General features: G+C 65.8%; 46 protein-coding genes. 31 read left to right on the top strand and 15 right to left on the bottom strand.

Annotated elements, in window-relative coordinates:
* Positions 1 to 129 precede the first annotated feature (129 nt).
* The 9 genes from AC07PA_RS31175 to motA form a co-directional block, all read right to left on the bottom strand.
* Positions 130 to 846, bottom strand: a complete 717-nt coding sequence (locus AC07PA_RS31175) for an RNA polymerase sigma factor FliA (protein ID WP_007852225.1) — start codon at positions 844 to 846, stop codon at positions 130 to 132.
* A 4-nt stretch (positions 847 to 850) separates the two neighbouring features.
* Positions 851 to 1,657, bottom strand: coding sequence for a hypothetical protein (locus AC07PA_RS31180; RefSeq protein ID WP_007852227.1), 807 nt, complete (start codon positions 1,655 to 1,657; stop codon positions 851 to 853).
* Positions 1,650 to 3,191 (bottom strand): flagellar biosynthesis GTPase FlhF, encoded by a 1,542-nt coding sequence (gene flhF / locus AC07PA_RS31185; RefSeq protein ID WP_494610105.1) that lies wholly within the window; start codon positions 3,189 to 3,191, stop codon positions 1,650 to 1,652. Before flhF ends, AC07PA_RS31180 begins: the two co-directional genes overlap by 8 nt.
* The gene (gene flhA, locus AC07PA_RS31190; RefSeq protein WP_145697187.1) at positions 3,188 to 5,263 is read right to left on the bottom strand and encodes a flagellar biosynthesis protein FlhA; all 2,076 of its coding nucleotides are present in this window, start codon (positions 5,261 to 5,263) and stop codon (positions 3,188 to 3,190) included. Before flhA ends, flhF begins: the two co-directional genes overlap by 4 nt.
* A complete protein-coding gene (locus tag AC07PA_RS31195; protein WP_007852230.1) occupies positions 5,260 to 6,423 on the bottom strand; it encodes an EscU/YscU/HrcU family type III secretion system export apparatus switch protein in 1,164 nt (387 codons plus the stop codon). The genes flhA and AC07PA_RS31195 overlap by 4 nt, the downstream gene beginning before the upstream one ends.
* A gap of 172 nt (positions 6,424 to 6,595) precedes the next feature.
* The gene (locus AC07PA_RS31200; RefSeq protein ID WP_494610104.1) at positions 6,596 to 7,225 is read right to left on the bottom strand and encodes a protein phosphatase CheZ; all 630 of its coding nucleotides are present in this window, start codon (positions 7,223 to 7,225) and stop codon (positions 6,596 to 6,598) included.
* 4 nt (positions 7,226 to 7,229) lie between these two features.
* Positions 7,230 to 7,616 (bottom strand): chemotaxis response regulator CheY, encoded by a 387-nt coding sequence (cheY, locus tag AC07PA_RS31205; protein WP_007852233.1) that lies wholly within the window; start codon positions 7,614 to 7,616, stop codon positions 7,230 to 7,232.
* Between the two features lie 72 nt (positions 7,617 to 7,688).
* Positions 7,689 to 8,621, bottom strand: a complete 933-nt coding sequence (gene motB, locus AC07PA_RS31210; protein WP_007852236.1) for a flagellar motor protein MotB — start codon at positions 8,619 to 8,621, stop codon at positions 7,689 to 7,691.
* A gap of 12 nt (positions 8,622 to 8,633) precedes the next feature.
* Complete coding sequence (gene motA / locus AC07PA_RS31215) at positions 8,634 to 9,494, bottom strand: flagellar motor stator protein MotA (protein ID WP_494610103.1); 861 nt, start codon at positions 9,492 to 9,494, stop codon at positions 8,634 to 8,636.
* Positions 9,495 to 9,829: 335 nt separating this feature from the next.
* Here motA and rfbF point away from each other — a divergent pair, with 335 nt between their 5' ends.
* Genes rfbF through AC07PA_RS31250 form a run of 7 tightly spaced genes read left to right on the top strand, consistent with a single transcriptional unit; the run spans position 9,830 to position 15,591 of the window.
* A complete protein-coding gene (gene rfbF / locus AC07PA_RS31220; protein WP_494610102.1) occupies positions 9,830 to 10,612 on the top strand; it encodes a glucose-1-phosphate cytidylyltransferase in 783 nt (260 codons plus the stop codon).
* A gap of 2 nt (positions 10,613 to 10,614) precedes the next feature.
* The gene (gene rfbG / locus AC07PA_RS31225) at positions 10,615 to 11,712 is read left to right on the top strand and encodes a CDP-glucose 4,6-dehydratase (RefSeq protein ID WP_494610101.1); all 1,098 of its coding nucleotides are present in this window, start codon (positions 10,615 to 10,617) and stop codon (positions 11,710 to 11,712) included.
* The gene (locus AC07PA_RS31230; protein WP_494610100.1) at positions 11,709 to 12,272 is read left to right on the top strand and encodes a dTDP-4-dehydrorhamnose 3,5-epimerase family protein; all 564 of its coding nucleotides are present in this window, start codon (positions 11,709 to 11,711) and stop codon (positions 12,270 to 12,272) included. Before rfbG ends, AC07PA_RS31230 begins: the two co-directional genes overlap by 4 nt.
* Positions 12,273 to 12,285: 13 nt before the next feature.
* A complete protein-coding gene (locus tag AC07PA_RS31235) occupies positions 12,286 to 13,512 on the top strand; it encodes a methyltransferase domain-containing protein (protein ID WP_494610099.1) in 1,227 nt (408 codons plus the stop codon).
* A complete protein-coding gene (locus AC07PA_RS31240; RefSeq protein WP_007860908.1) occupies positions 13,509 to 13,997 on the top strand; it encodes an acyltransferase in 489 nt (162 codons plus the stop codon). The genes AC07PA_RS31235 and AC07PA_RS31240 overlap by 4 nt, the downstream gene beginning before the upstream one ends.
* Positions 13,994 to 14,815 carry an NAD-dependent epimerase/dehydratase family protein gene (locus AC07PA_RS31245; protein ID WP_494610098.1) on the top strand — a complete coding sequence of 274 codons (822 nt, stop codon included), beginning with the start codon at positions 13,994 to 13,996 and terminating at the stop codon, positions 14,813 to 14,815. Before AC07PA_RS31240 ends, AC07PA_RS31245 begins: the two co-directional genes overlap by 4 nt.
* Positions 14,812 to 15,591 (top strand): cephalosporin hydroxylase family protein, encoded by a 780-nt coding sequence (locus AC07PA_RS31250; RefSeq protein ID WP_007860910.1) that lies wholly within the window; start codon positions 14,812 to 14,814, stop codon positions 15,589 to 15,591. Before AC07PA_RS31245 ends, AC07PA_RS31250 begins: the two co-directional genes overlap by 4 nt.
* A gap of 13 nt (positions 15,592 to 15,604) precedes the next feature.
* On the opposite strand, the gene AC07PA_RS31255 is transcribed toward AC07PA_RS31250, so the two are convergent.
* Complete coding sequence (locus AC07PA_RS31255) at positions 15,605 to 17,785, bottom strand: O-linked N-acetylglucosamine transferase, SPINDLY family protein (protein ID WP_007860911.1); 2,181 nt, start codon at positions 17,783 to 17,785, stop codon at positions 15,605 to 15,607.
* A gap of 114 nt (positions 17,786 to 17,899) precedes the next feature.
* A complete protein-coding gene (locus AC07PA_RS31260; protein WP_007860912.1) occupies positions 17,900 to 19,411 on the bottom strand; it encodes a flagellin N-terminal helical domain-containing protein in 1,512 nt (503 codons plus the stop codon).
* A gap of 325 nt (positions 19,412 to 19,736) precedes the next feature.
* On the opposite strand from AC07PA_RS31260, the gene AC07PA_RS31265 reads away from it, so the two are divergent.
* The 4 genes from AC07PA_RS31265 (at position 19,737) to AC07PA_RS31280 (ending at position 23,742) form a co-directional block, all read left to right on the top strand.
* Positions 19,737 to 21,248: a flagellin N-terminal helical domain-containing protein gene (locus AC07PA_RS31265; protein ID WP_007860913.1), complete on the top strand. Its 1,512-nt coding sequence runs from the start codon at positions 19,737 to 19,739 to the stop codon at positions 21,246 to 21,248.
* A gap of 236 nt (positions 21,249 to 21,484) precedes the next feature.
* Entirely contained in the window at positions 21,485 to 22,915 is a 1,431-nt protein-coding gene (gene fliD / locus AC07PA_RS31270; protein ID WP_007860915.1) for a flagellar filament capping protein FliD, read from the top strand.
* Positions 22,916 to 22,980: 65 nt separating this feature from the next.
* Positions 22,981 to 23,439: a flagellar export chaperone FliS gene (gene fliS / locus AC07PA_RS31275; protein WP_494610097.1), complete on the top strand. Its 459-nt coding sequence runs from the start codon at positions 22,981 to 22,983 to the stop codon at positions 23,437 to 23,439.
* A gap of 3 nt (positions 23,440 to 23,442) precedes the next feature.
* Positions 23,443 to 23,742: a flagellar protein FliT gene (locus AC07PA_RS31280; RefSeq protein WP_007860919.1), complete on the top strand. Its 300-nt coding sequence runs from the start codon at positions 23,443 to 23,445 to the stop codon at positions 23,740 to 23,742.
* A gap of 455 nt (positions 23,743 to 24,197) precedes the next feature.
* Here the strand turns inward: AC07PA_RS31280 and fliE are convergent, their stop codons facing one another.
* Entirely contained in the window at positions 24,198 to 24,509 is a 312-nt protein-coding gene (gene fliE / locus AC07PA_RS31285; protein ID WP_494610096.1) for a flagellar hook-basal body complex protein FliE, read from the bottom strand.
* 175 nt (positions 24,510 to 24,684) lie between these two features.
* Between fliE and fliF the strand changes: the two genes are divergently transcribed.
* The 13 genes from fliF (at position 24,685) to fliR (ending at position 35,868) form a co-directional block, all read left to right on the top strand.
* The gene (gene fliF, locus AC07PA_RS31290; RefSeq protein ID WP_494610095.1) at positions 24,685 to 26,391 is read left to right on the top strand and encodes a flagellar basal-body MS-ring/collar protein FliF; all 1,707 of its coding nucleotides are present in this window, start codon (positions 24,685 to 24,687) and stop codon (positions 26,389 to 26,391) included.
* Positions 26,392 to 26,423: 32 nt separating this feature from the next.
* Positions 26,424 to 27,419, top strand: coding sequence for a flagellar motor switch protein FliG (gene fliG, locus AC07PA_RS31295; protein ID WP_007853762.1), 996 nt, complete (start codon positions 26,424 to 26,426; stop codon positions 27,417 to 27,419).
* Positions 27,406 to 28,137: a FliH/SctL family protein gene (locus tag AC07PA_RS31300; RefSeq protein ID WP_494610094.1), complete on the top strand. Its 732-nt coding sequence runs from the start codon at positions 27,406 to 27,408 to the stop codon at positions 28,135 to 28,137. Before fliG ends, AC07PA_RS31300 begins: the two co-directional genes overlap by 14 nt.
* A gap of 31 nt (positions 28,138 to 28,168) precedes the next feature.
* Positions 28,169 to 29,527 carry a flagellar protein export ATPase FliI gene (gene fliI / locus AC07PA_RS31305; protein ID WP_494610107.1) on the top strand — a complete coding sequence of 453 codons (1,359 nt, stop codon included), beginning with the start codon at positions 28,169 to 28,171 and terminating at the stop codon, positions 29,525 to 29,527.
* A gap of 18 nt (positions 29,528 to 29,545) precedes the next feature.
* Complete coding sequence (gene fliJ / locus AC07PA_RS31310) at positions 29,546 to 29,995, top strand: flagellar export protein FliJ (protein ID WP_494610093.1); 450 nt, start codon at positions 29,546 to 29,548, stop codon at positions 29,993 to 29,995.
* A gap of 16 nt (positions 29,996 to 30,011) precedes the next feature.
* Positions 30,012 to 31,388: a flagellar hook-length control protein FliK gene (locus AC07PA_RS31315; protein WP_494610092.1), complete on the top strand. Its 1,377-nt coding sequence runs from the start codon at positions 30,012 to 30,014 to the stop codon at positions 31,386 to 31,388.
* Positions 31,389 to 31,587: 199 nt separating this feature from the next.
* Positions 31,588 to 32,163: a flagellar basal body-associated FliL family protein gene (locus AC07PA_RS31320; RefSeq protein WP_145697205.1), complete on the top strand. Its 576-nt coding sequence runs from the start codon at positions 31,588 to 31,590 to the stop codon at positions 32,161 to 32,163.
* 18 nt (positions 32,164 to 32,181) lie between these two features.
* On the top strand, positions 32,182 to 33,186 hold the full coding sequence (fliM, locus tag AC07PA_RS31325) for a flagellar motor switch protein FliM (RefSeq protein WP_007853747.1): 1,005 nt from the start codon (positions 32,182 to 32,184) through the stop codon (positions 33,184 to 33,186).
* Entirely contained in the window at positions 33,176 to 33,616 is a 441-nt protein-coding gene (gene fliN, locus AC07PA_RS31330) for a flagellar motor switch protein FliN (RefSeq protein ID WP_007853744.1), read from the top strand. The genes fliM and fliN overlap by 11 nt, the downstream gene beginning before the upstream one ends.
* 19 nt (positions 33,617 to 33,635) lie before the next feature.
* Positions 33,636 to 34,001, top strand: a complete 366-nt coding sequence (locus AC07PA_RS31335) for a FliO/MopB family protein (RefSeq protein WP_494610106.1) — start codon at positions 33,636 to 33,638, stop codon at positions 33,999 to 34,001.
* Positions 33,994 to 34,797 (top strand): flagellar type III secretion system pore protein FliP, encoded by an 804-nt coding sequence (gene fliP, locus AC07PA_RS31340; RefSeq protein WP_494610091.1) that lies wholly within the window; start codon positions 33,994 to 33,996, stop codon positions 34,795 to 34,797. Before AC07PA_RS31335 ends, fliP begins: the two co-directional genes overlap by 8 nt.
* A 16-nt stretch (positions 34,798 to 34,813) precedes the next feature.
* On the top strand, positions 34,814 to 35,083 hold the full coding sequence (gene fliQ / locus AC07PA_RS31345; RefSeq protein ID WP_007853732.1) for a flagellar biosynthesis protein FliQ: 270 nt from the start codon (positions 34,814 to 34,816) through the stop codon (positions 35,081 to 35,083).
* A 14-nt stretch (positions 35,084 to 35,097) separates the two neighbouring features.
* Positions 35,098 to 35,868 carry a flagellar biosynthetic protein FliR gene (gene fliR, locus AC07PA_RS31350; RefSeq protein WP_007853729.1) on the top strand — a complete coding sequence of 257 codons (771 nt, stop codon included), beginning with the start codon at positions 35,098 to 35,100 and terminating at the stop codon, positions 35,866 to 35,868.
* A 107-nt stretch (positions 35,869 to 35,975) separates the two neighbouring features.
* Here the strand turns inward: fliR and AC07PA_RS31355 are convergent, their stop codons facing one another.
* Together AC07PA_RS31355 and AC07PA_RS31360 are read right to left on the bottom strand one after the other, a co-directional pair.
* Positions 35,976 to 36,605, bottom strand: coding sequence for a response regulator (locus AC07PA_RS31355; RefSeq protein WP_007853727.1), 630 nt, complete (start codon positions 36,603 to 36,605; stop codon positions 35,976 to 35,978).
* Entirely contained in the window at positions 36,602 to 37,720 is a 1,119-nt protein-coding gene (locus AC07PA_RS31360) for a hybrid sensor histidine kinase/response regulator (protein WP_494610090.1), read from the bottom strand. Before AC07PA_RS31360 ends, AC07PA_RS31355 begins: the two co-directional genes overlap by 4 nt.
* 185 nt (positions 37,721 to 37,905) lie before the next feature.
* Between AC07PA_RS31360 and AC07PA_RS31365 the strand changes: the two genes are divergently transcribed.
* From AC07PA_RS31365 to AC07PA_RS31395, 7 genes are all read left to right on the top strand, one after another.
* Positions 37,906 to 38,352, top strand: coding sequence for a hypothetical protein (locus tag AC07PA_RS31365; RefSeq protein ID WP_035203188.1), 447 nt, complete (start codon positions 37,906 to 37,908; stop codon positions 38,350 to 38,352).
* Between the two features lie 49 nt (positions 38,353 to 38,401).
* On the top strand, positions 38,402 to 38,764 hold the full coding sequence (locus tag AC07PA_RS31370; RefSeq protein WP_007853722.1) for a response regulator: 363 nt from the start codon (positions 38,402 to 38,404) through the stop codon (positions 38,762 to 38,764).
* A 40-nt stretch (positions 38,765 to 38,804) separates the two neighbouring features.
* Positions 38,805 to 40,940 carry a chemotaxis protein CheW gene (locus AC07PA_RS31375; RefSeq protein ID WP_007853721.1) on the top strand — a complete coding sequence of 712 codons (2,136 nt, stop codon included), beginning with the start codon at positions 38,805 to 38,807 and terminating at the stop codon, positions 40,938 to 40,940.
* A gap of 56 nt (positions 40,941 to 40,996) precedes the next feature.
* Positions 40,997 to 41,485 carry a chemotaxis protein CheW gene (locus AC07PA_RS31380; RefSeq protein ID WP_007853720.1) on the top strand — a complete coding sequence of 163 codons (489 nt, stop codon included), beginning with the start codon at positions 40,997 to 40,999 and terminating at the stop codon, positions 41,483 to 41,485.
* A 107-nt stretch (positions 41,486 to 41,592) separates the two neighbouring features.
* The gene (locus tag AC07PA_RS31385; protein WP_494610089.1) at positions 41,593 to 42,495 is read left to right on the top strand and encodes a CheR family methyltransferase; all 903 of its coding nucleotides are present in this window, start codon (positions 41,593 to 41,595) and stop codon (positions 42,493 to 42,495) included.
* A gap of 45 nt (positions 42,496 to 42,540) precedes the next feature.
* The gene (gene cheD, locus AC07PA_RS31390; RefSeq protein WP_007853718.1) at positions 42,541 to 43,296 is read left to right on the top strand and encodes a chemoreceptor glutamine deamidase CheD; all 756 of its coding nucleotides are present in this window, start codon (positions 42,541 to 42,543) and stop codon (positions 43,294 to 43,296) included.
* Positions 43,297 to 43,327: 31 nt separating this feature from the next.
* Positions 43,328 to 44,431 carry a protein-glutamate methylesterase/protein-glutamine glutaminase gene (locus AC07PA_RS31395; RefSeq protein WP_494610088.1) on the top strand — a complete coding sequence of 368 codons (1,104 nt, stop codon included), beginning with the start codon at positions 43,328 to 43,330 and terminating at the stop codon, positions 44,429 to 44,431.
* A 60-nt stretch (positions 44,432 to 44,491) separates the two neighbouring features.
* On the opposite strand, the gene AC07PA_RS31400 is transcribed toward AC07PA_RS31395, so the two are convergent.
* Complete coding sequence (locus AC07PA_RS31400) at positions 44,492 to 46,390, bottom strand: ATP-binding cassette domain-containing protein (RefSeq protein ID WP_007853716.1); 1,899 nt, start codon at positions 46,388 to 46,390, stop codon at positions 44,492 to 44,494.
* Positions 46,391 to 46,763: the final 373 nt, after the last annotated feature.

Genomic DNA, 46,763 nt, shown 5'->3' on the forward strand with positions numbered 1-46,763 from the left:
ATTGCGGTATCTCCGTTGCAAGGATACCCAAAAGGCATGCACGACTAATGCCAGTTATCTGCGGGACAGCACACTAGATTGGCACGCCGGCAAGGGTCTTCGCGACCCCGAAATCAGTGTGAACAGGCCCTAGTGACTGCGCATCTTCGCCCGCAGGCGCGCGATCGACTGGCTGTGCAGCTGGCAGACTCGGGATTCGGTGACGCCCAGCACGGCCGCGATCTCCTTGAGATTCATGTCGTGCTCGTAGTACATGCCCATGATGTGCTGTTCGCGCTCGGGCAATGACTCGATGGCCGTGACCAGGGCCGAGCGCAGGCGGTGGTCGCGCAGCATCTCGAGCGGGTTCGCCGCCTCGTCGCCCACGTGGCGGTCGAGAAAACCGTCATCGTCGTCATTGCTGTGCGTCATGTCCTCAAGGTACACGAGCTGCGTGCCGCGCACCCGGCCCAGCAGGTTCTGGTACTCGGGCAGCGGCATGCCCATCTCGGTGGCGATCTCCGATTCGAGCGGGCTGCGGCCCAGGCGCTGCTCCAGCCGGTTGACGGCCTGTTCGATGTCCTTCTGGCTCTTGCGCGAGCTGCGCGACATCCAGTCGCCTTCGCGCAGCTCATCGAGCATGGCCCCGCGGATGCGCTGGGTGGCGAAGGTCTCGAACTGCACCCCCTGGGCGGCTTCGTAGCGCGAGAGGGCTTCCGCCAGGCCCATCATGCCGACCTGGATCAGGTCGTCCAGCTCCACATTGGGAGGCAGCTTGGCGATCATGTGGTGCGCGATCCGCCGTACCAGGGGCACGTGCTGGCGAATCATCGCATCACGGTCAAGCTGGCCTTTGGCGGTGTACATCAGATCAGTGGCTCCGAACGAGGTGTGCAGTTGCCGGCGTACCGGCGAAATTGCTGGATGCAATTGCAGTGGCAGCTGCCATCGTTCCATTGATGGTGCCCGCGTTTTCCAGCAGTTGCAAGGCCAGGCGCTGCAGCTCCTGGGGATTCTGGGTGGAGACGGCCGTAGTGTGCACCTGGCCGCCCAGGTGGCGCTCGGCGCAGTCCTGCAATGTCTGCAATGCTGCAAGGGTCTTGCGGCGCTCGGCCGCGCCCGAACCGCGCACCAGTGCCGCCACGGTGCAGGCCAGGCCGGTGTGCTGGGCCATCTGCTTGAGGCTCTTGTAGGTGGTGAGCACGCCTGCGGCGGCACCCTCCATCACCATCAGCGGTGTGGTCCGGGTGTGGGTGAGCAACTGGCCCAGCAAGGGGGGCGGTGCATGCAGCACCAGGATGCTGTAGGCGCGCACGTAGGGCTGGATGTCCTGCAGCGGCGAGACATGCGCCGGCCGGTCGGCCCGGCTGATCTGCCACAGGCCGCGGGCCGCAGGGATCACCGCCAGGGAGGAGGCCGCAGCGCCCTGGTCCAGGCCGTCGTGCCAGGGGGCCCGGCGCAGCAGGTGGTACAGGCCCGGGGACTCGTCGGTCTCGTAGCCGGTGGCGTCGAGCACCACCACCGGGTAGCCCATGCGCTGCAGGCTGGCGCAGACCTGCCACAGGGTCTCGAGGCCGCTGCCGGCCTGTTCCTGGCTGGCCACGGCCAGCACGCGCAGTTCGGTTTGCGGGGTGAAGCTCTGCAGCCCCGCCGCCTGGTGAAAGCCGGTATCAAGCATCGACCAACCCCCTGTCCGTTACCAATTCGGGTGAATGCGAAAAGAAGAAATTCAGGTCGCTGGCCTTCGGGTCGAACGGCGACTTGACTGGTGCACGCATCGAGGTGCCGATGAGCTGGTGGGCGTCGGCGGCTTCCCAGTCCTCGGGCACGCGCTGGCCGTTGGTCACGCCGCGCAGCACCATCTGGTGGCGGATCAGCGCATCGATGGAGGGGCCGAGCTTCACGGCCTCGTCCACCTTGGACAGGATGGCCTGCTGCGAGCCGTTGGTCTTGAACGAGGTCAGCACATCGTCCAGGGTGTCGCCATGGCAGCCGGCGTTGAGCACCAGCAGGCGGTTCACGTGGGGCAGGTCCAGCACATCGAGCATGTCGCGCTTGCGTGGATCGCGCGGGGCCACGCCGGTGGTGTCGATGAGCACCATCTTCTTGCCGCTGAGCAGGCCCAGCAGGTCCTGCAGTGCCGCACGGTCGTGGGCCAGGTGGGCCACGATGCCCAGCATGCGGCCATAGGTGCGCAGCTGCTCGTGGGCGCCCACGCGGTAGGTGTCCAGGGTGATCAGGCCGACGCTGCCGGGGCCGTGGATGCGCGCGCACAGGGCCGCCAGCTTGGCGGTGGTGGTGGTCTTGCCGACGCCGGTGGAACCCACCATGGCGAAGATGCCGCCCTGCTCGTACAGGGGGGCGGCGCCCGCATCGGTCTTGAGGTTGCGTTCCAGCACTTCCATGAGCCAGCGCACGGCTTCCCCGGCCGACAGGTCCTCGGGCAGGCGCTCGAGCACGGCGCGGGCCAGGGCGGGCGAGTAGCCGGCCCGGATCATCTTCAGCATCAGGTTCGACTGGATCGGGTTCTGGCGCGCCTGGCCCAGCCAGGCCAATGTGTTGAACCGGTCCTCGATGAGTTCCTTCATCGAGTGCAGCTCGTTCATCAGGTTCTGCTGGTTGTTGACCTGCGCGTTGGACAGGGCCGGTGCTTCCTGGTGGTGGTGGCGCTGCTGCGGCTTGCGGGGGGCCGGCTCGGGCAGGTCCATGGGGATGGAGCGCAGCGGGTTGTGGCGCGCCACCTGGGCGGCGGGGCGCTCGCGGGCAAGCTCCTCGGCGCGGTCGCGGCTGCGCTGCATCATGGGCACGGGGTCCGAGGGGCCGGCAATCGCCTCATGGCGGCGGCGCAGCATGCGCTCGCGCACATAGTCCTGGAAGGACAGGGTGCTCATGGCCAGCTGCTCGGTGTCTTCCTCGACCGGGTTGCGGTTCAGGGCGGACGACTGGGCGGCACGGGGCTGCGGCGACTGCTGCTGTTGCTGCTGGCGCTGGCTGGCCTGCACCAGGGACGAAGGGGCGCTGTGTGCCGGCTGCCTGGCGGCGGCTGCGCTGTTGTTGTCCAGCGACGAGAGCGTGTCTTCCGCCGTGGCCATCACCTCCACGCCGTTGGCCGTGGGGCGGTTGGACAGGATCAATGTGCCCTCGCCAAAGGCCATGCGTGCTTTGGCCAGTGCTTCACGGGACGTGGCAGCGTGAAAGCGTTTGATGTTCATGATGCACCTTTGAGGATGGGCCCAATGCGGATGGTGTGGGTCTCGGGAATTTCACTGTGGGCAAGGACCTGCAGCCGGGGCGCCACGCGGCGCACCAGGCGGGAGATCGCATTGCGGATCTGGTCGGGCACGAGCAGGCAGGCGGGCAGGCCCATTTCCTCCTGGCGCAGGGCCACTTCGGCGGCCTTCTGGGTCAGGATGTCGGCCACGCCGGGGTCCAGGGCCGGGCTGGCGGTGTTGCCCAGGGCCTGCACCAGCAGGCGCTCCAGGCCAGGTTCGATGGCGATGACGTTGAGCTCGCGGGTCGGGCCGTAGATCTGCTGCACGATGGCCGGCGACAGGGCGATGCGCACGCGGCGCGCCAGTTCCACGGGGTCGGAGATGCCGCCGGCATGCTCGGCCAGGGTCTCAATGATGGTGCGGATATCGCGGATGTGCACAGACTCTTCCAGCAGCAGCTGGAGGACTTTCTGGAACGTGGCGATGGAGACCATTTTCGGGACGACTTCTTCGATGAGCTTGGGGGCCAGCTTGGCGACGTGTTCCACCAGCTGCTGGGTTTCAGTGCGGCTCAGCAACTTGGCTGCCTGCACTTGCATCAAGTGTGACAAATGCGTCGCCATCACGGTTTCCGAATCAACGACCGTAAAGCCGGCCATTTGCGCCGCTTCCTTCTGCCGGTCGTCGATCCAGTGCGCGGGCAGGCCGAAGGCCGGGTCGGTCGTGGGGGTGCCGATGAGCGGCGTGGTGATGCCGCCGGGGTTGATGGCCAGGAACATGCCGGGGAAGGCCTCGCCTTCGCCCACCACCACGCCGCGCAGCGTGATGCGGTAGCCGCTGGGCTTGAGTTCCAGGTTGTCGCGCACGTGCACGGCCGGGGGCAGGAAGCCCACTTCCTGCGCAAACTTGCGGCGCACGCCCTTGATGCGGGTCAGCAGGTCGCCCTGGCGGCTCTTGTCCACCAGGGTGATCAGGCGGTAGCCCAGCTCCAGGCCCAGCAGGTCCACGGGCTGCAGGTCGTCCCAAGTGGCTTCGCCGTCGGTGGCCACGGGGGGCGGTGGGGGGGCTTCCTCGGGGACCTGCTGGCGCTGGTACAGGGTCCAGGCCCAGTAGCCCAGGGCGCCACCGGTCACCAGGAACACCAGGTGGGGCATGCCGGGGATCAGGCCGAGCAGAATCAGGATGCCGGCCGTGACGCCGAGCACGCGGGGCGACATGAACAGCTGCTGCACGATCTGGCGGCCCATGTCCTGTTCCTTGCCCACGCGCGAGATCACCATGGCGGCGGCCACCGAGATCAAGAGGCCTGGGATCTGGGCCACCAGGGCGTCACCGATGGCCAGCAGGATGTAGCTGTCGGCGGCCTGCTTGGCCGAGAGGTCGTGCTGCAGCACGCCGATGGCGAAGCCGCCGATGATGTTGATCAACAGGATCAGGATGCCGGCGACGGCATCGCCGCGCACGAACTTGGAGGCACCGTCCATCGAGCCGAAGAAGTTGGCTTCCTCGGACACTTCGGCGCGGCGGCGCTTGGCTTCCTTCTCGTCGATCAGGCCGGCATTGAGGTCGGCGTCCACCGCCATCTGCTTGCCGGGCATGGCGTCCAGCGTGAAGCGGGCCGAGACTTCGGCGATGCGCTCGGCACCCTTGGTCACCACCACGAAGTTGATCACCACCAGGATCGCGAACACGATCAGACCCACGGCGAAGTTGCCACCGATCAGGAAGTGGCCGAAGGCCTCGATCACGGCGCCCGCGGCACCGGGGCCGGTGTGGCCTTCCAACAACACCACGCGGGTGGAGGCCACGTTCAGCGACAGGCGCATCAGCGTGGTGAGCAGCAGCACCGAGGGGAACGCGGCAAAGTCCAGAGGCCGGATCATGTAGGCCGAGACCATCATCACCATCAGCGCCACGGCGATGTTCAGGGTGAAGAAGGTGTCCAGCATCCAGGGCGGGATGGGCAGCACCATCAGCGCCAGGATGGCCACCACCAGCAGCGGCGCCGACATGCCCTGCAGGGCGGAGCTGTTGCTGCCTGCCCACTGCCGAAGGGAGTTCAAGTTGTTCATGGCGCGGTGCCTTGCACGGTGGACGGGGAGGGCTTGTTCAGCGGATCGAGCTCAGGCGGGACATGGGGGTCGACCAGCGCATCGGGCATCTGCCCCTCGCCGCGCAGCGCGGCCTTGAGGCGGTACACATAGGCCAGCACCTGGGCCACCGCGGCGTACAGGGTGGCGGGAATGGCCTGGTCGATCTCGGCGTGGGCGTACAGGGCGCGGGCCAGCATGGGCGACTGCAGCACCGGCACGTCGTGGGCCTTGGCCAGGTCGCGGATGCGCATGGCGACCAGGTCGGTGCCGCGCGAAATCACCTGCGGGGCGGCCATGGTCTTGTCGTCGTACTTCAGCGCCACGGCGTAGTGGGTGGGGTTCATCACCACGAAGTCCGCCTTGGGAACGGCGGCCACGCTGGCACCATCGGCCATTTCGCGCTGCTTCTGGCGGATGCGGCCCTTGGTGTGCGGGTCGCCATCGGATTCCTTGTGCTCCTGCTTGACCTCCTCGTGCGACATCTTCAGGCGCGACTTGAAGAAGAAGGCCTGCAGCGGCACGTCGATCAGCGCCGCCATGAAGACCACCAGCAGCATCAGGCTGACGCCGGAGACCAGCCATTCGGACATCTGGCGGATGGCCATGGGCGAAGGCTGCAGCACCAGCATGGCCACGCGCTCGATGCTGCCTGCCATGTAGTGCCAGGCCACGGCGGAGATGATGGCCGTCATCAGGACCATCTTGGCCACGTTGGCCATCTGCTGCTTGGAGAACAGGTTCGCCACTCCTGACAGGGGGTTCAGGCGGTTGAACTGGGGGCTGATGGGCTTCATGCTGAAGATCCAGCCGCCGGCGCCGATGGCGCTGAGCAGTGCGGCACCGCTGGTGAGCAGCGCAAACACGGTGCTGGCGACCAGGCCCACGATGACCATGGTGCGCAGGCGGTCCAGCATGGTGGTGGGCGCCATCACCGTGTTGGAGTTGAACACCAGCTGGTGGCTCATCGCCTGCTGCAGGTGTTCCATGAGTGTCGGGGCCAGGACCAGCATGGCGCCACCGCCCGCGCCCAGGATGGCCAGGTGCGACAGGTCGCGCGAGCGCGCACCCTGTCCGTCTTCGCGCGCTTTCTGCAGCTTGCGTTCGGACGCCGGTAGGCTTTTTTCTTGGCTGGATTCCATGATGGCGTGACAACTTGTGTCCTGCCATTGTCGTGAGCGACCCGGAAATCTAAAGACGGATAAAGGGCGGCTGCAGGCCCCTTTTCCCTCGTACCTGTTCAGTGGCGCCGCGCGGCGCGGAGTGCGCGGGCATCGGCTGGCGCTGCTGCGCCGGGCCGGTAGAAAGCCGGGGTCAGAAGCCCAGGCTGGCCAGCAGGTCGTCCACCTGGGACTGGTCGGTCACGACGTCGGGGGTGTTGTCCGGGTCCACCACGGGGCCGGCGAGGTGTTCGCGCGGGGGCTCCACCAGCGCGGCGGGCACGTTGGCGGTGGGCGGAGCGGTCTGGATCAGCAGCTGGACCAGTTGCTCCTCGATGGTGGCAGCCAGGTTGACCACCCGGGCGATCACCTGGCCCGTGAGGTCGTGGAAATCCTGCGCCATCATGATTTCGGTCAGGTGCGTATCGGCTTCCCTGGTGACGCGTTCCACGTCGGTCAGGAAGTTCATGATCTCGCCCTTGGCCACAGCAGCAACGGGGTCTTTCACCAGGGAGGCCACCACGCGGCGCGTCTCGGCCGCGATGAAGTCATGCTGGGCCTTGGCCTGTTCGACCCGCGTGAGCACCTTCTCGGCCGCTTCGCCCGTCAGGCGGGCGATGTAGGACAGGCGGCTCTGGGCGTCCGGAAGCTCACCCATGGATCCGCGCAGCTTGTCGGCATAGCCCAGTTCGTTGAGCGAATCGTGCAGCTGGCGGGTCAGCAGACCGATCTTGTGGTGAACGTCGGCCGTGGGCTCACCCTGGGGGGCGTCAGGTGTTTCCATGGCGTCACATTCCCATTTTCTTGAGGATCAGCAGGACCTTTTCCTCCAGCGTGGCCTTGGTGAAGGGCTTGACGATGTAGCCGGCAGCTCCGCCCTGGGCGGCCGCGACGATGTCTTCCTTGCGGGCTTCGGCGGTCACCATCAGTACCGGAAGGTGCTTGAGCTTGTCGTCTTTCTTGATTTCCGCGAGAAGCTGGAAACCATTCATGTTGGGCATGTTGATGTCCGTCACCACGAAGTCAAACTTGCTGTTGCGCAGTTTGTTCAGGGCGGCGACGCCGTCCTCGGCCTCGTCGGCGTCGGCAAATCCGCTCTCCTTGAGCAGATTGCGGACGATGCGCCGCATGGTGGAGAAGTCGTCAACGATCAAGAAGCGAAGGGCTGTGGTCACGTGGGACCCTTTCGGTCGAAATAGGCTGGTTGTATTGTCAAGTGTGGCAGGTTTGGTGACAAGTCGTAACGATCACCTGCCAGTCGTTGGATTTTCGCGCTTTTCCGTCGGCACTTCTGGAGTGGTTGCCGCGGGAGTCCCCTTGCCCAGGAGGCGTTCTTCGGCCTCGCGGGTCAGCACCGTGATGGTAATACGGCGATTGGCGGGTGCGCGTGGATTCGTGGGTTCGAGCAGATCGCTGGCGGCCAGGCCCACCACGCGGCCCAGCTTGGCGTCGGGCATGCCGGCAGACACCAGCTCGCGGCGCGAGGCGTTGGCCCGGTCGGCCGACAGCTCCCAGTTGCTATAGCCGCGCTCGCTGTTGCCGTAGGGGACGGCATCGGTATGGCCGGCCAGGCTGATGCGGTTTTCCACCCCGCCCAGCGCGGCGCCGATCTCGCGCAGGATATCGCGCATATAGGGTTTCACCAGCGCGCTGCCGCTGTCGAACATGGGGCGGTTCTGGTCGTCCACGATCTGGATCTGCAGCCCGTCGGGCGTGACATCGATGCGGATCTGCGACTTGTACTCGTTCAGGCGCGGGTTTTCGGTGATCAGGGCGTCGATCTTGGCCTGCAGCGCCTTGATGCGCTCCTGGTCCTGCTTGGCGCGCTCGGCGCGTGCGTTGTCGATGCTGGCGCGGCGGTCCTTGTCGGGGTCGGAGTCGGAACGGCGCACCTGGCCGTGCACCTTGGACAGGTCGTTGCCGCCGCCCGGGATGACGCTGGAGCTGTTGCCGGCGCCGTCGCCGCCGGTCATGGCCACCTTGAGCGGCGAGGCGAAGTAGGCCGAAATACCCTGCAGCTCCCCCTTGGCCGTGGAGCCCAGCAGCCACATCAGCAGGAAGAAGGCCATCATGGCCGTCACGAAGTCGGCATAGGCGATCTTCCAGGCGCCGCCATGGACGGCATGGCCGCCCTTCTTGACGCGCTTGATGATGATCGGCTGGAGCTTCTTTTCTGCCATGGTGGTGGGTGCTTACTTCTTGCCCTTCACGTGTCCCTCAAGTTCCGCGAAGGTCGGCCTGTCGGTGGAGAACAACACCTTGCGGCCAAATTCGATGGCGGTGGCGGGGTTGTAGCCCTGCATGCTGGCCAGCAGCGTGGACTTGATGCACAGGAATTCCTTGGCGGCATCTTCGGTCTTTTGTTCCATCAGTCCGCCCAGGGGTTCCACGAAGCCGTAGGCCAGCAAGATGCCCAGGAAGGTGCCGACCAGGGCCGAGGCGATCATGCCGCCCAGCACCGAGGGGGGCTGCCCCACCGAGCCCATGGTGTTCACCACCCCCAGCACGGCGGCCACGATGCCGAAGGCGGGCAGAGCGCCGGCCAGCCGGGCGATGGCCGCCACCGGGGCATGGGCCTCCTGGTGGTGGGTGTCGATCTCGTTGTCCATCAGGGCCTCGATCTCGTGGGAGTTGAGGTTGCCCGAGACCATCATGCGCAGGTAGTCGGTGGTGAATTCGATCACATGGTGGTCGCTGCCCACCGTGGGGTACTTCTTGAAGATCTCCGACTCATGGGGGGTTTCCACATCCTTTTCAATCGCCATCAGGCCTTCCTTGCGGGCCTTCTGCAGGATGTCGTACAGCATGGCCAGCAACTCCATGTAGCGCGCCTTGGTGTACTTGGAGCCCTTGAGGGCGGCCGGGACGGCCTTGAGCGTGGCCTTGAGCACCTTGGGCTGGTTGTTCACCACGAAGGCGCCCATGGCGCTGCCGCCAATGGTGATGAGCTCGAACGGCAGGGCCTTCAGGATCACCTGGATGTTCCCGCCGTGCACGATGTACACACCGAAGATGCAGATCATGCTGACGACGTAGCCAATGATGACGAACATGCTGATTCAGTTTGTTTTTGGCGGGCGCCAGGCGGGGCTGGGGCGGTTGCGGTGGAAACACGGCACCAAGCCGTATCGCTGGTTTCACTGTATCTGATTGTGCGCGAACCAGTCCCGCGAGCAAGCGGTAAAGGGCCCACCACTTCACCGGTTGCCGGGCTTGAGTGGTTTTTCTGTCGGTTTTCCCGATTTCGAAGGCCTCTGGAGTGTTTATGCTACGCGATGGCAGGGACTTTCGAGGGTGGCGGTTTCCGCAAATCCCAACTTGACACAGGTGATCCACACATGACAACAGGCCAGTTTGCGGACCTCCGCGCAGCAATGGGGCGTTGCCCATGAAAGCCGTGCTGCTGGCAGGGGGTCTGGGCACCCGCATCTCCGAAGAGTCGCATCTGCGCCCCAAGCCCATGATCGAGATCGGCGGGCGCCCCATCCTGTGGCACATCATGAAGACCTATGCCGCCCATGGGGTCAACGACTTCATCATCTGCCTGGGCTACAAAGGCTACATCATCAAGGAGTACTTCGCCAATTACTTCCTGCACATGTCGGACGTGACCTTCGACATGGCCGAGAACCGCATGGAAGTGCACCACCGCCATGCCGAGCCCTGGCGCGTGACGCTGGTGGACACCGGCGAGTCCACGTTGACGGGGGGGCGCCTCAAGCGCGTGCGCGAGTACCTGCCGCCGGGCGAGCCCTTCTGCTTCACCTATGGCGACGGGGTGGCCGACCTGGACATGGCCGCGCAGTTCGCCTTCCATGCCGCGCATGGCAAGCTGGCCACGGTGACGGCGGTGCTGCCCCCCGGCCGCTATGGTGCCCTGGTGCGCGATGGCGATGGCAAGGGCGAGGGCGTGCGCGGCTTCGTCGAGAAGCCGCGCGGCGACGGCGGCTGGATCAATGGCGGGTTCTTCGTGCTGTCGCCCGAGGTGCTTGACCGCATCGAGGGCGATGCCACGCCCTGGGAGGCGGCGCCCATGGAAAGTCTGGCGCGCGATGGCGAGCTGATGGCGTTCGAGCACCATGGCTTCTGGCAACCCATGGACACGCTGCGCGAGAAGAACCTGCTCGAAGAGCTCTGGCAGAGCGGCCAGGCACCCTGGAAGTGCTGGTGAGCATGGCATTGCCCGACCCCCACTTCTGGCGCGGCAAGCGCGTGCTGCTCACGGGGCACACGGGCTTCAAGGGCAGCTGGCTGGCCCTGTGGCTGCAGCGCCTGGGCGCGCATGTCACCGGTATGGCCCTGCCGCCGGCCACCGAGCCCAGCCTGTTCGCACTGGCCGGCGTGGCGCAGGGCATGGACAGCCATCTCGGCGACGTGCGTGATGCGGCGGCCACGGCGGCCCTCATCCAGGCGACCCGCACGGACATCGTGCTGCACCTGGCGGCACAGGCGCTGGTGCGACCCAGCTATGCCGCACCGCTCGATACCTATGCCACCAACGTCATGGGCACGGCCCATGTGCTCGATGCACTGCGCGGCCTGGCCGGCGTGCGCGTGGCGCTGGTGGTGACCACCGACAAGGTCTACCGCAACCGCGAATGGGTCTATCCCTACCGCGAAGACGATGCGCTGGGAGGGCACGACCCCTACAGCGCCAGCAAGGCCGCGGCGGAGATCGTGACCGCCAGCTACCGCGATGCCTTCCTGTCCGCGCAGGGTGTGGCCGTGGCCACCGCCCGCGCCGGCAACGTGATCGGCGGCGGCGACTGGGCACCGGAGCGCCTGCTGCCCGATGCCGCTGCCGCCTGGTCGGCCGGCCAGACCCTGGTGCTGCGCAATCCCCATGCCACGCGACCCTGGCAGCATGTGCTGGAACCGCTGGCCGCCTACCTGCGCCTGGCCCAGGTGCTGTGGGAACAGCCCGGGCATGCGGGCGCCTACAACTTCGGCCCGGCGCCCCAGGAGGCGGCCACGGTGGGCCGCGTCATCGAGATGGCGCGGGCCGCCTACCCTGCGGCCCCCGTGCGCTACCAGAGCGATGCGAGGAACCCCCATGAGGCGGGCCTGCTGGCCCTGGACACTGCGCTGGCGCGCAATCGGCTGGAGATTGCCCCCTGCTGGGCCCTGCCCGAGGCCGTGGGCCGCACCATGGCCTGGTACCGGGACCACCACGCGGGCGCCGATGCCCGTGCCCTGTGCGTGGCCGACATCCAGGCGTATGAACAGGCCTGCCGTGGTGCCAGCAGCACCTCCCCGGAGCTTGCAGCGTGAGCCGTTTCACTGTGGAGCCCACGCCGCTGGCAGGCCTGGTGGGCGTGCAGCGCCAGCCGCTCGCGGACAGCCGGGGTTTCCTGGCGCGCATGTTCTGCGCGCAGGAGCTGGCCCCTGCTGGCTGGCTCTGGCCGATTGCCCAGATCAACCACACCCACACGGCGCGGCGTGGCACCGTGCGGGGGCTGCATTTCCAGCACCCTCCGGCGGCCGAGGCCAAGCTGGTCAGCTGCCTGCGGGGCGCTGTGTGGGACGTGGCGGTGGACCTCAGGGCCGGCTCGCCGACCTTTCTGCAATGGTTCGGCCGCGAGCTGTCGGCCGCCAACCACCAGGCGCTGCTCATCCCGCCGGGCTTCGCCCACGGCTTCCAGGCGCTGGCCGACGGTTGCGAGATGCTCTACCTGCACTCCGCCCCCCATGCGCCCGCCACGGAAGGCGGGCTCGATGCGCTCGACCCGCGCCTGGCCATCGCCTGGCCGCTGCCCGTGGCCGAACGCTCGCCGCGCGATGCCGAACATCCCCTGCTGACGTCCGGTTTCACCGGGCTGCGGCTGCCCTGACCGAGTTGCTTCCATGAAATGCCGCCACTGCGCCGCCCCCGTGACCCTGCCCATGGCAGACCTGGGCACAGCCCCGCCCTCCAACGCCTACCTGCGCGAGCCCGCGCTGCATGCCTCTGAACGCTGGTACCCGCTCAGGGTGCTGGTGTGCGAGAACTGCTGGCTGGTGCAGACCGAGGACTTTGCCGCCGCCGACGCGTTGTTCGATGCCGAGTACGCCTATTTCAGCTCGTTCTCCAGCAGCTGGCTGGCCCATGCCCAGGCCTATGTGCAGGAGATGGCCCAGCGCCTGTCGCTGGGGGCCCAAAGCCACGTGGTGGAGGTGGCCGCCAACGATGGCTACCTGCTGCAGTACGTGGCCGGGCGCGGCATTCCCTGCCTGGGCGTGGAACCCACGGCCAGCACGGCAGCGGCGGCACGGGCGCGCGGCATCGAGGTCGTGGAGCAGTTCTTCGGCGTGGCGCTGGCCCGCGAGCTGGTGGCCCAGGGGCGCGCGGCCGATCTCACGGTGGCCAACAACGTGCTGGCCCATGTGCCCGACCTCAACGACTTCGTCGCGGGCTTTGCCGTGCTGCTCAAACCCCAGGGCGTGGCCACCTTCGAGTTTCCCCACCTGCTGCAGCTGGTGCAGCAGTGCCAGTTCGATACCCTGTACCACGAGCACTTCTCGTACCTTTCGCTCACGGCGGTGCAGCGCATCTTTGCCGCCAACGGCCTTGCCGTGACCGATGTGCAGGAGCTGTCCACCCACGGCGGCAGCCTGCGCGTGTTCGCCCAGCGCAGCGATGCCGCGCCCACGGTGCATGGCCGGGTGGGCGAGCTGCTGGCCCGCGAAGCGGCGGCCGGTGTGCCGACGGCAGCGTTCTATGCGGGCCTGCAAGGCGAGGCGCTGCGCATCAAGCGCGAACTGCTGGCCTTCCTGCTCGATTGCCACGCGCGCGGCCTCAAGGTGGGCGCCTATGGCGCGGCGGCCAAGGGCAACACCCTGCTGAACTTTGCCGGCGTGCGGGCAGACCTGCTGCCCTACGTGGTGGACCGCAACCCCGCCAAGCAGGGCCAGTTCCTGCCCGGCAGCCGCATCCCGGTGGTCGATGAGGCGCACCTGCGCGCGCACCGCCCCGACCGCATACTGATCCTGCCCTGGAACCTGCGTGAGGAGGTAAGGGCACAATTGGACTATGCCCGCGCCTGGGGCGGGCAGTTTGCCGTGGCGGTGCCCCGCATGGAGGTCTTCTCGTGATCGAGATCCATGCCACGGCCAAGGTGTCGCACCTGGCCGACATCGAAGACTCGGTGCGCGGCTCGCGCATCGTGGTGGGCGCGCATTCGGTGATCGACAGCTTCGTCAAGGTCAAGCCCGCAGGGGGCGTGGGCGATCTCGTCGTGGGCGAGCATGTGGTCATCAACGCGGGCTGTGTTCTTTACACGGGCAATGGCATCCGCATGGGCAATTACGTCGCCATTGCGGCCAACTGCACCTTTGCCCCGGTGAACCACGCCTATGCCGAGCGGGACCGGCTCATTCGCGAGCAGGGCTTTCAATCCAGCAAGGGAGGCATCACGATCGAGGACGACGTGTGGATCGGTGCCAATTGCGTGCTGTTGGACGGGGCTGTGCTGCGCCAGGGCTGCGTGGTCGGGGCCGGCTCCATCGTGCGCGGGGAGTTGCGTGCCTACACCGTGTATGCAGGGCACCCGCTGCGGGCCGTGGGGGGGCGCACGTGACGGCATTCACGGTGCTGGGTGCCTCGGGCTATATCGGCAGCCGCCTCGTTTCCTGCCTGAGGAGCCAGGGCCATGCGGTCCGGGCGCCGGCCAGGGGCGAGACGGGCGTCTTCGGCCAGCCGCTGGGCCATGTCCTGTACTGCGTGGGCCTCACGGCGGATTTCCGTTCGCGCCCGTTCGATACGGTCGAGGCGCATGTGGGCCTGCTGGCCGATGTGCTCGCGCGTGGGCAGTTCGACTCGCTGCTGTACCTCTCGTCCACCCGGGTCTACATGGGGGCGGCCAGCACCCAGGAGGATGCGCCGCTGCAGGTCCTGCCGGGCGACCCGTCCTACCTGTACAACCTGTCCAAGCTCACGGGCGAATCGCTGTGCCATGCCAGCGAACGCGCCGGGGTGCGTGTGGCGCGGCTGTCGAACGTGGTCGGCCCGGGCATGGATGCATCGTCGGGCAACCTCGTGGCGGACCTGGTGCATCAGGCCCGCCAGGGCCATGTGGTCCTGCGCTCGGACCCGCGCTCGGGCAAGGACTACGTGCACATCGCCGACCTGCTCGACTGGCTGCCGCGCATCGCGCTGGCAGGCGCAGCAACGGTGTACAACGTTGCCAGTGGCGTGCAGACTGCCCATGGCCAATGGCTCGACTGGCTGCGTGAGCGCACCGGGTGCACGGTGGCGTGGCCGCAGGACGCGCCGCTGCAGCAGTTCCCGCCCATCGATGCCCGGCGGCTCCATGCCGAGCTCGCCGTGCGCCCCCGTCCGGTCTTTGCCGACGACCTCTTGATTCCGAATGACTTGCCTGGAGTAACTTCGCCATGAACCCTGTTGACCAATTTGCCCAGGAACGCCGTGACCGGCTCGCCTCCTATGCCGACGACGCCGCATTCCAGGCCTTGTCACGAGACTGGCTGCAGGCCTCCATGCAGCGGCAGTACGTGTACAACTTCGACTGGATGGGGCGCCCCATCATCCAGTACCCGCAGGACATGGTGGCCATGCAGGAGCTGGTGTGGCGCGTGCGGCCGGACCTCATCATCGAGACCGGCATTGCCCACGGCGGCTCGCTGGTGCTCAGCGCCTCGCTGCTGGCCCTGCTGGACATGAGCGATGCCATCGAGGCCGGCACCATGCTTGATCCGCGCGCGTCGCGCCGCAAGGTGCTGGGCGTGGACATCGACATCCGCGCACACAACCGGGCGGCCATCGAGGCACATCCCATGGCCAGCCGCATTGCCATGGTCCAGGGCTCGGCCATCGCGCCCGATGTGGTGGCGCAGGTGCGTGACTTTGCCAAGGGCTACCAGCGCATCCTGGTGTGCCTGGATTCCATGCACACGCACGACCATGTGCTCGGCGAGCTGGACGCCTATGCGCCGCTGGTGACGCCGGGCAGCTACTGCGTGGTGTTCGACACCTTTGTCGAAGACATGCCGCCGCGCTTCTTTGCCGACAGGCCCTGGGACGTGGGCAACAACCCCAAGACGGCAGTGCGCCAGTGGCTTGGCGGGCATGCCGAGTTCGAGGTCGACACCGAGATGGAGCAGCGCCTGCAGGTGACGGTGGCGCCGCACGGCTTTCTGCGCCGCAAGGCCTGACCCCGGCGGGGGCTCAGAGCGCCCCAAAAGGCTCCATCCCCATCGCCTGGGTGGCGTGCCGCAGGTAGGTCACGGCGAATTCGGTGTGGCCATGCGCATGCTCCACCTCCGCCAGGCACGCGAGCGCTACGGGATCGTGCGGAACGGCGTTGAGCACGACTTCCGCCAATTGGGTCACTGCAACCCAGTTGCGGTCGGTGATCTGTGCACTTTCTGCATCTGCCGCGGCCATGGGCTGCGAGGCGCCCTTGGCTTTTTCCACCAGACTTTGCAAACGTTGGTGTGCCTCGGCCAGGGCGATCCGCTGGCCGGGTTTCAGCCCGACCCCTGGGGTCGGCGGCTGCGTCCATTCTTCTGGCAACCCGGGCAACCAGGCCTGGATGGCCTGCATCTGCGCCTCTTCATCGCCGGGATGCTGGGCGCGGGCCAGCCACTGCAGCCACATGGCGCGCAGGCCCTCTCCAAAATGGTGGTTGAAGATGTCCTCGCGCATGAGGGCCGAGCCTTCCACCTCGCTGCGCAGGCCCAGGCGCAGGGTATTCAGTGCCGGGATGTCGGCGGCCAGGCCGCTGGCAATGCGCACGTAGTCCTCGCTCGTTTCGGCCAGCCACTCGGTGCGCCCGAGGTAGCTGAGCAGGCCCACGCCCATGCGGCTCTTGAAACTGCTTCCCACCATGGAGACGATGGGCAAGCCCATCCACAGCACGTCGAAAGTGGTGGTGCCGCCGGTGAGCGGAAAGGGATCCAGCGCGATGTCGATGCGGTGGTAGGTCAGGTACTGGTTGTCGCCGTTGAGTGCCACTAGCTCCAGCCGGTCCGGGTCCAGCCCCAGGCCCCGGCAGCGCTGCCGGTAGGCGTTGGCGAAGTCGGGCTGGTCGAGGTTCTTGCCTTCGATGAGCAGGCGTGAGCCTGGCACGGCTTCCAGGATCTGCCCCCACAGGGCCAGCACCTCGTCCGTGAGCTTGCCCAGGTTGTTGCAGGAGCCAAAGGTGATGAAGCCGTTGTCCAGCGCCGGCGTGGGGCGCACCACATAGCGGGGCTGGTAGCGCCACAGCGGATTGCGGCTCATCGGCCGGTAGCAGGCAAACAGGGTGGGCAGGCGGTACAGCTGCTCGGTGTAATTTGCCTGCGCATCCGGCGGATCGGTGACTTCATCGGTGAACTTGTAGTCCACGGCTTGCAGCCCGGTAGTGGCGGGAAAGCCTAGCCACGATACTTGCACCGGAGCTGCCTTGCGTGCCAGGGTCAGTAACCCGTTGTAGCCGGTGTGCCCTGCCAGATCGATCAGAATATCAATGCCCTGTGCGCGGATGGCCTCGGCCTGCTGCTCCGTGCCGAGATTCGCCAAGCGCACGAAGTGATCGACATGGCGCTGGACCCGTGCCGTGACCTGGTCATCGCGTGGAAACAGGTAGAACGCAAACACTTCGAACTGCCGCCGGTCCAGTTGGGCCAGCAGTCCTTCCACGAAGTACATGACGGAATGGACCCGGAAGTCGGGGGACAGAAACCCGATGCGCAGTTTGCGCCAGGGATCACCCTGGTGGTCTGCAAAGTTCGGCCATTGCGGCTTGAGGGGGGGCTCGAAGACGGCTGCGTAATCGAGCGCTGCCTGGGACAGGCTGGCGGCATCTGCGCTGGGGTCGGCCAGCATGAACAGCAGCCGGTTGGTGTGGTTGGACGGTTCCGTGGGGGTCAGTGCGATGGCATCCAGGCAGTCCTGCACTGCTTCGCTCACCTGCCCCAGTTCACGCCGGTGGATGGCTTTCTGGGTGAGGGCCGCAGATCGCCCCGGGATATCGGTGGCCAGTTCGGCGGCCTTTTCAGCCGCTCGCAGACCCTTTTCGTGCTGCGTGATCAGGTAGCAGCATTGCGACAGCTTGAGCCAGCAAATGGCTTTCTCGGGCCTGAGTTCGCAGACCTTTTCCAGGATGGGCAGCGCTTGTGCATTGCGCACGTGGTTGAGAAGGATGTTGCCGTAGTTGATCAGGAGCTCGGCGTCCTGGGGCCACAGCAGCGCCCCCCGGCGATAGACCTCGATCGACTCCTCGATCTTGCCCTGGCAGTCGAGCGCATATCCCAGAAGACGCGTGGCCTGCAGGTCGCGCGCGTTCTTGCGCAGGCTCTGTTTGCACAGCCTTGCTAGCAGGTCCCAATCCCTGGCTTCCAGGGCTGCGTTGAGTCGGCCATCCATTGGGGCTTTGTTTCTGCCGTGCACTGTGCGTCCTTCGCAATCTGTAGGGCCGGCACCCCCAGCCACTGGCGTGCGACGAGAAGCGGCCGGTCGCCTCACTGGTGGTGGCTATTATTACTGCAGCAGCTTCAGGACGCCCTGCGGAATCTGGTTGGCCTGGGCCACCATGGCCGTTCCGGCCTGCTGCAGGATCTGCGAGCGCGACAGGTTGGCGGTTTCCGCCGCAAAGTCAGCATCCAGAATGCGCGAGCGCGAGGCCGACAGGTTTTCGGACGTGATGTTCAGGGACGAGATCGCCGTCTCGAAGCGGGCCTGCAAGGCGCCGAGCTTGGCGCGTTCACCGTTGATGAAAGCCAGGGCTGAATCCACGGTCTTGAGGGCTTCGGTCGCCTTCTTGAAGGTGGTCACGTCGAGGTTGGCCACTTCCTGCAGGTCCGAAGCGCTATTGGCAGGCGTCGCGGTGCTGAAGGCGTTGGTCGTCGTGGCATTGGTGGAGAACGATTTCTCGGAGTCCAGCACGACGTAGCCGCTCACCGTCGAGGCGTCCGCACCAGAGGCTGCGGCCAGGGTATCCGCGCCACCGGCGGAGGTTCCGTCCGCCTGGAGCTTCTGGATGGTGACGGCACCTGCATTGGCTCCCGAGGTGGCACCCTTGTAGATACCGATGTCCTGGCCGGTCGCATTCGTCAGCACGATACCGGTGCTGGTGGAGTTCAGCGACGCGGTGACGCCTGTCTTGGCGGATTGTTCATTGATCGCGGAAATGGCATTGGACAGGCCATCCGAGGTGTTGATCGCGGAGATGTTGAACGAGACGGACTGGCCGAGCGCAGGGGCGGTGGGCGTGTTTTCCGAGCGCAGCTCGAAGGTGTAGGAGCCGACGGAGGCGAAGGACAAGTCCACCTCGGTGCGAGCAGAAGCGGTCACGCCCGTATTGGCCGTCTGCAGGTTGATGTTGTCGGCCATCGCCTTGGACGTGTCGTTGGCGTTGATGGTGATGTTGCGGGAGCCCAGGGCGCCGTTCACCGCCAGCGTGCCAGCAGTCACGCCATTGGTACTCCATGAAGTGGCACTGGCACCGCTGCCGGAACCATTGGCAGAGGTGTTCTGGTTGTTGCCGTAAACACTGGTGCGCAGGTTGGCCGTGGCGGCGACAATGGTCTGGTTGGCGTTGGCGCCGACTTGGAACTGTTGCGTACCAAACGTGCCGTTGAGCAGCTTGGCGCCGTTGAACTCGGTGGTTTGGGAAATGCGGTCCAGTTCGGCGACCAACTGGCCCACTTCCTGGTTCAGGGCCTGGCGGTCACTGGGGCTGTTGGAGGCGTTGGCCGATTGCACAGCCAGTTCACGCACACGCTGCAGAATGTCGCCTGCGGCCTTCATCGCGCCTTCCGTGACCTGCGCCAGGGAGATACCGTCGTTGGCGTTGCGTGCCGCCTGGTTCAGGCCGCGGATCTGGCTGGTGAAGCGCTCGGAAATGGCCAGGCCGGCGGCGTCGTCCTTGGCGCTGTTGATGCGCAGGCCCGACGACAGGCGCTGGATGGAGGTGTTGAGCGAGGTTTGACTCATGCCCAGGTTGCGCTGGGCCGTCAACGAAGCGACGTTGGTGTTGATCGTGGCTGCCATGGAATGCTCCTTGAGGCTTGAGTGGACATTTGTGCCTGAGGGGGACTACCACCGTCCGGCAGGCGATACGGGAACGATGAGGAATTGTGGCCAAGGACCCTCCCTGGCGTTGGCCCGATAAAGAGCCGAAAAGCCTGCCAACTTGCACTTTTGGGCCTAAAGTTTCCGCAGCCGGCGTCGAAAAGACTCACAACGGAAGGCAAATGCGCTCTCCGCCGTTCACCAGAAGGCCATGTCGGCACTGTGGACCGTATAGCCGGGTGCCTTGCCTGGCACCAGGTTGGCGGCAACGCCATTTCAGTCAGTTCTTTTCAGGAGATTTGCCATGGCATCCACCATCAACACCAACGTCGCCTCCTTGACGGCCCAGCGCAACCTGGGCATGAGCCAAACTTCGCTCAACACCTCCATCCAGCGCCTGTCGTCGGGCCTGCGCATCAACAGCGCCAAGGACGACGCCGCCGGCCTGGCCATTTCCGAGCGTTTCACCAGCCAGATCCGTGGTCTGAACCAGGCTGTTCGCAATGCGAATGACGGCATCTCCCTGGCGCAAACGGCTGAAGGCGCCTTGAAGGCTTCCGGCGACATCCTGCAGCGTGTGCGTGAACTGGCGGTGCAATCGGCCAACGCCTCCAACAGCGCCGGCGACCGCCAGGCCCTGCAACAGGAAGTGGGCCAACTGGTCAGCGAACTGGATCGCATCTCCCAAACCACCGAATTCAACGGTGCCAAGCTGCTCAACGGCTCGTTCGGTACGCAACAGTTCCAAGTGGGCGCCAATGCCAACCAGACCATCGTGGCGGCCACGGCCAACCTGCGCACCAGCGTGTACGGCAACAACCAGAACACCTCGGCCAACGGTTCGGGCAGCGGTGCCAGCGCCACCTCCTGGGGTACCAACGGCGTGACCGCCGGTACGCTGGCCGTCAATGGTGCCCTGGGTTCCAGGAACATCACCATCGCGGCCAACGACACGGCCAAGGCCATGGCCGACAACATCAACCTGCAGACCGGGAACACGGGTGTGACCGCCTCTGCCCGCACCGAGGTGCAGCTGAGCTTCGAATCGGTGGGTTCCTACACTTTCGAGCTGCGTTCGGACAACGTGCCCACCTCGCCCGCGCTCGGCCAGTCTGTCTCTTTCAACGTGACCTCCCTCACCACGGCGGACGGTCTGTCGAACGCGGTGTCGGCCATCAATGAGCAGTCGTCCAAGACGGGCGTGACCGCGTCGCTGAACTCCACCAACAATGGCATCATCCTGACCAGTGCCACGGGCCAGGACATCACGCTGGCCAAGGGTGCCACTTCCGGTGCGAATGCGGGTGCGGTGAATATCCAGAAGCTGCAGGCGGATGGCACGACCATCGGCGCTGCCGATACCCTGGCGGCAGCCTCGGGTGCGGACGCATCGACGGTCAGCGGCTATGTGGTGCTTGACTCCGACAAGTCCTTCTCGACGGTGGCCACCACGACCAATGCCTTCAGCACGGCAACCCCTGCGAACTCGGCTTCGGATCTGCAGGAAGTGGCGAACCTGGACGTGACCACGTTCAAGAAGGCCACGGAAGCGCTCAAGACGGTGGACTCGGGCCTGGCGTTCATCAACGGCGAACGCGCTAAGCTCGGTGCTCTGCAATCGCGCTTCGAGACCTCGATCGCCAACCTGCAAGTGACCTCGGAGAACCTGTCTTCTTCCCGCTCGCGCATTCTGGACGCTGACTTCGCGGCAGAAACCGCCAACCTGTCGCGCTCGCAGATCCTGCAGCAGGCTGGTACGGCCATGGTGGCCCAGGCCAACCAGTTGCCACAAGGTGTGCTGGCCCTGCTGCGTTAAGCGCACAATGGCTGGCAGGGTCTGAGAAGACCCTGGTGCATCGGCGGCGACAGTTTTCCTGTCGCCGCCTTTTCACCTTGAGGCCCTTTGTGCCGACCGTAAGCACAGGTGCAGGGGGCTTCTGGAAACAGCGCGTACCGGGAGCGCTGGAATTGGCGGGTTTCCTGGTGTGAATAAGGACGTTACTGGCGCGGGATTGGCTCCATAATTTCCTTTGGACAGTTCAGGAGGTTTGTATGGCAACCATTTCATCCCCAGGGGTCGGCACCAATGGACTTGATGTCAAGAGCATCATCTCCCAGTTGGTCACGCTGGAAAAAAAGCCCCTCGATACGCTGAAGTTGCAGGCGGCCACGGTCAACACCAAGATCTCCGCCTACGGCCAGATCAAGTCGCTGGTCTCCACGCTGGCCGATGCGGCCGGCAAGCTCACCAGCGTGACTGGCTGGAACGGGGTCACCACGACCTCCTCGGATTCCAAATTCGTGTCGGCCACCGCGATCGGCGGCACCTTGCCCACCACCTTCAGCGTGGAAGTGCAGGGCCTTGCCAAGGCGCAGGCCACCGCGTCGGCCGCGCTCCTGCCGGTGGGCGGTGCCCTGGGTGCCGGCACCCTGCGCCTGGAGCTCGGCAAGTGGAGTGTGGCGCCCGCCTCCTTCACGCCCGGCAGCGGCCAGCCTGTCGATATCTCCATCAGCGCCAGCGACAAGCTGACGGATGTGGCGAGCAAGATCAATGGAAGCACGGCCGGGGTGACGGCCTCGATACTGTCCGATGCTTCGGGTGAGCGCCTGCTGCTGCGCAGCAAGAGCACGGGCGAGGAATTCGGCTTCCGCCTGAGCGTCATGGAAGGAGGCGATACCGACATCGCCAGCGCCGGCAATACCGATGCCACGGGTCTGTCCCGTCTGGTCGCGGGCAGCACGACGACGCAGGCGGCGCTCAACGCCAAGGCCACGGTCAATGGCATCGCGGTGTCGTCCGCCACGAATACCTTCGCCACCACGATCTCGGGGGTGACCTTCAAGGCCGAGCAGATTACGACCGCTCCCATCGACATCACGGTCGGCAAGGACACCGCGGCCGTCAAGACCAACGTCGACGAATTCGTCAAGGCCTACAACGCCATCAACCAGTTGATGCAGGATGCCACCAAGTACGACGCTAAAACCAATGCGGCCGGCTTGTTGCAAGGCGACTCGACGGCCATTGCCTTGCAAAATACCCTGCGCAATGCCATCCAGTCGGTCACCTCGGGAGGCGGCGCTTTCAAGCGCCTGGCCGACATCGGCCTGACCCAGCAACTCGGTGGTGACCTCACGCTGGATTCCACCAAGTTCAACAAGGCCTTGACGGAAAATCCGGACGACCTGAAGAACCTGTTCCGCAACACCGGCAGCGGCTCTGCAGAGGGCATTGCCGTGAAGATCAAGGCCGTCACCACCAACCTGCTGTCCGCCGATGGGTTCTTCAAGTCCAAGGACGATACGCTGCAGCTGTCGCTCAAGCGCAATGCCAAGGACCAGGCCACGGTGAATGACAAGGTGGATGCGTTCGAGAAGCGCATCACCGCCCGCTACAACGCGCTGGACAAGCAGATGGCTTCGCTCAATGGCTTGAATGCCTACATCGCGCAGCAGGTGACCGCCTGGAACAAGTCGACCTGACGGAAAGCCTTCAGTTTTTTCGGCCCCAGCCGATAAATAAAGCATCACACCGTAAGGACCACCCCATGTTCAGCGCCCACAACCCCCGTGCAGCCAACGCCTACCAGCGCATCAATGTGGAAACCAGCATGCACACGATTGACCAGCACCAGCTGGTCAGCCTGCTGTATGAGGGTGCTCTGGGGTCCATCGCCACGGCGCGCGGCGCGATGGCGCGTGGTGACATCGTCGGCAAGTGCAATGCCGTCTCCAAGGCGGTGCGCATCATCGAAGAAGGCCTGAGCACGGCGCTGGACACGGTCGATGGTGGTGAACTGGCGCAGAACCTGGGTGCCCTGTACGACTACTGCGTGCGCCGGCTGATCCTGGCCAATGCCCGCAACGACGACGCCATGATGCAGGAAGTGATGCGCCTGATCGAGCCGGTTGCGCTCGGTTGGAACGAGATCAAGAAGAACAACAACGGCATGGCCCCATCGGCCGATGCCACCGCTTCGGGCCAGCCTATGCTGGTGGAGGCATGAACCATGTCCCACATGCTGATTGATTACTACAAAGCCATTGAAGACAGCAGCGCCAAGATGCTGGAGGCCGCCAAGCTCAAGGATTGGGATGGCGTGGTGCGCTACGAGGGCGCCTGCGCCGTGCTGATCGAGCAACTGCGCTTCAAGTCCCAGGAGCACGAGCTGCTGCCCGAGCACCGCCGCGAGAAGACCCGCATCATGCAGCGCATCCTGCGCAACGATGCGCAGATCCGCTGCCTGGCCGAGCCCTGGCTGGCGCAGTTCGAGCACCTGTTCGAAGGCCAGCCGCAGATGATGCACTGAACGGGGTATAGGCAAGGAGGGCGCTGCCGGCGACCTCCTTTCGTCTGTCCTGCTTCCCTCCGGGAAGAAAAAAGCCACCGTACGTCGCAAGACGGCCGGTGGCTTTTTGCTGCCTGTTGGCTATTGCAGAAGGCGCTTGATGGGCAATGCCGTCGCAGGATCAATGACGCTGTCGATGTGGCGAATGATGCTGGGATAGCGGAATTGAATCGAAATCAGAGGCAGAAATGCGCGTACCAATTACCCGTGGCGCATGAAGCTGGCGCGGCCCAGGCCAGTGCCCCCGCGCAAGGGCCGCCCCGCCGCGCTGGGGGCGTCCCCCTCCCAGATTGCGAAGCAATATGAGAGAGGGGCTGAGGGCCGCGGCTCCAAGCCTGCCTGCGCAGGCTTGGACGTGCCCGAAGAGTGGCCGCCTCTGGCGGACCCCCCGAGGCGCGAAGCGCCTCAGGGGGTCTTCACACCTGCATATTCATGATGTCGGTATACGCCTGCACCATGCGGTTGCGCACATGCAGCGTGGCCTGGAAGCCGATCTGGGCCTTCTGGATGGCCACCATGGTCTCCTCCAGGCTGACCGAGGGATTCTCCAGCTGGACTTCCTTTTGCAGGTCGGACGACTTGTTCTGTGCAGCACTCACGGACTGCAGGGCGCCCTTGAGCGCGCCCGAGAAGCCCACGTCGTTGCCCTCGGCCTGCGGCATGGCGGCACGGCGCGCCATGCCGGCACCCGTCGTGGGGGTGGTGGAGCTGGGTATGCGGAGGTCCATGGCAGTGTCCATTGGGGGCTAGGGGATGCTGTGATGGTAGCCAGGCGCCCGGGGTGCATCATGGGGAATAGATGGTCAAAGGCGCGGCTTATCGGCAGAACATGGCCGGTACTTGAGCCGAATAATCGAACCCACGCCAAGGTCCGTTGCCGGGCCCCACCTATTGGAAAGCACGATGTCTGCAGTTGCCGAAGTCCCACTCGCTCCGCTCGCACCTCCCGCAGCCAGCCCCAGTCCCAACTGGCTGCAGCGGTTGACCAGCCTCGACCGGGCCCAGCGCATGCGCCTGGGTGTGGGGGTGGCGCTGCTCGTGGCCATGGCGGTCGCCGCCATCGTGCTGGGCCGCCAGCCTGACTACCGCGTCCTGTTTGCCAACCTGAACGACAAGGATGGCGGCGCCATCGTGGCCCAGCTGACCACGATGAATGTTCCCTACAAGTACGCCGAAGGCGGCGGTGCGATCCTCATTCCCGCCGAGAAGGTGCACGACGTGCGCCTGCGCCTGGCCACCCAGGGCCTGCCCCGCGGCTCCGTGACCGGCTTCGAGCTGATGGAGAGCAACCGCTTCGGCATGACCCAGTTCCAGGAACGCCTGAACTTCCAGCGCGGCCTCGAGGGCGAGCTGACCCGCTCCATCCAGGCCCTGTCCTCGGTGCAGAGCGCCCGCGTGCACCTGGCGCTGCCCAACCAGAACGGTTTCTTCCGCGAGCAGCAAAAGCCTTCGGCCTCGGTGCTGATCAGCCTGCACCCCGGCCGCATCCTGGACCGGGCCCAGCTCGCCGGCATCGTGCACCTGGTGGCCTCCAGCGTGCCCGAACTGGCGCCCTCGGCCGTCAGCGTGCTCGACGACACGGGCAAGCTGCTCTCGCAGTCGCCCGACGGCACCTCGGCGAATGCGGTCGATGCGCAGCAACTGCTCTACGTGCAACAGATCGAGCAGCAGCTCACTCGCCGCATCCAGGAGATCCTGGAGCCCGTGGTCGGCCGCAACAACGTCAAGGCCCAGGTCTCGGCCGAGCTGGACTTCAGCCGCACCGAGTCCACGTCCGAGCAGTTCCGCCCCAACCAGACCCCCGACGCCAAGGCTGTGCGCAGCCAGCAGATGCTGGAAACCTCCGGCTCCGCCCAGAAAACCGCGACCGGTGTGCCGGGTGCCGTTGCCAATCAACCACCCGCACCCTCGGCTGCACCCATCAACGGCGCCAATCCTGCACCCCAGGCCGGCGCCCAGCAGGGCACCGAAGAGTCGTCGAGCAAGCGCGAGTCCACCACCAACTACGAAGTGGACAAGACCGTGCGGGTCACGCGTGGCAACAACTGGGCCATCAAGCGCCTGAATGCCGCCGTGGTGGTCAACTACCATTCAATCGAAGAAAAGGGCAAGACCGTCACCAAGGCGCTCACCCCCGAGCAGCTGGAGCAGATGAAGGCGCTGGTGCGTGAAACCATTGGTTTCAATGGCGAGCGCGGCGATTCCGTGAACCTCATGAACACGCCGTTCCAGGTGGAAGCCGCTGCGTCGAACGATGTGCCGCTGTGGAAGCAGCCCGAGGTCATCGATGTGGCCAAGAGCTTTGCCTGGCCGGTGGGTGCCCTGCTGTTCGCTGCCATGGTGCTGCTGGGCCTGGTGCGTCCGGCGCTCAAGGGTGCGGATGCCAAGGCGGCCAGGGCTGGCGACCTGCCGAGGGCGGGCGGACAGCTGGATGCCATCGAGGCAGAGCAGCCCGATCGCCCGGCTTTGCCGTCCCCGGGCAAGAAGGAAGAGAATGTGGTCGCCACGCCAGAGCAATTGCGTCTGGAAGAGGCCCGCGTACTGGCCAAGGAAAACCCCGTGGCCGTCGCCAATATTCTCAAATCCTGGGTGAACGGCGAAAATGCCTGACCCCGTCGCCTCTTCACATGCTTGGATAGCCCATGGATGAACAAGGTCTCAACGACGCCGCCATCATGCTGATGTCCCTCGGCGAGGAGGAGGCGGCCGAGGTGTTCAAGCACCTCTCGCCCAAAGAGGTTCAGAAGCTGGGTGAGACCATCGCGCGCATGAAATCGGTGTCGCGCGAAAAGGTGGACAGCGTCATCAACCGCTTTGCCGACGCCGCCGCGGCCCAGAGCCTGCTGGTGTCTGACACCGGCAACTACGTGCGCGCCGTGCTCAAGCGCGCCCTGGGCGACGACAAGGCCTCGCTGCTGATCGACCGCATCCTGCAGGGCGGCGACGTTTCCGGCATCGAAAGCCTCAAGTGGATGGACCCGCTGTCAGTGGCCGAGCTGCTGCGCAACGAGCACCCCCAGATCGTCGCGGCCATCCTGGTGCACCTGGACAGCGAGCAGGCGTCGGGCATCCTGATGCACCTGACCGACCGCCAGCGCAGCGAAATCCTGCTGCGCGTGGCCACGCTGGAAGGCATCCAGCCCACGGCGCTCAAGGACCTCAACGAAGTGCTGTTCAAGGTGCTGGCCGGGGGCGACAAGATCCGCAAGAGCTCGCTGGGCGGCGTCAAGGCGGCGGCAGAGATCATCAACCTGCTGGGCTCCAACATGGATGCCGTGGTGATCGAGTCCATCCGCGGCTACGACCCCGATCTGGCACAGAAGATCATGGACAAGATGTTCGTCTTCGAAGACGTGCTCAAGCTCGACAACACCGCCATCCAGGCTGTGCTCAAGGAAGTGGCTTCGGAGACGCTCATCGTCGCGCTCAAGGGCGCCGTGCCCGAGCTGCGCGAAAAATTCCTGTCCAACATGTCCTCGCGTGCCGCCGAGGCGCTGCGCGAAGACCTCGAATCGCGCGGTCCGATGCGGCTTTCCGAAGTGGAAGCGCAGCAAAAGGAAATCCTCAAGACGATCCGCCGCCTGTCCGACGAAGGCCAGATCGTGATCGGTGGTGGTGGCGACGATGCCTTCGTCTAACAGCCAGCGCTCGTATTCACGTTTCATCCCCAGCGAAGAGGTGGGGGTGGTCACGCAATGGAAGTTCGGCGCCGTGGACGGCTCCGAGCCGGTGGAGCCCGAACCCGAGGTGCTGCCCGAGCCGGAGCCCCCGCCGCCCGATCCGGCCGAGGTGGAGGCTGCGCAACTGGCATTGGTGCAGCAGGCCTGCGATGCGGCTTTTTCCCAGGGCCTGGCACAGGGCCAGTCCGACACGGCGCTCGAATGGCAGCAGCGCATGGACGACTACGTGGCCGGCCAGGCGCAGGAGATGTCCCAGAGCATTGCCGGCGTCGTGCGCTCCCTCGAGGAATCGCTGGCCGCCCTGCAGCAGCGCATGGCCCAGGACGTGCTGGCGCTGGCCTGCGACATCGCCCGCGAAGTCGTGCGCCGGGAGCTGTCGGTCAGCCCCGACGTGCTCGAGCCCGTGGTCCGCGAGGCCGTGGGCATGCTGGTGGTCGAGGGGCGGCCTGCCCTGGTGCGCCTGAACCCTGCGGACATGGGCGCCGTGGAGCAGCCGCTGCGCGACGAGATGGGTGCTGGCATCCAATGGGTGGCCGATGCGTCCGTGCCCGCCGGCGGATGCCTGGTCGAGTCGGGTGGCACGGTGGTCGATGGCAGCGTGGACAAGCGCTGGGAGCGTGCCATCGCCTCGCTGGGGCTGGAATCGCCCTGGCAGGAGAGCGGCGATGAGCGTTGATGCCCCCGCCTCCAATGCCTGGACGCAATTCATGGACGATGCGCGCGAGCGCGTGCGCCACCGTGCGCCGCTGGAGACGCGCGGCACCCTGACCCGGCTGACCGGCCTGGTGCTGGAGGCTGCCGGTATCCGCGTGCCCGTGGGTTCGCAGTGCATGGTGCAGATGCCGGGCCATGCCCCGGTGCTGGCCGAGGTGGTCGGGTTCTCGGCCGACCGGGCCTTTCTGATGCCTGCGGGCGACATCCACGGCCTGTCCAGCGGCGCCAGCGTGGTGCCCGCCGCCCCTTATATCGCCAGCCCGCGCCTGGGCGAAGCCTCCCGGCCCTCCCCGAAGGCGGGCGTGCTGCGCCTGCCCATGGGCGACGGTCTGCTGGGGCGGGTGGTCGATCCGCAGGGCCTGCCCCTGGACCATGGGGGGCCGGTGCAGGACGTGGTCTCCGAGCCCATGGACCGCCGCCAGATCAATGCCATGGACCGCGACCCGGTGCGCCTGCCGCTGGACACCGGCGTGCGCGCCATCAATTCGCTGCTCACCGTGGGCCGCGGCCAGCGCCTGGGCCTGTTTGCCGGCTCGGGCGTCGGCAAGAGCGTGCTGCTGGGCATGATGGCCCGCTACACGGCGGCCGACGTGATCGTGGTGGGGCTCATCGGCGAGCGGGGCCGCGAGGTCAAAGAGTTCGTCGAGGACATCCTGGGCGAAGATGGCCGTGCGCGTTCCGTCGTGGTGGCCGCACCAGCCGACGCGCCGCCGCTGCTGCGCATGCAGGGTGCGGCCTACGCCACCGCCGTGGCCGAGCATTTCCGCGACAAGGGCAAGCATGTGCTGCTGCTCATGGACTCGCTGACCCGCTATGCCATGGCCCAGCGCGAGATCGCGCTGGCCATCGGCGAGCCACCGGCCACCAAGGGCTACCCGCCATCGTGCTTTGCCAAGCTGCCCGCATTGGTCGAGCGCAGCGGCAACGGCCTGCATGGCGTGGGCTCCATCACTGCCTTCTACACCGTGCTCTCTGAGGGCGACGACCAGCAGGACCCGATTGCCGACGCTGCGCGCGCCATCCTGGACGGGCACATCGTGCTGTCGCGCTCGCTGGCCGAGTCCGGGCATTTCCCGGCCATCGACATCGAGCAATCGGCGTCGCGCGTGATGCACAACGTGGTCTCGCGCGGCCACTTTGACGTCGCACGGCGTTTTCGCGCCGTCTACTCGCGCTACCAGAAGAGCCGCGACCTGGTGCAGGTGGGGGCCTACATGAGCGGATCCGACCCCGCGCTGGACGAAGCCATCCGCCTGCAACCGCAGATGGCCGCCTTCCTGCAGCAGGACATGTTCGAGGCGTCCACCATGGACCAGAGCGTGAACGCCATGGCGTCCGTGCTCGACCAGTAAGCATCCGAAGGCTGCGCCATGTCCGTCCTCAGTGCCCTCATCGTCGCCGTGGAGATCGCCTCGCGCAAGCGGGACGAGGCACGCCACGTGCTGCAGGAAGCCCTGGCCGTGCAGCAGGCGGCCCAGGCGCAGCTCAACCAGCTGCAGGACTATGCGCGCGAGACGGAGCAGCGTTGGGGCATGCAGGAGGACACCCGCGTGCAGCCCGAGGTGATGTACCACCACTACCAGTTCATGGACCGGCTGGGGCATGCGGCGGGCCTGCAGACCGGCGTGGTGGGTGACCAGGCGGCACGGGTCGAGAACGCGCGGCACGGCCTGATGGACGCCGAGCGCCGCCTGGCCAGCCTGCGCAAGGTGGTCGAGCAGCGGCGCCGCGAGCTGGAGCAGGCCCAGGCCCGCACGGAGCAGAAACAAACCGATGAACGTGCGGCGATGCAGTACAGCCGCAGGGTTCAGGACCGATAGGGCAGGAGAATTGACCATGGAACAGGCACGCATATCCACCAACCAGGGAACGCAGTCTTCCCAGCAGACCACCCGCACACGTGCCCATGCGCAGCAAAAGGGCGCCACGGACGATGCTGCCGGGGCGGCGGCACAGCCAGACAGTTTCCTGGCGCTGCTGGCCGCGCAGGACCCGGAGTTCGCCGAGGGCGGGGACCCGCTGGCCGCCGTTCCCGGGGCTGCCGATGCCTCTGGCACCCTGGCCACCGTCGATCCCTCCACCCTGGTCGGCTGGCAGGCGCTGGTCGCGGGCGACAGTGCTGCCCAGCAACTCAGGGGGCAGGGCGGCGACACGGCGGGCGCGGAGGGCATGACCACCGCCGGCCTGCTGGGGCAGACCGGCGTGGCGCGGGGCACCAGCATGCTGGCCGATTCGGCAGGCGGTGCCCAGGCCCTTGCCGGGCAGCTGCTGGCGGGCCAGGGCCTGCCGGCCGCCGACGGACTGGTGTCGCAAACCGCGGCGCTGGATGGAGGTTTCCAGGATGCTTCGCAGCCGGCCACGGCCACACTGGGCTTTGGGCGCCAGTTCTCGCGCATGCACAGCGCAGCCCTGCAGCGCGGTGCCAGCGATGCGGGCCTGGGCGCAGCGGGTAGCGTGGGTGCCGTGTCGGCGCGCGCTGCGGGCGATGATGCCAGGCAGGTGGCCGCATCCACGGGTGATCTGTCGATGGTGTCCAGCGCGGTGGCCAGTACCGTGCGCGAGTTCGGCCCCGGCCTGCACCGCGGTTCGGGCGAGGGCGGTACCCCCGGGGCGGACGCCGCCTTGCTGGTCAATCCGGATCCCTCGGCTGCCGTGGCGGCTCCCGGTGCGCGCAGTGCGGATGCGGGCGGCGGCGAATCATCCCGGCATGGCGGCTCGGGCGGCCTGGGCGAAGGCGGCACCGAGCCCTCCTTCGCGGTGGACAGTGCATCGGGCACCCCTGGCTTCGAGGAACTGGCGCAGACCGGCGCCGAAGAACTGCTGGCCGAGCAGGTCACCTACTGGGCCAACCAGAAGACCCAGAATGCCGAGCTCACCCTGAACCGCGACGGCCAGCCCTTGGCTGTGAGCGTGGCCCTGTCCGGCAACGAGGCCCATGTCACCTTCCGCAGCGACCAGGAGCACACCCGCGAGATGCTGGACCAGAGCATGGCGCAGCTCAGCGAACTGCTGCGCGGCGAGGGCCTGGTCCTGTCGGGCATGACCGTGGGCACCTCGGCAGGCCAGGGCGCCATGGCGGGCGATGGCGAGCAGCAGCGCAACCGCTCGGGCGAGGGGCAGCAGGCCCAGGTGCTGGTGGCGGGCCCCACGGATGTCAGCCAGCGGCTGGCGGGCAGCGGTACGCGCAACAGCGCCGTGGACGTCTTCGTGTAACGCCGCTGCAGCCAGGGCGGGCTGCAGCGGCAATCGCCATGCCAGGCTGGCACGGCGATTGCCAACGTCAACACCCTGTTCGTGGGTGTATTCTGGCTATTATTGGGAGGGCAGCTGCGCCACAATAGGAAGCGTCTGCTGGCGCAATGCCGTTCCCGGCGCGATGCCACCACCGAATCCCATCTAAGGACCCTGCCACGTGTCTGCCAACGCTGCCGCTCCGGCCAAGGAGAAGCCCAAAAGCAAGAAGATGCTGATCATCGTGATTGTGCTGGTGCTCGTGCTGGGCATCGCAGGTGCTGCGGCCTTCTTCGTGCTGGGCAAGAAAAAGCCGGCCGAGGACGAGGAGGGTGCCGCCGCGGAGCCGGCCCACACGGCCGCCAAGGTACCCCCCACGTTCCTGCCGTTCGAGAACATGGTGGTCAACCTGGCCGACCCGGGCGGCGACCGGTTTGCCCAGATCGGCATCACCGTCGAGGTCACCGACGCCAAGACGGCCGAACAGATCAAGCTCTACCTGCCATCCATCCGCAGCAGCGTGCTGCTGCTGGTCTCGCAACGCACCTCCGGGGAGCTGCTGGCCCGCGAGGGCAAGGAAAAGCTCGCCAAGGACATCCTGCGCGAAGTCTCACGCCCGCTCGGCTTCACCGTGCCGCGCGACCGCCCCAAGCGTGCCGCATCGGCCGAGGAGGACGAGGAAGAGGACCGCCCGGTGCGCAAGCCGCCGAGGAATCCGGTACAAGGCATTCTTTTCTCCAGCTTCATCATCCAGTGACGCAAGGACAATCCTGCCATGAGTGATTCATTCCTATCGCAGGAAGAGGTTGATGCCCTTCTGGAAGGCGTCACTGGCGAGAGCCAGAAGTCCGTCGAGGAAGTGGCCGAGTCGGGGTCCGTACGCAACTACGACATCTCGAGCCAGGAGCGCATCGTCCGCGGCCGCATGCCGACGATGGAAATCGTCAACGAGCGGTTTGCGCGCAATTTCCGCATCGGCCTGTTCAACTTCATCCGCCGCAGCCCCGAGATTTCGGTGGGCACCGTGTCGGTGCAGCGCTACAGCGCCTTCCTGCGCGAACTGGCCGTTCCGACCAACTTCAACATCGTCGCCATCCGCCCGCTGCGCGGCAGCGGCCTGATCGTCTGCGAGCCGTCCCTGGTGTTCGGCATCATCGACACGCTGTACGGCGGGGTGGGAAAGTTCCAGACCCGCATCGAAGGGCGTGATTTCTCGCCCACCGAGCAGCGCGTGATCAACCGGCTGGTCGATGTGATCTGTGCCGAGTACAAGAAGGCCTGGCAGGGCATCTACCCGCTGGAGCTCGACTACCAGCGCTCGGAGATGCAGCCGCAGTTCGCCAACATCGCCACGCCCAGCGAGATCGTGGTGTCCACCGCGTTCCAGCTGGAAATCGGCGACCTGTCGGGCGCCATCCACATCTGCATGCCCTACGCCACGCTGGAGCCCATCCGGGACGTGCTGTACTCCTCGACGCAGGGCGATTCCATCGAGGTGGACCGACGCTGGGTGCGGGTGCTCACACGCGAGATCCAGGCGGCCGAGGTGGTGCTGGTGGCCGAGCTGGCCAAGGCCGATGCCACGGTGGAGCAACTGCTGGCGATGAAGCCCGGTGATTTCATCGAGCTCGACCGGGAGCCGCGCATCCGCGCCTCCATCGGGGGGGTTCCCATCTTCGAGTGCCAGTATGGGACCCACAATTCGAAATATGCCATCCGTATCGAAGAGTGTTTGCGCAATTCGGACATGAGCTGGCTGGGAGAAAAAGATGTCAACTGAAGAAGACAACAAGGACGGCGCAGCCGAGGACCCGTTTGCAGGCTGGGCCGAAGCGCTCGAGGAGCAAAAGAGCGCGGACGACAAGCCCGGCGATGCGGAGCAGGGTGGCCCCCTGTCCGGCGAGGCGGTGCGTCCGTCCTCGTCGAGCAACAGCGATGGCACCGTCAACGACATCAACATGGTGCTGGACATTCCTGTCCAGCTGTCGGTGGAGCTGGGGCGCACCAAGGTGCCGATCAAGTACATCCTGCAACTGGCGCAGGGCTCGGTGGTCGAACTCGATGCGCTGGCCGGCGAACCCATGGACGTGCTCGTCAATGGCTACCTGATCGCCCAGGGCGAGGTGGTGGTGGTGAACGACAAGTTCGGTATCCGCCTGACCGATGTGGTGACGCCCTCGGAGCGGCTGCGGCGCGTGAGCCGTGGCTGATGGGGGCAACGCCATGGGGATGACCCAGACGCTGGTCATCGTCGTCCTGTTCGTGGGGGCCATGGCCTGCCTGCCCTGGCTCATCAAGCGCCTGCAGCAGCACCATGCCGCCGGCAGCCTGCCGGCCGGTGCCGCATCGCGCGTGCTGTCGGCGGTGGCCGTTGGGCCCCAGCAGCGCGTGGTTACCGTGGAGGTCGGCCCCGAAGGCGCGCGCACCTGGCTGGTGCTCGGTGTCACGGCGCAGCAGGTCAGTTGCCTGCACGTGCTGGCGGCGCCCGCCACCGCCGCCGCCGCGTCGGCCGCCTTGCCCGCGGTGGTGCCCGATGCGTCCGCCTTCGCGCGCGAAATGGCGGCCGCCGAGGCGCGCAAGGAACCGCATGTCTGAGCCTGCGCGCCCCGCATCGCCGCCACGCAGCACGGCGTGGTTGGCCGCGCTGGCGGCCCTCGCCCTCCTGGCCTGGCAGGTACCGGCACTGGCGCAGACGGCCGGCGCCACGCCGCCGGCTCCAGGCTCGCTGCCTGTACTGATCGGCTCCGGCAGCGGCGGATCGAGCTACTCCGTGCCGATCCAGACGCTGCTGTTCTTCACGGCTCTGTCCTTCCTGCCGGCCATCCTGCTGTTGATGACGGGCTTCACGCGCATCGTCATCGTGCTGTCGCTGCTGCGCCAGGCGCTGGGCACGCAATCGGCGCCGCCCAACCAGGTGATCATCGGCCTGTCGCTGTTCCTGACCTTCTTCGTCATGGGGCCGACGTTCGACCGCGTGCACAAGGAAGCCTACGTGCCCTACACCACCAATGCCATCACGTTCGAGCAGGCGGTGGACCGGGCCGAGGTGCCCATGCGCGAGTTCATGCTCAAGCAGACCCGGCAGTCGGACTTTGCGCTGTTCGCGCGCCTGGCGCGGCTGGCCCCCGAGGTGACGGCCGAGACCGCGCCGTTTCGCGTGCTGGTGCCGGCCTTCGTGACCAGCGAGCTCAAGTCTGCATTCCAGATTGGGTTCATGATCTTCATCCCCTTCCTGGTGATCGACATGGTGGTCTCCAGCATCCTCATGTCGCTGGGCATGATGATGCTCTCACCGGTGCTCGTGGCGCTGCCGTTCAAGCTCATGCTGTTCGTGCTGGCCGATGGCTGGAACCTGCTGATCGGCTCGCTGGCCGCCAGTTTTGCCACCTAGACCCAGGAGAAATGCCATGACTTCGCAGATGGTCCTCACCATGGGGCGCGACGCCCTGACGCTGCTGTTGATGATCGCCATGCCCGTGCTCGGGGTGGTGATGGCCGTGGGCCTGGTGGTCAGCATCTTCCAGGCCGTGACGCAGATCCATGAGGCGACGCTGGCCTTCGTGCCCAAGCTGATCGCCGCGATGGTGGTGTTCGCGATCGCAGGGCCCTGGATGATCAGCACCCTGGTGGACTACATCCGCCGCACCATCGAGTCGATTCCCTCCGTCGTGGGTTAGCCCCCGGTGCTGGCGTGATCACCTTCACCGAGGCCCAGCTGGTGGCCTGGATATCACCCATCCTGTGGCCATTCATCCGGGTGCTGGCAATGTTCTCCGTGGCGCCGGTGTTTTCCATGCGCGCGATTCCCATGCGCGTGAAGATCGGGCTGGCCTTCTTCGTGGCCGTGTCTGCCCAGGCCGTGCTGCCCGTCCAGCCAGTGATCGACATCAATGGGCGCGAGGCGCTGGGTGCCGTCGCCCAGCAGGTGGCCGTGGGCCTGGCCATCGGTTTTTCGGTGCGCCTGGTGTTCGCCTCGGTGGAGCTGGCGGGTGAAATGATCGGCCTGCAGATGGGCCTGAACTTCGCATCGTTCTTCGACCCCGCCAGCAATGGCCAGGTGAGTGCCGTGGCGCGCTTCTTCGGGCACATGTCCACGCTGCTGTTCATTGTCATCAATGGCCACCTGATGGTCATCATGGCCGTGGTCAAGAGCTTCGACCGCTTTCCCGTGAACGGCAACTTCCTGCAGGCCATCGGCCAGATGCGCCTGTATGAGCTGGGCAGCTCGCTGTTTTCCAGCGCCCTGTGGATCGCCCTGCCCATGATCGCGCTGCTGCTGTTCGTCAACCTGGCGATGGGCATCATCTCGCGCGTGGCGCCGCAGATGAACATCTATGCGGTGGGCTTCCCGGTCACGCTCACCGTGGGCCTGCTGGGCATCGCCGCCACCCTGCCCATGCTGGAGCAGCCCATCCTCACGCTGATGCAGCAGTCCATCGACCTGTTCTCCAGCCAGCGGTAGCGGCCGCTGCTGCCAAGAGGCTCCGCCGGTAACGCAGGCATGCCACAAGCCAGTGCCACCGTGGAACTGGCTTTGTCAGGCCAGGGGTGGCGTCTCCCTTCAGGGGGTCATACCAACTCATTGCGGATGGCGTAGACCGTGAGTTCGGCGTTGTTGGAGAGCTTGAGCTTTTCGAGCACGCGCGAGCGGTAGACGCTCACGGTCTTGGGACTGAGCATCAGCTCCTCGGCGATGTCGGCCAGGCGCCGGCCCGAGGCGATCTTGATCAGCGTCTGCAATTCGCGCTCGGACAGCGTGGCGTGGGGGCTCTCCAGCACCGGCTGGGCCAGGCTTTCGGCCAGCATCTGCGCCACCTCGGCCGTCAGGTACTTGCGGCCCTGCATCACCACGCGCACCGCGTTGATCAGCTCCACCGGGTCGGATGCCTTGTTGGCATAGCCCTGGGCACCGGCCTTCAGGCAGCGCAGTGCGTACTGGTCTTCGGGGTACATCGATACCACCAGCACCTTGATGGTGGAGTGCGTTTCGCGCAGGGTGGCCAGCACCTCCAGGCCGCCGCGGCCGGGCATGTTCAGGTCCAGCAGCAGCACGTCGCAGGGGGCCGTGCGCAGCACCTCGCGCAGCTCGGCGTAGCCGCCGGCCTCCCCGGTCACCTTGATGTCGGTGGCCTCGGTGAGGGTGTCGCGGATGCCGCGTCTGAGCACGGCATGGTCATCGCACAAAACGACGTTGATCACCAGACATCTCCTGGGTTGGCGGGCTGGTCCGATGGGGCGGCCAGCGGTATCGACAGTGTGAGGCAGGTTCCCTTGCCCGGCTGGGTGCTGACATCGAGCCAGCCCCCCACGGTGCGGGCCCGCTCGTGCAGGCCCTTGATCCCGAAGGCCTTGGGCTTGTCCGCCAACTGCGCGACGTCGAAGCCACAGCCATCATCGGCGATCTCCACGGTCAGCACCCCCTCATGGTCGGACAGGTCGATATGCACCTTGCCGGCCTGGGCGTATTTGGCGATGTTGGTCAGCGCCTCCTGTGCGGTGCGGTAGGCCACCAGCCGGATGTCGCTGGGCACGTCGATCGCCTCGCCGCTGGCCGTGACCTGGGTGCGCACCGCGCACCGGCGCTCGAAACCCGCGGCCAGCCACTGCACGGCCGCCACCAGCCCCTGCTCCAGGATCGGCGGGCGCAGGTTCATCATGATGCGCTGGCTGGCACCGATGGCGTGTTGCAGCATGTCCGAGGCGCTGGCGAGGTGGCCCTGCGTCGCCGGGTCCTGTGCATGCCGGCCGATCCAGGCCAGGTCCACGCGCACGGCGGTCAGCGAGCCGCCGATGTCGTCGTGGATCTCGCGCGCGATGGAAGCGCGCTCCTGTTCGATGGAGGTCTGCAGGTGCTCGGTGAGTTCCGCCAGGCGCTGCTGGGAGGCTGCCAGTTCGGCCACGGCGCGCTCGCGGTCCTGGCGCGCCTGGTGCACCTCGATGGCCCGGGTGACCACGTGCGGCAGGCGGGAAATGTCGTCCTTGAGCAGGTAGTCGGAGAAACCCAGGCGCATGGCATCCACGGCGGCGGCCTCGCCAATGGCCCCGGATAACAACACAAATGGTACAGGTGTTGCTAATTTAGCCACATGCTCCCACGCATCGAGCGCAGTGAATCCTTGCAGTCTGTAGTCCGCAAGGATCAAATCGAAGGACTCGTGGGTGGTGCGATCGCAGAAATCCTGCAGGGTGTCGACCTGCTGGAGCGTGCAATGCAGCTTGGCACGCTGCAAAGTGAGCTTGGCCAGAACATGGTCTGCCAGCGAATCCTCCAGGTGCAGGAGGCGTAAGGGATGGCCTGCTACTGTCATGACCATATGAGCGCTATCATAGGATACAAATTGGAACAAACAAGGGTGTTTGTCCCGGTAGGGTGGGTGAGAAGGCTATCGTCCAATAGAACGCAATGTCGGGGTTTTTGCAAGGGTTGGCGGGGTCTGCCAGCGCGGGTTGCCTGTTACAGGGGCCCTGACCCTGGTCTGCTTGTTGCTATGGAGAAACAATGCAATCTACGCTATCAACGTCAACTGGGCCGGCAGTTCAGGTTCCGGTCATGGTGGCAGCAGAACTGCAGGATTCCCTGCTGGTCGTCATGCACGATCTGCACCGCCTGGAAGGCTTGTTGAACCATGCCACGGACAACCTGCTGGAGCGCTTTGGCGAGGCCAATGCGGTACTGAACGATGCCTTCGTGGCGGATTCGCCCGAGCTGGCGGCCGCGCGTGATGCCCTGCGCAGTGCCGTCACCGAACTGCAGTTCCAGGACATGGCGTCGCAGCTCATCTGGCATACCACCAAGGTGCTGCAGGGCTGTGCGTTCCGGCTGGCCTCCGAGGCCATGGGGCACGACGAGGGCGAGGAGGCGGCGCCGTTTGCCGAAATGGCGCCGGACCGGCCCAATCCCGTCACGCAAAGCGAGATGGATGCCGGTTCCATTGATCTATTTTGAAGTTGGCATCGCTGGTTCACCTATATATTCAAGTCAGTTGGAGTCCTAAATGCAATCGATACTTGCCGTAGATGATTCACCGTCCATGCGGAAAATGGTGTCCTTCACCCTCACCGGTGCGGGTTACCACGTGGTGGAGGCGGTGGATGGGCAAGATGCCCTGGAAAAGGCCGAAAGCCACGACATCCACCTGGTGCTGGCCGACCAGAACATGCCCCGGCTCGATGGCATAGGCCTCACGCGCAAGCTGCGCGAGCACCCCAAGTTCAAGACCATCCCCATCCTGATCCTGACCACCGAATCGAGTGACCAGATGAAGCAGGCGGGACGCTCGGCCGGTGCCACCGGTTGGCTGGTCAAGCCGTTCGATCCCAACCGCTTGATCGAAGTCATCCAGAAGGTGATCCGTTGAAACGGGTGCACGGGCGCCACCACGTATAAAGGAGCCGACTATGGCTGAAAGCTATCAAGAGGGATCAGGGGCCGGCGGTGCTGACTTTGACCTGAGCCAGTTCTACCAGATCTTTTTTGAAGAAGCTGGCGAAAACCTGGACCAGATGGAGCAGATGCTGCTCGACCTGGACCTGAGCGCCGCGAACGACGAAGAGCTCAATGGCATTTTCCGCTGCGCGCATTCGATCAAGGGCGGGGCCGCCACGTTCGGCTTCTCCGACGTGGCCGAGCTGACGCACCAGATGGAGTCGCTGCTCGACCGGCTGCGCCGCCACGAGCTGCAACCCATCCCGCAGATGGTCGACGTGCTGCTGGAATCGGCCGATGCCTCGCGCAGCCTGCTGGCGCGCCACCAGGCGGGCGGGCAGGGCGAGGCCGTGTCCACCACCTCCCTGGTCAAGCGCATCAGCGAACTGGCGGCAGGCGTCGTCCCCGAGGACGCACCTGCTGGTGCTGCTGCCCCTGCCCCTGCTGCGGCGCCGGCCCCGGTGGCCGCCGCGCCTGCGCCCGCTCCCAAGGCCCACGTGCCCGGGCAGCCGCGCAAGCTGCAGATCCACATCGGCCCGCTGGACAAGACCGAGCAGGCCGACACCATCAAGGAGCTGTTCCGCGACATCCCCGGCCTGGGCTCCATCAGCGACCTGCCCAGCGTGCAGGCGGGCATGCGGGTGTTCGCGGTGGAAACCACCTCGTCCACCGACGACCTGCTGGACCTGTTCGCCTTCCATGTCTCCAAGGAGCATGTGCGCTTCGTCGATGGCGAGGAAGAAGCCGCTGCGGTGGCCGAGGTCGATCCTGACCAGGCCATCCACGAAGGCGAGCCTCCTGCGGGCGGTGCGGACGTGTCCTACGGCTTCTTCTCGGATGCCCCTGGCGCTCCCAGCGCGGTGCCTGCCGCCAACGCGGCCGCCAAGCCTTCGGCGAAGGCTGCGGCGGCTGCCGAGCCCAAGGCTGCGGCCCAGGCCCAGATGGAGTCCACGACCATCCGCGTGGCCGTGAACAAGGTCGATCAGCTCATCAACCTGGTGGGCGAGCTCGTGATCACCCAGGCCATGCTGGCCCAGAACAGCCGCGGGCTGGATGCCGGCGCCTACCAGCAACTGCTGGCCGGCCTGGCCGACCTGGACCGCAATACGCGGGACCTGCAGGAATCGGTGATGTCGATCCGCATGATCCCCATGTCCATCGTCTTCAGCCGCTTCCCGCGCATGCTGCGCGACCTCGCCAACAAGCTGGGCAAGAAGGTCGAGCTGGTCACGCTGGGTGAAGCCACCGAACTGGACAAGGGCCTGGTCGAGAAGATCACCGACCCACTGACCCACCTGGTGCGCAACAGCTGCGACCACGGCATCGAGATGCCCGCCGAGCGGCTGGCCAAGGGCAAGCCCGAGCTGGGCACCATCACCCTGTCGGCATCGCACCAGGGCGGCTCCATCGTCATCGAGGTGCGTGACGACGGCCGCGGCCTGTCGCGCGAGAAGATCCTGCGCAAGGCGCAGGAGCGGGGCCTCGATGTGTCCGACCAGATGAGCGATGCCGAGGTGTGGCAGCTGATCTTCGCGCCCGGCTTCTCCACTGCCGAAGAAGTGACCGACGTGTCGGGACGCGGCGTGGGCATGGACGTGGTCAAGCGCAACATCGCCGCCCTGAACGGCTCGGTCGAAGTGGACTCCGCCGAAGGCTACGGCATGAAGGTGTCGGTGCGCCTGCCGCTCACCCTGGCCATCATGGATGGCATGTCGGTGGGCGTGGGCGAAGAGGTCTACATCCTGCCGCTGTCCTCGGTGGTGGAGTCCTTCCAGGTCAACTCCGACGATGTCAGCACCGTGGCCCAGGGCTCGCAGCTGGTCAAGGTGCGCGACGAGTACATGCCCGTCATCGCGCTGGAGAAGATCTTCCAGGTGCCGCGCTTCGACCTCAACAAGTCGAGCAACATCATGGTGGTGGTGGAGGCCGACGGCAGCCGCGTGGCATTGCTGGTCGACGAGCTCCTGGGCCAGCACCAGGTGGTGGTGAAGAACCTGGAGACCAATTACCGCAAGGTGCCCAATGTCTCGGGCGCCACCATCCTCGGCGACGGCACGGTGGCACTGATTCTGGACACGGGCGGCCTGGTGCGCCGGGCCCGCCACTGATTCGGGCGCGATGCGTTCATGGAGTGCATCTGCACTGCTAACAAGGAGAACTCACCATGAGTGTGATGGGTAAGACCGCCGACAGCGCGCCAACCGGTGCGCGCGAATACCTGACCTTCCGGCTTGACCAGGAAGAGTACGGCATCGACATCCTGAAGGTTCAGGAAATCCGCGGCTACGAGCCGCCCACCCGCATTGCCAATGCGCCCGAGTTCATCAAGGGCGTGACCAACCTGCGCGGCACCATCGTGCCCATCGTGGACATGCGCCTGAAGTTCAACTGCGCGCAGGCGGACTACAACAGCTTCACGGTGGTCATCATCCTGAACCTGCGCAACCGCGTGGTGGGCATCGTGGTGGACTCGGTCAGCGACGTGATGGAGCTCACGCCCGAGAGCATCCGTTCGGCGCCTGACATCGAAAGCGCCATCGACAACAGCTGCATCCTGGGGCTGGGGTCGGTGGGCGAGCGCATGCTGATCCTGCTGGACATCGAGAAACTGATGTCCAGCCTGGACATGGGATTGGTGACGGCAGCGGAGTAAGAACGCCCACACGTTCTCAGCCAGGTGGATGGCCGCAAGCCAAACTGCAGACAAGGGTCTGCAGGCCTTTTGGAGCGAAATGGACTTCCGAGCGGATGATCAAAATGATGCCCCAGACCACCAGTGTTTCCTCGGCCGGCGCGCGTGTTGCAGCCGCCGCAGCTGCTGCCAGCGCGCCTGCACCCTCGGGCCCGCTGGCGCAGGGGCGTGAGTTCGTATGGACCAATGCCGACTTTGCGCGCGTGCAGTCGCTGATCTACCAGCGTGCCGGCATCAGCCTGCACGATGGCAAGCACGCCATGGTCTACAGCCGGCTCTCGCGCCGGCTGCGCGACACGGGTTACAACAGCTTCCATGACTACCTGAGCTGGCTGGAGAAGCACGACGGCCCCGAGTGGCAGGAGTTCATCAACGCCCTGACGACCAACCTCACGGCCTTCTTCCGCGAGCAGCACCACTTCGAGATCTTCGCCACGCTGCTGCGCAGCAAGCCGGCCAACACGCCCTGGAAGGTGTGGTGCAACGCGGCCTCCACCGGCGAGGAGCCGTATTCCATCGTCATGACGGCCTTCGAGGCCTTGGGGGCCAATGCCTCCTTCAAGCTCACGGCCAGTGACATCGACTCGAAGGTGCTCGCCACGGCGGGCCAGGGCGTCTACCGGCTCGACAACCTCAAGGGCCTGGGTCCGGAGCGGCTGCAGAAGTTCTTTCTGAAAGGCAAGGGCGGCAACGATGGCATGGTGCGGGCCAAGCCCGAGCTGCGCCGGGCCATCGAATTCATGAGCGTGAACCTCATCCGCGACGACTGGCCGTTCAAGGAGCCTTTCGACGTGGTGTTCTGCCGCAACGTGATGATCTATTTCGATGCGCCCACGCAGCGCAAGGTACTGGAGCGCATCCACCGCGTGCTCAAACCCGGTGGCATGCTGTTTGTGGGGCATGCGGAGAATTTCAGCGAGTCCCGCGATCTCTTCACCCTGCGTGGCAAGACGGTCTATGAACGCCGGTGATCCGCCCCTTTGTTCGCCCATAGGAACTTGTTCCAAGCAGCTCCCATGACCAATAACCAATCCGGCCTCACGTCAAACACCTTCACGCCTGGTGCCGCCGCTGCTGCTGCGCCGGAGCGCCGGCGGGCGCCGCGCATCGCGCCGTTGAGCGCGGACATCTATTCGACCAGCACGGCGCCCCGCGAATCGTCGCTCAACGAGCTCAAGGCCCGCTCCAGGAAGCCCGGTGAGGCCTCCTTCTTCTACCTGGACCACCACTTCCAGCACAATGCCGTGAAGGTGCTGCCCGGCGAGTATTTTGTGGCTGACGAAAGCATGGTCATCATGACGGTGCTCGGCTCGTGCATTGCGGCCTGCCTGTGGGACAGCCGGGCCCACATCGGCGGCATGAACCACTTCATGCTGCCCGACGGTGACTTGGCGGATGCCTCGGGCCGCTACGGTTCGTATGCGATGGAGTTGCTCATCAACGAGATGCTCAAGCTCGGGGCCCGGCGTGAAACCATGCAGGCCAAGATTTTTGGCGGGGCGCAGGTGATGCACAATTTCACCACCATGAACGTGGGTGAACGCAACACCACCTTCGTGCTCAACTACCTGCACACGGAGCGCATTCCCATCGTGTCCGAGGACGTGCTGGACATCTATCCCCGCAAGGTGGTGTTCTTTCCGGTGACGGGCAAGGCCATGGTCAAGCGCCTGGCCCATGCCCACCCCGAGACCCTGGTGGAGCAGGAAGTGCGTGGAAATGCCGCGACCGTGGCCAAGAGCACCTCGGGTGGCTCTGTGGATCTGTTTTGATTGAAGATGACGAAGAAAGCCTGAGCGAACAATGAGCAGGAAAATCCGGGTGATCGTGGTGGACGATTCGGCACTGGTCCGCAGTCTGCTGTCGGAGATCATCAACCGGCAGCGGGACATGGAGTGCATCGGCACGGCCAACGACCCCTTGGTGGCGCGCGAGATGATCCGGGAGATGAACCCGGACGTGATCACCCTGGACGTGGAAATGCCGCGCATGGATGGCATCGACTTTCTGGGCCGGCTGATGCGCCTGCGGCCCATGCCGGTGGTGATGATCTCCACGCTGACCGAGCGCGGAGCCGAGGTGACCATGAAGGCCCTCGAGCTGGGGGCCATCGATTTCGTGGCCAAGCCCCGGGTGGGTCTGGCCAGCGGGCTCAACGACCTGGCCAGCCAGATCGTGGACAAGATCCGCGTGGCAGCGGTGGCCCAGGTGCGCCGGGCCGTACCCCGCGAGGCATCGGCCGCGCACCCCGCATCTGGCGCGGGCACGGCGGCCCCCGCGGCGCCGACCACCCTGCTGGGCCGTCTGTCCACCGAGAAGCTGATCTGCATCGGCGCCTCCACGGGCGGCACCGAAGCCATCAAGGAGGTGCTGGTGCACATGCCCGCCGATTCGCCGGGCATCGTGATCACGCAGCACATGCCCCCGGGCTTCACCACCAGCTTTGCGGCGCGGCTCAACGGCCTGTGCCAGATCACGGTCAAGGAAGCCGTGAACGGTGAGCGCATCCTGCCCGGCCATGCCTACATCGCACCGGGCGGGACGCAGTTCCACGTGGCGCGCAGTGGCGCCAACTACGTGGCCGTGGTCGACGATGGCCCGCCGGTCAATCGCCACAAGCCCTCGGTGGAGGTGCTGTTCAAGTCGGCAGCCGCCGTTGTGGGGCGCAACGCGTTCGGCATCATGCTCACCGGCATGGGCAACGATGGCGCTGCCGCCATGCGCGAAATGAAGGATGCCGGCAGCTACAACTACGTGCAGGACGAGGCCACCTGCATCGTCTTCGGCATGCCGCGCGAGGCCATCGCCCATGGCGCGGCCGACGAAGTGCTGCCGCTGGGCCAGATTGCGCCCGCGCTGGTGGCGCGCCTGCGTGGTGCGACCGACCGGCTCCACCACCGGATCTGACCTGGGCGCGGCCTTGGCGCCGATCGATGGGGCCCCGCCCCACCGATGCGTTCCGATCGGTCAGGCCGACAGCGCCGTCCAGCGTTCCAGCGCCGCCATCAATTCCTCATCGATCTCGCTGGCGCGTGCCGTGAGCTTGGCGGCGCGTGCGCCATCGGTGGCGTAGACGCTGCCATCGGCCAACACGGCTTGGACCTCGGCCTGCTCCTTCTCCAGCGCCTCGATGCGCTCGGGCAGCGTGTCGAGTTCGCGCTGCTCCTTGTACGACAGCTTCTTGCGCGAGGTCTGCTCCGTCTTGGACGGGGTTGCCGCCGGGGCGGCTTCCTTGGCAGCGGCGGCCTTGGTGCCTGCCGCGGGTGCGGCGGCCGCGGCGGCCGCACGGCTGCGGCGCGATTGCAGCAGCCAGTCCTGCACGCCGCCTTCGTACTCGCGCCACAGGCCATTGCCTTCGGAGGCGATGGTGCTGGTCACCACGTTGTCCAGGAAGGTGCGGTCATGGCTCACGAGGAACACCGTGCCGTCGTAGTTCTCGAGCAGTTCTTCGAGCAGGTCCAGCGTGTCGATGTCCAGGTCGTTGGTCGGTTCGTCGAGCACCAGCACATTGGCCGGGCGCGCGAACAGGCGCGCCAGCAGCAGGCGGTTGCGTTCACCGCCCGAGAGTGAGCGCACGGGGGAATGCGCGCGCGCCGGCGAGAACAAAAAGTCGCTCAGGTAGCTCTTGACGTGCTTGCGCTGGTTGCCGATCTCGATCCACTCGCTGCCGGGGCTGATGAAGTCCTCCAGCGTCGCATCCAGGTTCACCGCATGGCGCATCTGGTCGAAGTAGGCCACCTGCAGATTGGCACCCTGGCGGATTTCGCCGGTGTCCGGCGCCAGTTCGCCCAGGATCATCTTCAGCAGCGTGGTCTTGCCCGCGCCATTGGGGCCGATCAGGCCCACCTTGTCACCGCGCAGGATGGTGCCGGTGAAATTGCTGACGATGGTCCGGTCACCAAACGACTTGCTCACGTTGGTGAGCTCGGCCACGATCTTGCCCTGGTAGCCATTGCCGCTGCCCGTGGCCACGTCCATGCGCACGCTGCCCACGACGTCGCGGCGCGCCTCGCGGCGCGCACGCAAATCCTGCAGGCGCGTGATGCGGCTCTGGCTGCGGGTGCGCCGCGCTTCCACGCCGCGGCGAATCCACACCTCTTCCTGCGCGAGCAGCTTGTCGGCCTTGGCCGAGATCACTGCCTCCTGTGCGAGCTGGTCTTCCTTCTGGATCTGGTACTGGGCAAAGTTGCCGGGGTAGGAGCGCAGCTGGCCACGGTCCAGTTCCACGATGCGCGTGGCGACCCGGTCCAGGAAGGCCCGGTCGTGGGTGATGGTGACCACGCTGCCGGGGAAGTCGAGCAGCAGGTCCTCCAGCCATTCGATGGAATCGAGGTCCAGGTGGTTGGTGGGTTCGTCGAGCAGCAGCACGTCGGGGCGCGCCACCAGCGCCTGGGCCAGGGCCACGCGCTTCTTGGTGCCGCCCGACAGGGTGCCGACGATGGCTTCCGGGTCCAGGTGCAGGCGTTGCAGGGTTTCTTCCACGCGCTGCTCCCAGTTCCAGGCGTCATAGGCCTCGATCTGCGATTGCAGTGCGTCCAGGTCCAGCCCTTCCGCACCCGAGAGGTACTGGTCGCGCACGGCGATCACGGCCTGCAGGCCTTCGGAAGCGGCCTTGAAGATGCTGGCTTCGGGGTCCAGCGACGGCTCCTGCGCCACGAAGGCGATCCGGGTGCCTTGCTGCACCTGCAGCGATCCATCGTCGGGCTTGGCCATGCCGCCCAGGATCTTGAGCATGGACGATTTGCCGGCGCCGTTGCGCCCGATCAGTCCCACGCGCTCGTTTGCCTCCAGGGAGAAGCCGGCGTGGTCCAGCAGTGCAACGTGCCCAAATGCGAGTTGGGCGTCCAGTAGAGTGATAAGTGCCATAGGGGGAGGATTATCGAGGGCGCGCGCACTTTGCATGTGTCGAAGGGCTGACGGGGCGTTTTGCGGCACCAGGACAGGGCCAGCGGGCGGGTCGCCAGCACGCCGATCTGGGGTGGTGGTGTGCCCTCCAAGATCCGCCTCTATATAGAGGGGGTGGGTCCATGGCCTGGTTCGGCAGCAGGACTTGCGGGCGGGCGGCTGCTTGCCAGGGCGGGAGCATCGAGAAAGTGCGCCTGCTCTTTCGTCGGGCCCCCAACTCGTGCTATAGTCGAGGGCTTCGCTGCACGGAGGTCCTTTCCTTCTTTGGAGGTTCTGGGTAGATGGAGAAGGAAGTTTGCAAAAACTTCGGTAGTTTTAGAAAAGTCGCTGATTT

Source organism: Acidovorax sp. GW821-FHT09B03 (assembly GCF_059418305.1).

Coding starts and splice junctions, on each gene's coding strand:
- flhF (WP_494610105.1), bottom strand. CDS start 3,191: ATGAACATCAAACGCTTTCACGCTGCCACGTCCCGTGAAGCACTGGCC.
- AC07PA_RS31265 (WP_007860913.1), top strand. CDS start 19,737: ATGGCATCCACCATCAACACCAACGTCGCCTCCTTGACGGCCCAGCGC.
- fliI (WP_494610107.1), top strand. CDS start 28,169: ATGGACGATGCGCGCGAGCGCGTGCGCCACCGTGCGCCGCTGGAGACG.
- AC07PA_RS31335 (WP_494610106.1), top strand. CDS start 33,636: ATGACCCAGACGCTGGTCATCGTCGTCCTGTTCGTGGGGGCCATGGCC.
- AC07PA_RS31400 (WP_007853716.1), bottom strand. CDS start 46,390: ATGGCACTTATCACTCTACTGGACGCCCAACTCGCATTTGGGCACGTT.
- AC07PA_RS31370 (WP_007853722.1), top strand. CDS start 38,402: ATGCAATCGATACTTGCCGTAGATGATTCACCGTCCATGCGGAAAATG.
- AC07PA_RS31365 (WP_035203188.1), top strand. CDS start 37,906: ATGCAATCTACGCTATCAACGTCAACTGGGCCGGCAGTTCAGGTTCCG.
- AC07PA_RS31250 (WP_007860910.1), top strand. CDS start 14,812: ATGAACCCTGTTGACCAATTTGCCCAGGAACGCCGTGACCGGCTCGCC.
- fliN (WP_007853744.1), top strand. CDS start 33,176: ATGTCAACTGAAGAAGACAACAAGGACGGCGCAGCCGAGGACCCGTTT.
- AC07PA_RS31360 (WP_494610090.1), bottom strand. CDS start 37,720: ATGGTCATGACAGTAGCAGGCCATCCCTTACGCCTCCTGCACCTGGAG.
- fliJ (WP_494610093.1), top strand. CDS start 29,546: ATGTCCGTCCTCAGTGCCCTCATCGTCGCCGTGGAGATCGCCTCGCGC.
- AC07PA_RS31200 (WP_494610104.1), bottom strand. CDS start 7,225: ATGGAAACACCTGACGCCCCCCAGGGTGAGCCCACGGCCGACGTTCAC.
- fliE (WP_494610096.1), bottom strand. CDS start 24,509: ATGGACCTCCGCATACCCAGCTCCACCACCCCCACGACGGGTGCCGGC.
- AC07PA_RS31195 (WP_007852230.1), bottom strand. CDS start 6,423: ATGGAATCCAGCCAAGAAAAAAGCCTACCGGCGTCCGAACGCAAGCTG.
- motB (WP_007852236.1), bottom strand. CDS start 8,621: ATGGCAGAAAAGAAGCTCCAGCCGATCATCATCAAGCGCGTCAAGAAG.
- AC07PA_RS31395 (WP_494610088.1), top strand. CDS start 43,328: ATGAGCAGGAAAATCCGGGTGATCGTGGTGGACGATTCGGCACTGGTC.
- AC07PA_RS31300 (WP_494610094.1), top strand. CDS start 27,406: ATGCCTTCGTCTAACAGCCAGCGCTCGTATTCACGTTTCATCCCCAGC.
- AC07PA_RS31180 (WP_007852227.1), bottom strand. CDS start 1,657: ATGCTTGATACCGGCTTTCACCAGGCGGCGGGGCTGCAGAGCTTCACC.
- fliD (WP_007860915.1), top strand. CDS start 21,485: ATGGCAACCATTTCATCCCCAGGGGTCGGCACCAATGGACTTGATGTC.
- rfbG (WP_494610101.1), top strand. CDS start 10,615: ATGGCATTGCCCGACCCCCACTTCTGGCGCGGCAAGCGCGTGCTGCTC.
- AC07PA_RS31260 (WP_007860912.1), bottom strand. CDS start 19,411: ATGGCAGCCACGATCAACACCAACGTCGCTTCGTTGACGGCCCAGCGC.
- fliM (WP_007853747.1), top strand. CDS start 32,182: ATGAGTGATTCATTCCTATCGCAGGAAGAGGTTGATGCCCTTCTGGAA.
- cheD (WP_007853718.1), top strand. CDS start 42,541: ATGACCAATAACCAATCCGGCCTCACGTCAAACACCTTCACGCCTGGT.
- fliS (WP_494610097.1), top strand. CDS start 22,981: ATGTTCAGCGCCCACAACCCCCGTGCAGCCAACGCCTACCAGCGCATC.
- AC07PA_RS31375 (WP_007853721.1), top strand. CDS start 38,805: ATGGCTGAAAGCTATCAAGAGGGATCAGGGGCCGGCGGTGCTGACTTT.
- AC07PA_RS31235 (WP_494610099.1), top strand. CDS start 12,286: ATGAAATGCCGCCACTGCGCCGCCCCCGTGACCCTGCCCATGGCAGAC.
- motA (WP_494610103.1), bottom strand. CDS start 9,494: ATGTTCGTCATCATTGGCTACGTCGTCAGCATGATCTGCATCTTCGGT.
- fliF (WP_494610095.1), top strand. CDS start 24,685: ATGTCTGCAGTTGCCGAAGTCCCACTCGCTCCGCTCGCACCTCCCGCA.
- fliP (WP_494610091.1), top strand. CDS start 33,994: ATGTCTGAGCCTGCGCGCCCCGCATCGCCGCCACGCAGCACGGCGTGG.
- AC07PA_RS31280 (WP_007860919.1), top strand. CDS start 23,443: ATGTCCCACATGCTGATTGATTACTACAAAGCCATTGAAGACAGCAGC.
- AC07PA_RS31315 (WP_494610092.1), top strand. CDS start 30,012: ATGGAACAGGCACGCATATCCACCAACCAGGGAACGCAGTCTTCCCAG.
- fliG (WP_007853762.1), top strand. CDS start 26,424: ATGGATGAACAAGGTCTCAACGACGCCGCCATCATGCTGATGTCCCTC.
- AC07PA_RS31255 (WP_007860911.1), bottom strand. CDS start 17,785: ATGGATGGCCGACTCAACGCAGCCCTGGAAGCCAGGGATTGGGACCTG.
- fliQ (WP_007853732.1), top strand. CDS start 34,814: ATGACTTCGCAGATGGTCCTCACCATGGGGCGCGACGCCCTGACGCTG.
- AC07PA_RS31380 (WP_007853720.1), top strand. CDS start 40,997: ATGAGTGTGATGGGTAAGACCGCCGACAGCGCGCCAACCGGTGCGCGC.
- AC07PA_RS31385 (WP_494610089.1), top strand. CDS start 41,593: ATGCCCCAGACCACCAGTGTTTCCTCGGCCGGCGCGCGTGTTGCAGCC.
- AC07PA_RS31175 (WP_007852225.1), bottom strand. CDS start 846: ATGTACACCGCCAAAGGCCAGCTTGACCGTGATGCGATGATTCGCCAG.
- flhA (WP_145697187.1), bottom strand. CDS start 5,263: ATGAACAACTTGAACTCCCTTCGGCAGTGGGCAGGCAGCAACAGCTCC.
- rfbF (WP_494610102.1), top strand. CDS start 9,830: ATGAAAGCCGTGCTGCTGGCAGGGGGTCTGGGCACCCGCATCTCCGAA.